General features: G+C 69.1%; 45 protein-coding genes and 1 tRNA gene. 27 read left to right on the forward strand and 19 right to left on the reverse strand.

The annotated features are described in order from the left end of the window. A partial coding sequence (locus VFR64_09980; GenBank protein ID HET9490066.1) for a proteasome ATPase occupies positions 1–660 on the reverse strand: 660 nt, incomplete at its 3' end. A gap of 208 nt (positions 661–868) precedes the next feature. After that, positions 869–1897: an alcohol dehydrogenase catalytic domain-containing protein gene (locus VFR64_09985; protein HET9490067.1), complete on the reverse strand. Its 1029-nt coding sequence runs from the start codon at positions 1895–1897 to the stop codon at positions 869–871. Between the two features lie 73 nt (positions 1898–1970). Between VFR64_09985 and VFR64_09990 the strand changes: the two genes are divergently transcribed. Beyond that, positions 1971–2693 (forward strand): class II aldolase/adducin family protein, encoded by a 723-nt coding sequence (locus VFR64_09990; GenBank protein ID HET9490068.1) that lies wholly within the window; start codon positions 1971–1973, stop codon positions 2691–2693. Between the two features lie 58 nt (positions 2694–2751). Beyond that, positions 2752–3876, forward strand: a complete 1125-nt coding sequence (gene purM, locus VFR64_09995; protein HET9490069.1) for a phosphoribosylformylglycinamidine cyclo-ligase — start codon at positions 2752–2754, stop codon at positions 3874–3876. Positions 3877–4002: 126 nt separating this feature from the next. Here the strand turns inward: purM and VFR64_10000 are convergent, their stop codons facing one another. Further along, the gene (locus VFR64_10000) at positions 4003–4530 is read right to left on the reverse strand and encodes a cupin domain-containing protein (GenBank protein HET9490070.1); all 528 of its coding nucleotides are present in this window, start codon (positions 4528–4530) and stop codon (positions 4003–4005) included. 91 nt (positions 4531–4621) lie between these two features. Between VFR64_10000 and VFR64_10005 the strand changes: the two genes are divergently transcribed. The 5 genes from VFR64_10005 (at position 4622) to VFR64_10025 (ending at position 10053) form a co-directional block, all read left to right on the forward strand. Continuing rightward, complete coding sequence (locus VFR64_10005) at positions 4622–5836, forward strand: LLM class flavin-dependent oxidoreductase (GenBank protein ID HET9490071.1); 1215 nt, start codon at positions 4622–4624, stop codon at positions 5834–5836. 177 nt (positions 5837–6013) lie between these two features. Further along, positions 6014–7357 carry a sugar ABC transporter substrate-binding protein gene (locus VFR64_10010; GenBank protein ID HET9490072.1) on the forward strand — a complete coding sequence of 448 codons (1344 nt, stop codon included), beginning with the start codon at positions 6014–6016 and terminating at the stop codon, positions 7355–7357. A gap of 25 nt (positions 7358–7382) precedes the next feature. Continuing rightward, positions 7383–8273, forward strand: a complete 891-nt coding sequence (locus tag VFR64_10015) for a sugar ABC transporter permease (protein ID HET9490073.1) — start codon at positions 7383–7385, stop codon at positions 8271–8273. Further along, positions 8270–9109 carry a carbohydrate ABC transporter permease gene (locus VFR64_10020; protein ID HET9490074.1) on the forward strand — a complete coding sequence of 280 codons (840 nt, stop codon included), beginning with the start codon at positions 8270–8272 and terminating at the stop codon, positions 9107–9109. Before VFR64_10015 ends, VFR64_10020 begins: the two co-directional genes overlap by 4 nt. Next, a complete protein-coding gene (locus VFR64_10025) occupies positions 9106–10053 on the forward strand; it encodes an LLM class F420-dependent oxidoreductase (GenBank protein HET9490075.1) in 948 nt (315 codons plus the stop codon). Before VFR64_10020 ends, VFR64_10025 begins: the two co-directional genes overlap by 4 nt. Here the strand turns inward: VFR64_10025 and VFR64_10030 are convergent. Further along, entirely contained in the window at positions 10041–11336 is a 1296-nt protein-coding gene (locus VFR64_10030; GenBank protein ID HET9490076.1) for an MFS transporter, read from the reverse strand. The genes VFR64_10025 and VFR64_10030 overlap by 13 nt on opposite strands. A 126-nt stretch (positions 11337–11462) precedes the next feature. Here VFR64_10030 and VFR64_10035 point away from each other — a divergent pair, with 126 nt between their 5' ends. The 5 genes from VFR64_10035 (at position 11463) to VFR64_10055 (ending at position 16174) form a co-directional block, all read left to right on the forward strand. Further along, positions 11463–12659, forward strand: a complete 1197-nt coding sequence (locus tag VFR64_10035; GenBank protein HET9490077.1) for an amino acid ABC transporter substrate-binding protein — start codon at positions 11463–11465, stop codon at positions 12657–12659. Positions 12660–12666: 7 nt separating this feature from the next. Next, positions 12667–13767, forward strand: a complete 1101-nt coding sequence (locus tag VFR64_10040) for a branched-chain amino acid ABC transporter permease (protein ID HET9490078.1) — start codon at positions 12667–12669, stop codon at positions 13765–13767. A 9-nt stretch (positions 13768–13776) separates the two neighbouring features. Then, a complete protein-coding gene (locus VFR64_10045; protein HET9490079.1) occupies positions 13777–14715 on the forward strand; it encodes a branched-chain amino acid ABC transporter permease in 939 nt (312 codons plus the stop codon). Positions 14716–14786: 71 nt separating this feature from the next. Then, positions 14787–15449: an ABC transporter ATP-binding protein gene (locus VFR64_10050; protein ID HET9490080.1), complete on the forward strand. Its 663-nt coding sequence runs from the start codon at positions 14787–14789 to the stop codon at positions 15447–15449. Further along, positions 15449–16174 carry an ABC transporter ATP-binding protein gene (locus VFR64_10055; GenBank protein ID HET9490081.1) on the forward strand — a complete coding sequence of 242 codons (726 nt, stop codon included), beginning with the start codon at positions 15449–15451 and terminating at the stop codon, positions 16172–16174. The genes VFR64_10050 and VFR64_10055 overlap by 1 nt, the downstream gene beginning before the upstream one ends. 129 nt (positions 16175–16303) lie before the next feature. Here VFR64_10055 and VFR64_10060 read toward each other — a convergent pair whose 3' ends face one another. The 4 genes from VFR64_10060 to VFR64_10075 form a co-directional block, all read right to left on the reverse strand. Further along, positions 16304–16471 (reverse strand): DUF1328 domain-containing protein, encoded by a 168-nt coding sequence (locus VFR64_10060; GenBank protein HET9490082.1) that lies wholly within the window; start codon positions 16469–16471, stop codon positions 16304–16306. A gap of 105 nt (positions 16472–16576) precedes the next feature. Next, complete coding sequence (locus VFR64_10065; protein ID HET9490083.1) at positions 16577–17677, reverse strand: enolase C-terminal domain-like protein; 1101 nt, start codon at positions 17675–17677, stop codon at positions 16577–16579. A gap of 45 nt (positions 17678–17722) precedes the next feature. After that, on the reverse strand, positions 17723–17932 hold the full coding sequence (locus VFR64_10070) for a hypothetical protein (protein HET9490084.1): 210 nt from the start codon (positions 17930–17932) through the stop codon (positions 17723–17725). A gap of 132 nt (positions 17933–18064) precedes the next feature. Next, complete coding sequence (locus tag VFR64_10075) at positions 18065–18370, reverse strand: cytochrome c (GenBank protein HET9490085.1); 306 nt, start codon at positions 18368–18370, stop codon at positions 18065–18067. A 130-nt stretch (positions 18371–18500) separates the two neighbouring features. Here VFR64_10075 and VFR64_10080 point away from each other — a divergent pair, with 130 nt between their 5' ends. From VFR64_10080 to VFR64_10110, 7 genes are all read left to right on the forward strand, one after another. After that, positions 18501–18830 carry a BON domain-containing protein gene (locus VFR64_10080; protein HET9490086.1) on the forward strand — a complete coding sequence of 110 codons (330 nt, stop codon included), beginning with the start codon at positions 18501–18503 and terminating at the stop codon, positions 18828–18830. A 125-nt stretch (positions 18831–18955) separates the two neighbouring features. Further along, positions 18956–19333 (forward strand): DUF1924 domain-containing protein, encoded by a 378-nt coding sequence (locus VFR64_10085; protein ID HET9490087.1) that lies wholly within the window; start codon positions 18956–18958, stop codon positions 19331–19333. Between the two features lie 5 nt (positions 19334–19338). Beyond that, the gene (locus tag VFR64_10090; protein ID HET9490088.1) at positions 19339–19833 is read left to right on the forward strand and encodes a cytochrome C; all 495 of its coding nucleotides are present in this window, start codon (positions 19339–19341) and stop codon (positions 19831–19833) included. 11 nt (positions 19834–19844) lie between these two features. Next, positions 19845–20528, forward strand: coding sequence for a cytochrome b/b6 domain-containing protein (locus VFR64_10095; GenBank protein HET9490089.1), 684 nt, complete (start codon positions 19845–19847; stop codon positions 20526–20528). Positions 20529–20534: 6 nt separating this feature from the next. Continuing rightward, complete coding sequence (locus VFR64_10100) at positions 20535–21203, forward strand: response regulator transcription factor (protein ID HET9490090.1); 669 nt, start codon at positions 20535–20537, stop codon at positions 21201–21203. A 9-nt stretch (positions 21204–21212) separates the two neighbouring features. Beyond that, positions 21213–22595: an ATP-binding protein gene (locus tag VFR64_10105; protein HET9490091.1), complete on the forward strand. Its 1383-nt coding sequence runs from the start codon at positions 21213–21215 to the stop codon at positions 22593–22595. Positions 22596–22610: 15 nt separating this feature from the next. Further along, positions 22611–23597, forward strand: coding sequence for a multicopper oxidase domain-containing protein (locus VFR64_10110; protein ID HET9490092.1), 987 nt, complete (start codon positions 22611–22613; stop codon positions 23595–23597). Here the strand turns inward: VFR64_10110 and VFR64_10115 are convergent. Beyond that, on the reverse strand, positions 23594–24526 hold the full coding sequence (locus VFR64_10115; protein HET9490093.1) for a fumarylacetoacetate hydrolase family protein: 933 nt from the start codon (positions 24524–24526) through the stop codon (positions 23594–23596). The genes VFR64_10110 and VFR64_10115 overlap by 4 nt on opposite strands. A gap of 24 nt (positions 24527–24550) precedes the next feature. Beyond that, positions 24551–26887 carry a xanthine dehydrogenase family protein molybdopterin-binding subunit gene (locus tag VFR64_10120; GenBank protein ID HET9490094.1) on the reverse strand — a complete coding sequence of 779 codons (2337 nt, stop codon included), beginning with the start codon at positions 26885–26887 and terminating at the stop codon, positions 24551–24553. A 60-nt stretch (positions 26888–26947) separates the two neighbouring features. On the opposite strand from VFR64_10120, the gene VFR64_10125 reads away from it, so the two are divergent. After that, complete coding sequence (locus VFR64_10125) at positions 26948–27694, forward strand: sulfite exporter TauE/SafE family protein (GenBank protein HET9490095.1); 747 nt, start codon at positions 26948–26950, stop codon at positions 27692–27694. A gap of 44 nt (positions 27695–27738) precedes the next feature. Beyond that, the gene (locus tag VFR64_10130; GenBank protein HET9490096.1) at positions 27739–28128 is read left to right on the forward strand and encodes a DUF6524 family protein; all 390 of its coding nucleotides are present in this window, start codon (positions 27739–27741) and stop codon (positions 28126–28128) included. Between the two features lie 10 nt (positions 28129–28138). Here the strand turns inward: VFR64_10130 and VFR64_10135 are convergent, their stop codons facing one another. Further along, on the reverse strand, positions 28139–28363 hold the full coding sequence (locus VFR64_10135; protein HET9490097.1) for a hypothetical protein: 225 nt from the start codon (positions 28361–28363) through the stop codon (positions 28139–28141). A gap of 544 nt (positions 28364–28907) precedes the next feature. Between VFR64_10135 and VFR64_10140 the strand changes: the two genes are divergently transcribed. The 4 genes from VFR64_10140 to VFR64_10155 are packed head-to-tail and all read left to right on the forward strand — an operon-like array spanning position 28908 to position 32885. Further along, complete coding sequence (locus tag VFR64_10140) at positions 28908–30233, forward strand: extracellular solute-binding protein (protein ID HET9490098.1); 1326 nt, start codon at positions 28908–28910, stop codon at positions 30231–30233. A gap of 30 nt (positions 30234–30263) precedes the next feature. Next, positions 30264–31145 carry an ABC transporter permease subunit gene (locus VFR64_10145; GenBank protein HET9490099.1) on the forward strand — a complete coding sequence of 294 codons (882 nt, stop codon included), beginning with the start codon at positions 30264–30266 and terminating at the stop codon, positions 31143–31145. Then, positions 31142–32023: a sn-glycerol-3-phosphate ABC transporter permease UgpE gene (ugpE, locus tag VFR64_10150; protein ID HET9490100.1), complete on the forward strand. Its 882-nt coding sequence runs from the start codon at positions 31142–31144 to the stop codon at positions 32021–32023. The genes VFR64_10145 and ugpE overlap by 4 nt, the downstream gene beginning before the upstream one ends. 1 nt (position 32024) lies before the next feature. Continuing rightward, a complete protein-coding gene (locus VFR64_10155) occupies positions 32025–32885 on the forward strand; it encodes a glycerophosphodiester phosphodiesterase family protein (protein HET9490101.1) in 861 nt (286 codons plus the stop codon). A gap of 62 nt (positions 32886–32947) precedes the next feature. Here VFR64_10155 and VFR64_10160 read toward each other — a convergent pair whose 3' ends face one another. The 3 genes from VFR64_10160 to VFR64_10170 form a co-directional block, all read right to left on the reverse strand. Then, a complete protein-coding gene (locus tag VFR64_10160; GenBank protein ID HET9490102.1) occupies positions 32948–33862 on the reverse strand; it encodes a 2-oxoacid:ferredoxin oxidoreductase subunit beta in 915 nt (304 codons plus the stop codon). Beyond that, the gene (locus VFR64_10165) at positions 33859–35646 is read right to left on the reverse strand and encodes a 2-oxoacid:acceptor oxidoreductase subunit alpha (GenBank protein HET9490103.1); all 1788 of its coding nucleotides are present in this window, start codon (positions 35644–35646) and stop codon (positions 33859–33861) included. Before VFR64_10165 ends, VFR64_10160 begins: the two co-directional genes overlap by 4 nt. Before the next feature lie 197 nt (positions 35647–35843). After that, entirely contained in the window at positions 35844–36224 is a 381-nt protein-coding gene (locus VFR64_10170; GenBank protein ID HET9490104.1) for a DUF4440 domain-containing protein, read from the reverse strand. A 349-nt stretch (positions 36225–36573) separates the two neighbouring features. On the opposite strand from VFR64_10170, the gene VFR64_10175 reads away from it, so the two are divergent. Together VFR64_10175 and VFR64_10180 are read left to right on the forward strand one after the other, a co-directional pair. Then, a complete protein-coding gene (locus VFR64_10175; protein ID HET9490105.1) occupies positions 36574–36996 on the forward strand; it encodes an ester cyclase in 423 nt (140 codons plus the stop codon). A 294-nt stretch (positions 36997–37290) separates the two neighbouring features. Further along, positions 37291–37611, forward strand: a complete 321-nt coding sequence (locus tag VFR64_10180) for a GYD domain-containing protein (protein HET9490106.1) — start codon at positions 37291–37293, stop codon at positions 37609–37611. 315 nt (positions 37612–37926) lie between these two features. On the opposite strand, the gene VFR64_10185 is transcribed toward VFR64_10180, so the two are convergent. The 5 genes from VFR64_10185 to VFR64_10205 form a co-directional block, all read right to left on the reverse strand. After that, positions 37927–37993: transfer RNA gene (locus VFR64_10185), tRNA-Lys, on the reverse strand. 329 nt (positions 37994–38322) lie between these two features. Then, on the reverse strand, positions 38323–39633 hold the full coding sequence (locus tag VFR64_10190; GenBank protein HET9490107.1) for a Wadjet anti-phage system protein JetD domain-containing protein: 1311 nt from the start codon (positions 39631–39633) through the stop codon (positions 38323–38325). After that, positions 39578–43006 (reverse strand): SbcC/MukB-like Walker B domain-containing protein, encoded by a 3429-nt coding sequence (locus VFR64_10195; protein HET9490108.1) that lies wholly within the window; start codon positions 43004–43006, stop codon positions 39578–39580. The genes VFR64_10190 and VFR64_10195 overlap by 56 nt, the downstream gene beginning before the upstream one ends. Continuing rightward, positions 43003–43650: a DUF4194 domain-containing protein gene (locus VFR64_10200; GenBank protein ID HET9490109.1), complete on the reverse strand. Its 648-nt coding sequence runs from the start codon at positions 43648–43650 to the stop codon at positions 43003–43005. Before VFR64_10200 ends, VFR64_10195 begins: the two co-directional genes overlap by 4 nt. Positions 43651–43653: 3 nt before the next feature. Continuing rightward, positions 43654–44841, reverse strand: a 1188-nt coding sequence (locus tag VFR64_10205; GenBank protein HET9490110.1) for a Wadjet anti-phage system protein JetA family protein, incomplete at its 5' end; no start/stop codon positions are given.

Here is a 44841-nt window from a genome sequence, read left to right on the forward strand (position 1 = left end):
GGCGTCCTTGATGGCCTCGATCTGGGTGACCAGGCCCCCGATGTCGTCGTAGCCGATGTCGGGCACCTCCTCCAGGGCCAGATCCTCGACCTCGCTCTTGGGCAGCTTCTCGAGCAGGTAGCCGGACTTGGCGTCCATGAGCAGGTGATCGCCCGTCCTCAGGGACAGGGTCCGCAGGGGATCGGCGATGATGCCCACCCTGTCCTCGTCGGCGCGCAGAGTCACGATCGCCCGCTCGGGATCGAGCTGCTCCTTGAGCACGACGACCTCGCCCTGGATCTCGTAGCCGGCGGCCTCGACGATATTGAGGCCTTCGTTGAGGATGATCTCCTGGCCCGGCTTGAGCGTCTTGATCTCGATGTCCCGGTGCGCGTTGACCTTCACCTTCCGGCCCTGCGACAGGATCGTGACGGTTCCGTCCAGGTTGGCCGAGAGGTAGACCCCGTAGGTCGCCGGCGGGGCGCAGAGCTTGTCGACCTCCTCCTTGAGCGCGACGATCTGCTCGCGCGCCTCGGAGAGCGCCTGAGCGAGCTTCTGCTTCTGGCTCTGGGTCTCTGTCAGCTCTCGGTAGAGATCGTGCAACGCCCCGTCGACCGTGGCCGTCGCCTTGCGTCGGGTCGTCTCCTTGGCATCCGCGTCGCGCGTTCCGCCGAGATTCATGTGCGACCTCTCTTGTCGGGCGTTAGACCTGCGGGGCCAGGGCTTGGCCCTGGCGCTCGTCGCCCCTCGGCCGGTGCAAGACCAACGCCATACCGCCCAGGACGCCAAATCAATGTGTTAGCCGGCGCCGTCACGGCAACCAGGTGCTGATTGTAGGTTTTGCAGATCCCAGCGCGTTGCCACCCACGTCCTCGATCACGGTACGCCGTCACCACTGCAGCACGATCCGTCCGATCGGGTCTCCGGCGCGGAGCTGCCGGAAGGCCTCGTTGGCCTCCCGGATGGGCGCGGTGCCGGCGATGACCGCCCTGACGCGGCCGTCGTTCACCAGGCTGGCGGCATCGACCACGTCGCGCACGGAGTGGTTGTGCGAGGCGACGATATGGACCCATCGATAGACCAGCCGGGCCGGGTCGATCGGCACGCTCTGGCCGTAGTGGTAGCCGAGGATCACCAGGCGTCCCCCGGGCCGCAGAAGATCCAGGCACTGCTGGATGACCGGGGGGACCGCCTCGCCGCCTACGATCTCCAGGGCGACGTCGGCGCCCACGCCGTCGGTGAGGTCGAGGACCCTCTTCACCGGGTCGGCGTGCCGGGCGTCGATGGTGTGCAGCGCGCCCAGCTCACGGGCCTTGGCGAGCTTGTCTTCCTTGACGTCGACCCCGATGACGTTGGCCCCCAAATGCCGCAGGATCTGCAGCGCGTGGATGCCCAGGCCGCCCAGACCGAACACCACCGCGGTCTCGCCCAGGTCGACCCGGGCCATGCGGATCGCGTGCAGGGGCGAGCCCAGCGTGCCTCCGATCAGCGAGGCTGCTTCCATCGACACCTGGGGACCGACCTTGACGAGATTGCGCTCGGGGACGGCGACGAGCTCTCCGAAGCCGCCGTCCATCTCGAATCCCAACCGGCCCGGCGAGCTCAAACACATCGCCTCGTGCCCGGCCCGGCACATGCGGCAGCGACCGCAGGTTTGCTTGCAGACCATCACCACCCGGTCGCCCGGCTTGACGCCGGCCACCTCGCTGCCCACGTCGACGACCACACCTGCGCTCTCGTGGCCGAGCCGGAGCGGCGTCTTCGCCGACTTCACGAGGCCGTCGACGATCTTGAGATCGGTCGCGCACAGGCCGTTGGCCTGGGACCGCACCAGCGCTTGCCGCGGGCCGATCTTCGGCTCGGGCACCTCCTGCCAGACCAGCGGCTTGCCGAACTCTTCGAGCACCATCGCCTTCATGGCCGACGCCTCCTTGGCGCGCCCATTCTACGGTCTTGCCGAGCACCGTAGGATCGCCTATCGTCGCGCCGCTATGCGACCGACCTCGGAGGGCCCAGGAACCCCGGCGCTCATCGACGACCTCGTCGCCGCTAATCGCATACTCGCCGATCACGGCGTGGTTGACGCCTGGGGCCACGTCAGCGTCCGGCATGACCGGGATCCCAATCGCTACCTCATGGCACGTTCGCTGGCTCCGCAGTTGGTCACCGCCGACGACATCCTCGAGTACGATCTCGACAGCGTGGCCGTGGACGGGCGAGGACGCAGTCTCTATCTGGAGCGCTTCATCCACGGGGAGATCTACCGGGCGCGCCCCGACGTGCAGGCCGTGGTGCACCACCACTCTCCCTCAGTGATCCCCTTTGGCGTGAGCTCCCAGCCCCTGCGCCCCATCTATCACATGGCGGCCTTCCTCGGCGGCGGGGTTCCGGTCTTCGAGATCCGCAAGTTCGCCGGAATGACGGACTTGCTCGTTCGCGACGCCGCGCTCGGCCGCGCGCTGGCCCAGACGCTCGGCCGCCACACTGCAGCCCTCCTGCGCGGTCACGGGGCAGTCGTGGTGGGTCCGACGATCCAGCACGCCGTCGCCCGCAGCGTCTACATGGAGATGAACGCGCGGCTCCAGCAGCAGGCTATCGCGCTGGGAAGCGTCACCTATCTCGAGCTGGAGGAGGCGCGGCTGGCCGACGGCACAGTCTCCAGCACCTACGCGCGGCCCTGGGAGTTGTGGAAGCGCCGGGTGATGGAGCGTTGAGCATCCAGGACACTGCGCCCGGCACCGCCCCGGCCGTGGCGTCGTGTAGACTAGGCGCGTGACGAGCAAGGGCGCCGGCGCCGGCGATCGCTCGCTGAGCTATCAGGCCGCGGGTGTCCTGGACAACACCCAGCTCGGTCTCAACGGCCTGCTTGGCTGGGTAAACCGCACGAAGCAGTTCCGGCCGGCCGGTCGCCCCGGCCATCCCGTCCTGGACATCGGCTTCTTCGCCAGCGTGGTCGATCTGGGGAACAACCTGGGCCTAGCCCTGTGCACGGACGGCGTCGGTAGCAAAGTGCTGGTCGCCGAGATGCTCCAGCGCTACGACACGATCGGCATCGACTGCGTGGCGATGAACGTGAACGACGCCCTCTGTGTGGGCGCCGAGCCCATCTCGTTCCTGGACTACATCGCCGTCGAGCGGGCGACCCCGCGCGTCCTCGAGGAGATCGCCCGGGGACTTCACCGCGGCGCGGAGCTGGCCGACGTGGCGATCGTCGGCGGCGAGATCTCGCAGATGCCCGACGTCCTCAAAGGGCGCGCCCCCGGCGGGGGCCTGGACCTGTCGGGGATGTGCGCCGGGATCGTCTCGCTCGATCGGATCATCGTGGGGCGCGACGTCGCTCCCGGGAACGTCATCGTCGGGGCCCGAAGCAACGGCGTCCACAGCAACGGGCTCACCCTGGCCCGCAAGGTGCTGTTCGAGCGCGGCGGGCTTGCGCCGGACCAGCACGTCCCCGCGCTGGGTTGTGCGGTCGGCGAGGAGCTGCTTCGGCCGACCCACATCTACGTGCGCCCGGTGGTCGAGCTGCTCTTCAAGCGCGCCGTGCCCGTCCGGGGCCTGGTCCACATCACGGGGGACGGCCTGCTCAACCTGACCCGCATCGCCGCCAGGGTCGGCTTCCATCTGGACAACTTGCCGCCGTCTCCGCCCATCTTCGAGCTCATCCAGACGCTGGGCGGCGTCCCCGCCCACGAGATGTACTACGTCTTCAACATGGGCATCGGTTTCTGCCTCATCGTGGAGGACGACCCCTCGGTCGTGCGCGCGGTCAGCGATACCTTCGCCGCGCACGGTTTCGAGACGTCCGTAATCGGGAAAGTGGTCGCCGATGAGCGCAAGCGCGTGTTCCTTCCCAAGCAGAACCTCGTCGGCGAACACGACCGCTTCACCGACCTCTAGCCCGTCGTCTTCCTGAATCTCCCCGCGCTGAATCTCCCCGCGAGCCCGGGCGGGTGGCGCCGGAGTGGGACCGGCCCCGCCGCGCACGGGATTCAGGAAGACGCCGGGCTAGGCGTCGATGCCGGCTTAGCGGGCGGCGATGACGTTGCCGTGCTTGTCGAGCGAGGCGCCGTGCTGGCGGGCCGCCTCGAGGACTTTCGGTGACCACTCGACGTGACCCGAGTCGGATCCGCCCAGGATCGCCAGCAGGTAAGCGTCCTCGGTCCCCAGGTTCCGAAAGCCCCGCATGACGCCCGGGGGCACGGAGATGACGTCCCACTGCTCGAGGACGACCTCGTTCTCCGCATCGTCACCCCAGTACACGCCCCAACGTCCGGTCAATGGCATGAACACCTCGACCGTCGGGTGATCGTGCAGACCGACCCGGTTCCCGGGCACCTTCTTGATCAGCGTCAGGTTGAAATCGCGGGCGTCGGTGATCGCCGGCGCCAGCGAAGCGTCCTCGGTCACGCCCCGGCCGATGACGTTGTAGATGAGCCGCTCGTAGCCCGGGATCGCCGTGTCCACGAAGGCGCGGCGGCTGGGCTCGAGGTTGCGGAACCGCGCCACCCGGGTCGCTTCCATCTCCGCCACCGAGATCTGCAGCTTTGCCATGGCAGTCCTCCCCACTCCTTACGCTGGACTGTAGGCCGGGGGCGCGGGGGCCGTCAAGCCGTGCCCGATCGCCGTGCTACCATCTGCCCCTATGGCCCACAAGGGATTGACGTTCGGCATCTTCCTCGCTCCCTTTCACCGACTCGGTGAGAACCCCACCCTGGCCCTCGGCCGGGACATGGAGCTGATCGAGTGGCTGGACTACCTGGGGTACGACGAGGTGTGGGTGGGTGAGCACCACTCGGCAGGCTGGGAGCTCATCGCCGCGCCCGAGGTCTTCATCGCGGCGGCCGCCGAGCGGACCCGCCACATCATGCTGGGCTCGGGGGTCACGAGCCTGCCGTATCACCATCCCTTACTGGTGGCCCAGCGGTTCGTCCTGCTCGACCACATGACGCGGGGCCGCACCATGCTCGGCTGCGGACCGGGGGCGCTGGTCTCGGACGCCTACATGATGGGGATCGAGCCGGTGACGCAGCGTCCGCGCATGGAGGAGGCCCTCGACGCCATCATGCAGCTCCTCCGCTGCGAAGAGCCCATCACCATGAAGACCGACTGGTTCGAGCTGCGCGAGGCCCGCCTGCACCTGGCCCCCTACACCGAGCCGCACTTCCCGATCGCCGTGGCCAGCACGATCACGCCCGCCGGCGTGGTGGCGGCGGGCAAGCACGGCCTCGGCGTGCTGTCGCTCGGCGCCGGCCTGCCGGAAGGGCCGGCGATGCTGGCCAGCCAGTGGAAACTCGCCGAAGACACCGCCGCCAAGCACGGCAAGCGGATGGACCGCAAGCAGTGGCGTCTCGTGGTCAACGTGCACGTGGCCGAGGACGACGAGCTGGCTCTGCGCGAAGTCTCCCGGGCCGAACGGCACGAGACCATCACCTACTTCGAGGAGACGCTGGGCCGACCGCCCGGCCGCGCCGACGACCCGCTGCGCGAGGGCGTGCGCATGGGCACCACGCTGGTGGGCACGCCCGAGACGGTGATCCGCGGCATCGAGCGCTTGCAGGAGTACAGCCAGGGCGGCTTCGGCGGCCTGCTGTTCCGGGCCCACGAGTGGGCCAACCGGGAGCAGACCCTGAAGAGCTACGAGCTGTTCGCGCGCTACGTCATGCCGCGCTTCCAGGGCTCGACGGTAATGCCCGAAGCCTCGAACGACTGGGCGCGCGCCAACCGCAAGACCATCTTCAGCCCCAACGTGGAGGCGGTTCGCCGGGCGTATCTCGACGCTGGCCGGCCGATTCCGGCCGGGTTCCGGCAGCGCACCTCTGGCGCCCGGGACGAGGATCCGTCGCCCCAAGCCTCCTGAGCCCCGCCCGGGGTCTCGCGGTGGACGCCGTCGCCGCCGCATCGTGGGCCATCTGGAGCGACTGGTCGCCGAACTCGGCGGTGGACGCCGGATCCCTTGACAGGCCCGATGCGGTTGGGATACGCCCAGACGCGGGACCGTGGGAACCGGGTGACAACGCCCGAGGGAGGAACCGCCATGAAGCGTGGGAGCTGGTCGCTCATCGGCCTCGTTCTCGTCGTCGCGCTCGCGCTCCCGGCCTGGGCTCAGGAGAAGAAGGTGGTGAGGATCTGGCACACGGAGACCGAGCCCCAGTCGGTCAAGGCCTTCCAGGAAATCATCAACGCCTTCGAGAAGATTCGCCCGGACATCACCGTGAAGCAAGAGGCGCTGGCCTGGGGGGATCTGGAGGCCAAGCTGACGACCGCCCTGGCGGCCGGCGCTCCGCCGGACGCGAGCCATGGGCAAGCCATCACCTGCGCTTCCTTCTACCAGAAAGGGCTCCTGCGCGACCAGGAGGACATCGCTCAGGCGGTGGGGCGAGACAACATCTGGGAGGCCGTGCGGAATCTCTGTCGCTTCGACGGCAAGTATTACGGCATCACCCACTCGCCCAACACGAACCTCCTCATCTACCGCAAGGACGTCTTCAAGCAAAAGGAGCTGAAGCCGCCGGCCACCTGGGACGACTTTCTCAAGGTCGCCCAGGCCATGATGGAGCGGGACAAGGACGGCCGGGTGACGCGCTACGGCCTGTCCCTGCCCGGCACGCCGCTCTTCATCAACATCCTGGTGGCGGAGCTGACCAAGGCCAATGGGGGGCGGCTCTTCGACCCCAAGACGGGGCGGCCCACCTTCACCGAACGGCAGGTCATCGAGATGCTGGACTTCTACAAGAAGCTCAACGACACCGTCCTGCCTCCGGGGTGGCTGGGCCACGGCTATCTCGACACCTTCACCAACCTGGCGACCGGCAAGGCGGCCATGGTCTACCAGGGGCACGGCCGGAGCGCGGGCTACATCGAGAAATACGCGCCCAAGGGGACGGGCGACGTTCAGCACTTCGGGGTGATGCGAAAGCCGCGCGGGCCCTCGGGCAAGACCACGGCGGCCCAGATCGATGCCGAGCCGTGGATGATCTTCAAGAACGCCCGCTACCCCAACGAGGCGGCCGAATTTCTAAAATTCTTCTTCAAGGAAGAGAACTACATCAAGTACCTGCACACCGTACCCATCCACCTGCTGCCCACGCTCAAGTCGGTGCGGAACAGTCCGGCGTACCAGGCCAACGCGATGTACCAGCGGTGGAAGGACTGGGTGGAGATGGATTACTACTACCTGGAGCGGGACCTGGCGAAGCCGACGCTGATCGTGGAGTGGGACGATCTCAAGCTTCCCTTCCTGCTCGAGATCTTCGGATCGAACATCCTCCCCGACATGGTGACCGACGCCGTTCGAGGGATGCCGTCCGCCCAGGCAGCGGCCAGGGCGCAGGCTCGGGCCGAAGAGCTGATCACGAAGCTGGGGCACAAGCGCTGGTAACGCCGGGCTCCCTCGGCCGGGCGTGATGCGCCAGGGGCCGACGGTCACCCACCAGGTGACTGGTCTCCTGACCATTGCGCCCGGCCTGCTGCTGATCCTCGCCCTCACGATCTACCCCGTCGGCTATTCCCTGTGGCTCAGCCTGCTCGACAAGCACTCCTTCTTCCCCGAACAGCGATTCATCGGCCTCGACAACTACGTCTACCTGTGGAGCGATCCGGAATTCTGGACCAGCCTCTGGTACGGCGTGGTGTACTCGGTCTGGACGATCAGCCTGCAGATCCTGTTGGGCGTCGCCGCGGCCCTGCTCCTCAACGAGTCGTTCCGGGGGCGCAACCTGGCGCGGGGCATCGTCCTCTTTCCCTACATGATCCCCACGATCGTGGCGGTCATCCTCTGGAAGTGGCTCCTCAACGACACCTACGGGCTCGTGAACTACGCGCTGATAACGTCGGGGCTCATCCGCGATCCCATCAGCTGGCTGGGCGCCGACCTGATCATGCTCTCGCTCATCGTGGTCAGCGTCTGGCAATTCTTCCCGTTCGTCCTGCTGGCCGTACTGGCCCGGCTGCAGACCATTCCCAGCGAGCTGTACGAGGCGGCCAAGGTGGACGGCGCCTCCGCCGTCCGGCGATTCGTCCACATCACGCTGCCGCACATCAAGGGCATTCTGTTCGTGGTGATCCTGCTTCGCAGCATCTGGATGTTCACCAAGTTCGACACGGTGTGGCTGATGGGGGAGGGGGCGGGCGCGGGCCGCTTCATCCGCACCCTGCCCGTGTATGCCTACATGCGAACGCTGACCTATTACCAGGCCGGCCTGGGGGCCGCTCTGGCGGTGGTCATGTTCGGGATCCTCATGGTCTCCACCATCGTGTACTTCCGCCTGTTCCGGCGGGAGGCGGACATCGGATGACGCCGCGGGCGCGACGGGCGCTGGGGCGCGGGCTGCTCTACGTCGGGGCGGCGCTGCTCGTCTTCCAGGCGGCGTTCCCGTTCCTCTGGATGGCCTCCACGTCGCTGAAGCCGCCCGTCGAAGTCTTCGCCCAGCCGCCGTCCTTCATGCCCGAGGCGCCGACGTGGGAGAACTTCGCGCGGCTGTTCACCTCGACCAACTTCCTGATCTACTTCCAGAACAGCGTGACGGTCTCGGGTCTGGTGGTCCTGCTGACGATGATGGTGGCGGCGGCCGGGGCCTACAGCCTGACCCGCTACCGCTACCCGGGGCGGGAGCAGATCGCCGGCCTCATCCTCTGCACCTACATGTTCGCGCCCATCATGATCGTGATCCCCTTCTTCATCCTCGTGAAGCGGATCGGGATCGAGAACACCCACCTGGCGCTGGTCCTGGCGTTCGCGTCGTTCTGCCTGCCCTTCGCCCTCTGGCTCTTGCGGGCCTTCTTCGCGACGATCCCCGTCGAGCTGGAGGAGGCGGCTCTGGTGGATGGGGCCGACCGATGGCGCGCGGTGGTCCATGTCGTCCTCCCGCTGGCGCTGCCCGGCCTGATCGCCACGGGGATCTTCACCTTCGTCCTGGCCTGGAACGACTACATCTTCGCTCGCATCCTGATCGCCTCCGACGAGCTCAAGACGCTTCCGGTGGGCGTCCAGGACCTCTTCCACTCGGCGCTGATCGACTGGGGGCTTATCATGGCCGCCGGCATGCTCATCACGATCCCCGCCCTGGCCTTCTTCGTCGGGGTCCAGCGGCATCTAGTCGCGGGCTGGGGGAGCGGAGGGCTCAAGGGATGACCATCGGCTTCGGCTTTTCGCTCACCGGCCGGGGCCCCCTGGCGGATCGCGACGCCATTACGGCGGTCGCCCGGCGCGCCGACGAGCTGGGCTACGACTCGATCTGGGTGACCGACCGCTTGCTGATCCCCACCGCCAGTACGTCGGCCTACCCGTACTCGCCGACGGGCGCATTCCCGCTGGGCCCCGACGAGGCTTGGCTGGAGCCGCTGACCACCGTCATGTACCTGCTGACCACCACGCAGCGCATCGCCGTGGGCACGAGCGTTCTGGTCATCCCCTATCGGAATCCGGTCCATACGGCCAAGGCGCTCGCCACCGCCGACTATCTCTCCGGCGGGCGCGTGATCCTCGGCGCCGGCATCGGCTGGTGGCGGGAAGAGTTCGAGAGTCTGGGCGTGCCGTTCGCCGAGCGGGCCGCGCGCACGGTCGAGTATCTGCGGATCATGCAGATGATCTGGACCCAGCCGCGCGTCACGTTCCACGGGCGCTTCGCCCGGATCGCCCAGGCCGGGGGCGTGCGTCCGCACCCGGCGCGCCCCGGCGGGATCCCCATCTGGATCGGCGGCCACAGCGAAGCCGCCCTCCGGCGCGTGGTGGAGGTGGCCGACGGCTGGCACCCGCTCGGCCTGCGGCCTCCCGTGGCGCTGCACCCGCCGGAGATGGGGGTCCGGGTCAAGCGGCTTCACGAGCTGGCCCGAGCCGCCCGGCGCGACCCGGCGACGATCACGGTCTCGTTCAAGGGCCCGCTGAGCTTCGCTGACGCGCCCGGGGCGAATCGCGCTCCCCTGACCGGGTCGGCCGCCCAGATCGTCGAGGATCTGCAGGCCTACGTGGCGGCGGGCGTCCAGCACTTCGTCCTGGACTTCTCGGTCTCCACGGTCCCCCAGATGGTGTCGGTCCTGGAGCGGTTCGCCGGGGAGGTCCGCCCTCAGGTCGCTTGACGCCGGCTTCCGACGCGGCCGGCAACTACACGGACGTGGCGGGGAGCGGCCAGCCAGATGGCCAGGGCCGAGAGCGCGCTGGCGCCGATGGCGATCCAGAAGGCCAGCGTGTAGCTGCCGGTGGCGTCGTACAGCGCGCCGGTCACCCAGGGCCCGATCGCTCCGCCCGCGATCGCCGCCAGCATGAGGCTGCCGAAGATGCTGCCGTAGTGCCGGCCCTCGAAGATCTCCGCGGGGATGGCGCCAACCACCGAGGTGAGGCCATAGCCGAGCAGACCCTGCGACAGGATCATCAAGTAGAGCAGCGGGAGCGTCGGGGTCTGCCGGAGCAGGAGCAGGGCCAGGTAGCAGAGCGCGAACCCGAGGCTGCCCACCGTCCAGACCCACTCCCGCCCGATCCGATCGGAGAGGTGGCCCAGCGCGATCTGCCCGGGAACGCCGGCCAGGCTCACGGCCCCCAAAGCCCAGGCCGCATCGGGGGCGCTGAAGCCGATCTCCACCAGGTACTTCGTCTGGTGGACCTGCACCGCATACCAGCAGAAGAGCCCGCAGAGGTAGCCTACCGCGATCCACCAGAAGCGGGCCGTGCGCACGGCTCGGCCGAGCGTCCAGTCCACGGCGACCCAGGCCGCGTCGACTACATTCGCGGTCCGGCCCGTGCCGGCGGCGCCGGGCGAGAGCCGGTCGCCGTCGGGCGCCAGCCCGAGGTCCTCGGGCCGTCGCCTCAACAGGAGGTTGAGCGGCGCCAGCAGCCCCAGCACCAGCAGGCCCAGCGTCCAGCAGGCGGTGCGCCACCCGGCGCCCGCGATGAGGGCCCCCAGCCAGGGCAGCAGGATGATCGATCCCACGCCTACGCCGGAGAAGGCCAGGCTCATGGCCAGGCCGCGGCGACGCACGAACCAGTTGGGCAGGAACAGCGCCTGGCCCGTGTAGCTGAAGCAGACACTGCCCCCACCCACGAGAACCCCGAGCGTCGCGTAGAGATGCCAGGGCTCGCGCACCAGCGGGGCGAGCAGGAGACCGGCGGCCATGAGGCCCACGCCCATCTCCATCACGACCCGCGGCCCGCGGCGATCCATCAGTCGGCCGAGCGATGGGCTCAGGACCGCGGAGACGAGGAAGCCGAAGGAGAAGGCGCCGGCCGTGACGCCGCGTTCCCACCCGAACTCGTCGAGGATCGGCGGGAAGAGCAGCGAGAAGGCGGTGCGCGCGTTGACGCCGACGCCCATGGTGACGAAGGCGACCGCCACGATGATCCAGCCGTAGAAGAAAGGCACGCGCACGGGGTTGGATTCTACCGGGACGTCCGGGGGTCCGAGGCTGAGCTTGTTGACAACCCTGCCATCTTGTAAAGTATGGCCCCGGCTCGTGAGGGGACCTGACATGTCGACCATCTGGGGGGACTGCGTATGACGATGCGGATGCGCGTGCTCATGGCGATTGCGGTGGCTCTCGCGGTGCTCGGCGTTGATACGGCCAGCGCCAACCACCGCCCCAACAACGAGGTGCTGATCGGCGGCGCGATCTCCCAGACGGGGCGCTACGCCGAGCCGGCCGGCCGTCAGGTGAACTCGATCAAGATGTGGGTCGAGGACGTCAACCGCCGGGGCGGCCTTCTGGGCCACAAGATCAACCTGATCCTGCTCGACGACAAGTCCGACACGCAGACAGCCATCAAGCTCTACGAGAAGCTGATCACCGAAGACAAGGTCGATCTCCTGCTCGCGCCGTATTCCAGCGGGATCACCGAGGCCGTGGCCAACGTCAACGAGCGCTACAAGATGCCCTTCGTGGCCTACGGCGCGGCGTCGACCCCGATCTGGGAGAAGGGGCGGAAGTACATCTTCAACATCGTGCCCGTCGCCGAGGACTACCAGAAGGGGGCCGTCCACCTGGCCAAGCAGATCGGCGTGAAGCGGGCGGCGATCATCGGCGAGGACAGCCTCTTCCCCCGTCAGTCGGGCAAGGGCGCCAAGCAGTGGTGCCAGAAGCTCGGCATCGACGTCGTCGTCGAAGAGAACTACCCGCTCAAGCAGACAGACTTCACCGCGCTGCTCCAGAAGATCAAGGGTTCCGGCGCCGAGGCCATCTTCTCCAACAGCTACTTCGCCGACGCCGCCGCCCAGGTCCGTCAGCTGCGGGAGCTGAATATAAACCTAAAGCTCTTCTCGGGCACGGTCGGCCCGGGGCTGCCCAAGTTCGCCGAGCAGCTCGGGCCCACCGCCGAGTACGTTCTTGGCTTCACCAACTGGGAGCCGCTCCCCGAGGTGCTCAAGTATCCGGGCATGAAGGAGTTCATCGAGGCGTACAAGAAGCGTTACGGTGAGGCGCCCAACTATCACGCCGGGGCGACCTACGGTTCGCTGCAGGTGACCGAGGCCGCCATCAAGAAGGCCGGCTCCTTCGACAACCAGAAGATCCGGGACGTGCTGGCCACCTTCGAAGCGACGTCGATCTTCGGCCACTACAAGGTGGACGCCCGGGGTATGAACTCCCAGGAAGGAATGACCTTCCAGATCCTTCAGGGCAAGCGCCGCATCGTCTGGCCCGAAAAGTTCGCGGAGACCAAGGCCGAGCTGCCCATGCCGGAGTGGAGCAAGCGGTAGCGACCGCGTGAATCAGCGGGCCGACGACGTCACGGGCCGGGAGTTGAGTCAGCGCTCCCGGCCCTTCCCTATCATCTCAGCGGTACCGCTCGCCGCCCGGGCGGTGGTGAGGCGGTGGCGGATGCAGCGGGGCGAGTCCGGGAGCCTCTTCCTGCTCGCCGCCTTCCTCGTCTGCGCCTACGCGCTGCCCTTCGTGGTGGGCGCCTGGACCGGCAACGTGAGGCTCGATGAGTTCTGGCTCGCGAACCTGGCGACCGTCGTCGTGGGCGGCTTCATGCAGGGCGGTGTCTATGCGATGTTCGCGGTGGGCCTCACCCTGATCTTCGGCGTCATGCGCATCATCAACGCCGCCCACGGCGAGATGGTGATGATGGGCGCCTATCTGACGTGGGTGTCCTTCTTCTATCTCGGCGTAGACCCGCTGCTGTCGATGCTCTTCACCCTCCCCATCGCCTTCCTGTTCGGCGTAGCGGTGCAGAAGGTGCTGCTGAACGCTGCGGTCGGAGCCCCCGAGCTGACGGGGCTCCTGATCACCTTCGGGCTCGGCCTCACCATCATCTACACCGTCGAGCTCATCTTCACCACCGACTTCCGGACGATCCCCTATGCCCCGGAAACGGTCCAGCTCACCAGCGGGATCGCGGTGGGCCAGAACCGGGTGATCAGCTTCGCGATGGCCCTGGTGATCTCCGTCGGCGTCTATCTGTTCCTGAAGCTGAGCCGGCTGGGCAAGGCCGTCCGGGCTACCGCGCTGAACGCCGAGGTGGCGATGGTGTGCGGGATCAACGTCCGGCGGATCTACCTGGTCACCACCGGCCTGGCCGCCGCGCTGGCCGTGGCCGGCGGGGCGCTGGTGTCGATCCAGTTCGGGTTCAACCCGGAAACTGGTGTGCTCTACACGCTGCAGGCCTTCGCCATCATCATCCTGGGCGGCCGCGGGCACTACTTGGGCGCCCTCATCGGCGGCTTCATGCTGGCGATCCTCGAGAACCTGGTCTCCCTCATGGTGCCCAACGGCACCGCCATGGTCGAGCTGGCCGCGTACAGCCTGATGATCTTCGTGCTCCTGATCCGTCCCGGCGGCCTCATGGGCGTCAAAGAGGCCTGAGGCGGCGCGGTGAAGCGGCACGAGCACCTCCGCAACCTCGCCCTGCTGGCCGTGGTGGGCCTCGCCCTAGCCTTCGCCCCGGACGCCCTCAGTGTCTACCTGCGCTCCTTCGTGCTGTTCACGATGATGTACGTCGTCCTGGCGCTCTCCTGGAACATCATCAGCGGCTTCACCGGCTACACGTCGTTCGGCCACGTGGCCTTCTACGGCATCGGCGCCTATGCCTGCGCCATTCTGGTGGCCGACTACGGCTGGTCCTGGCTCCCCACGCTCGGTGTCGCCGCGGTGGTGGCCGGGGTGGTCGCGGTCGCGATCGGCTATCCGGTCCTGCGGCTCAAAGGCCCCTACTTCGCCATCGCCATGCTGGGGGCGGCCGAGGGTACGCGAGTCATCGCCACCGTGTGGGACAGCCTGACCCACGGCGGGCTCGGCATCAGCCTGCCCAGCGCCGACACCTCGTTCGAGACCTACTACGCGATGCTGGCCCTGATGGTGGTGACGGTCCTGGTGGCGTACGGGGTCGGGCATTCCCGCTTCGGCGTCCGCCTCAACGCCATCCGTGAGGACGAGGGGGCGGCCGAGGCGCTGGGGGTCAACGCTACGCTCTACAAGCTGGCCGCTTTCGTGCTCTCGGCCATCTTCCCGGCCATGGCCGGCGGTATCCAGGCCTACAAGGTCCTCTACATCGACCCGCCCTCGGTCTTTTTCGTGCAGATCACGATCGCCATGGCTCTCATGTCGATGCTCGGCGGCAAGGGCACGGTCATCGGGCCCATCGTGGGCGCGGTGCTGCTCTACACGGTCCAGGAGCTCACCTGGGTCAACTTCCCCACCGCTCACCTCATCGCGTACGGGCTCTTCATCGTCGTGGTGGCCCGCTTCATGCCCCGGGGCCTCATGGGCCTGGCCATCGACCGCGGCTGGGTCCGCAAGGGAATGGTCCACTGAACCGCCCGGGCCCGAACGGGGTTGCCCTGGAGGTCCGAGACCTCCGCAAGGCGTTCGGCGGGGTCCGGGCGGTGGACGGGTGCAGCTTCGCCGTCCCCGCCGGCAAGATCTCCGGACTCATCGGCCCCAACGGCTCCGGCAAGACGACGACCTTCAACCTGCTCACCGGGGTCATTCCCCCCGACGACGGCCAGGTGATCTACAGGGGCGAAGACCTCGCCGGCCTCAAGCCCCACCAGATCTTCGGCAAAGGCATCACGCGGACGTTCCAGGTGACCCGCATCTTCCGGGAGATGACCGTCCTCGAGAACATGCTGTCGGTGACCGGGCTCGCCGTCCCCGACCGGATCGCCCGCGAGCGGGCCGAAGAGCTGATCGCATTCGTCAACCTCGCCCATCTGCGTGCCGAATACGGCGGGCGCCTGTCCTACGGGCAGCAGAAGCTCCTGGAGTTCGCGCGCGCGCTCATGACCGACCCCGACCTGATCCTGCTCGACGAGCCGGCGGCCGGCGTCAACCGGACCCTGCTCCAGCACCTGCTCGACCAGATCCACCGACTTCAAGAAATGGGCAAGACGATCCTCATCGTCGAGCACGACATGAACGTCATCATGAACCACTGCGAGCGGATCTTCGTCATGGACTACGGCGTGAAGATCGCCGAGGGGCTTCCCGCCGAGATCCAGCAGAACGAGCGGGTCCTCGACGCCTACTTCGGCCGCCGGCGGGCCTGATGGCGCTGCTCGAGCTCCGCGACGTCCACGCCGGCTACGGCTCGATCAAGATCCTCCACGGCGTCTCCCTGGAGGTGAACGACGGCGAGATCGTGTCGGTCATCGGGCCCAACGGCGCCGGGAAGTCCACGACCTTCAAGGTGATCATGAACCTGATCAATTACCTCGGCGGCGAGGTCGTGTTCGCCGGCAGCAGCCTGGTCGGCCGCCGGCCGGACCGGGTCCTGGGTCTGGGCCTGGGTTACGTCCCCCAGGGGCGGGTGGTCTTCAGCACTATGACCGTCCGCGAAAATCTGGAGATGGGCGCCTACCTGGAGCGGGACAAGGCGAAGCTGAAGGCCTCCATGGACTACGTGTTCTCGATCTTTCCCCGCCTCGCGGAGCGCCAACGACAGCTGGCCGGGTCGATGAGCGGCGGTGAGCAGCAGATGCTGGCCATGGGACGCGGCCTCATGATGCGCCCGCGGATGCTCATGCTCGACGAGCCCTCGCTCGGGCTCAGCCCTCGCTTCGTCGACGAAGTGTTCGACAAGACCGTGACGATGGCGCGGGCCGGCCTGACCGTGATGCTGGTGGAGCAGAACGCGGCCCGCGCGCTGGAGGTCTCCGATCGGGGGTACGTCCTCGAGCTCGGCCGCAATCGCTTCGCGGGAACCGGCCAGGAGCTGCTCCACAACCCGGAGGTCCGGCGCATGTACCTCGGAGGGGCGATGGCTGGCGGCTGACCGCCACGATGGGCCGTCTCCGGCCCGAGTGAAGGAGGAGATCGCGAGGGTTCAACCTCCTCAACCCCTACGAGAGCAACGGCTGGGTGACCCGGACCGTCCGGCTCTGAGCGGTGCTGCGCCTGACGCTCAGAGAGCTCGGGGAGATCGGCCCCGTACGAAGTGGATGACGAGGAGCACCAGCCCGATGATGAACAGGATCCAGGCGATCTGGCCGGCGATCTCCGCGATCCCGGTCAGGCCCAGAACGCCCGCGATGATTCCCACGACGAGGAATATGAGCGCGTAGTAAAGCATGGCTTTGGCTTTCCTTTCAGTTCCCTTTCAGTTCGCTGGCACCAGCCCGGTAGGGGTGCACGGGCCATGCCAGATGCCAGGCGAGCTGAGGAAGATTTTGCCGGGCTAGCGCTCGATGCGGTAGCGCTTGAGCGCGTCGGGATCGATCGTGGCGCCGAGGCCGGGTCGATCGGTGAGCCGGATGACGCCCCCGTCGAGCTTGACCGGCTCGGCGACGACGTCGCCCGCCATCTTCAACGGCCCCACGGCTTCGCACCCCGGCAGGACCGCCTCGCTGGTGGCGGCCACGGCGGCCTCGGCCAGCGTCGACAGGGTCAGCCCGAAGCCATGGCCGATGACGACGCGCAACCCGGCCGCCGCCGCGCACTCGACCATCTGCCGCGTCCGCCCGAGCCCCCCTTGCTTCATGACCTTCACCTTCACGATGTCGGCGGCCTCCCGGCGGATGATGTCGACGAGGGATGCCGGCCCGGTCACGCTCTCGTCGGCCATGAGGGGGATGTCGATGGCTCGCCGGATTTCGGCCAGTCCGGCGATGTCGGTCCGCGGGATGGGCTGCTCGACCAGCGTCAGCTTGAAGGGCTGCAGGCGCCGGATGACGGGCACGGACTCCGCCCGCGTGAGGCTCTCGTTGAAGTCCACGCGCAGCGCCAAGGCGTCGCCGACGGCGGCCCGCACGGCGGCCACCCGCGCGATGCCCTCGTCACCGGCGCCCGCCACCTTGATCTTCGCCGTGGTGAAGCCTCGGCGCAGCCACTCGGTCGCCTCGCGCGCGGCCTGTTCGGGCGGTACCGTGCCGATCCAGGCGTTGAGGGTGACGTCGCGCGTCAGCGCCCCGCCCAGCAGCGAGTGCACCGGAACATCCAGCGCCCGCCCCTTCGCGTCCAGCAAGGCCATCTCGATGGCGGCCTTGGCCTCGAAGCCGTCCGCCGTCAGGCCGTCCATGATCATGAGCGCCCGGTGGAGGTTGAAGGGATCCGCGCCCACCAGCGCGGGCGCCATGCGCGCGACGGTGTCGTGAATGTCGACGGCGGTCACGCGCGAGTAGCCCGGGGTGGGATCGACGTTGCCCCACCCTTCCACGCCGGCATCCGTCGTGACCCTGACCAGCACACTGCGCTGCGCGCTGGTGGTACCGTGAACACCCCGGACGGGCGCCGCCAGCGGGACGTCGACGAGGAACGGCTCGGCGGTGAGGATGCGCATGGCCCGTCCATTATGCCTCGAAAGCCGGCCGTCCCCGCCCTGCTTCTACTTGTTGCGGAACATCTCGCCCACGCGGCCGGCCATGCCGGCGGCTCCGGAGCCCTCACCACCACCCTGGATCAGGGAATCGATCTGGCCGGACAGCCCCGCGGGGGCACGCTCTTTCAGGAACCCGACGACCGTATCGACGGCCGACCGGGCCTTGTCTTCGCTGATGCCGGCGCGCTCCACGACCATCTTGACCAACGCATCCATGCCTCTTCCTCCTGCGGTGAGACTTGCGGTCGTCGCCGGAGGTGCAACGCCCATGCCGCTACGGCCTTTCCTCGAACTCGGTGGGACGGTGCCCTGGATGAGAAAAGTTTTTCTCAGGAGGGCGGGGCCTGATCAGCGAAGGGACGACAGGTAGCGGGCGAGGGCGCGAATCTCCTCTTCGGTGAGGGCCAGGCGCGGCATGTGCGCGTTGGGCTTCTGCTGCTTGGGATCGCGCAGCCACGCGCGCAGCTCGGCCTCGGTGTACTTGCGGCCGATATGCGAGAGATCGTAGGCGATCGGGGTGCCGGCGGCGCCCAATCGATGACACCCGTAGCAACCCTGCGAGAAGAACAGCGCCCGCCCCGGCTCGCTCTTATCGCCGCCGGGCTGGCCCGCCGCCGAGGTCGTCAGGGCGAGCGCAGCCGCGCCCAACGTCATCGCCACACCCCTCATCGTCGTGCTCCCTCCCTTGGAGACGTTCTTGCACCGTGGGTGAGCATACCGTGAATGCCGCGCGACTTCTCGCCTGCCCGTTCCACCACGCGCTGAACAAATCATGGAGGGTTCGATGAAGGCCATGGCCGCCCTATCACTTGTCGTGATGATCGCGAGCCTCGCGACCGGCTGTCAGACGCTCACCGGCCGCTCGGCCAAGGAGCACTTCAACGACAAGTGGCTCACCCACGAGACCAAGGCCACGATCGTGGCCAGAAACGCCAGCGCGCTGACGGCGGTGGACGTCGACGTCAATCGCGGCGTCGTCTATCTCACGGGCACCGTGCCGACCGCCGAGCACAAGGCCCGCGCCGAGCAGGCGGCGCGCGGGGTCAATGGGGTCCGCGATGTCGTGAGCCACCTGGAGGTCAGGCAGGCGCGGCCGAGCAGCGCGCCGCGTTAAGCTGGATCTAGCCGCCCTTAAGCGACAGTTAAGGCCGCCGATCTAATCTTCCTCTCGTCGGAACAACCCGGCGGGAGGTGGAGATGGGGAAATCGGCACTGGGATGGTTGACTGTCGCGGGGTGGATGCTTGCCCTCAGCGGGCCGGCGGCCGCCGGCTCCCCCCTCGAGATCCAGGGCGCGCTGGAAGCCGACGCCCGCCAGGCTACCCCCGGGTTCGCGGGGTTCTCTGCCAAGCGCGGGGAGCAGTTCTTCAACGCCAGGCACGGCGGGGAGTGGAGCTGTGGCACCTGTCACACGCCCGATCCCCGCCGGCCCGGACGGCACGCGACCACCGGAAAGCCCATCACCCCCCTGGCTCCTGCCGCCAACCCGGAGCGGTTCACGAACCCGGCGACCGTCGACAAGTGGTTCCGCCGCAACTGCAAGGACGTGCTCGGTCGGGCCTGCACACCTGTCGAGAAAGGCGACGTGCTGGCCTGGCTGCTCTTCCTGGGAAAGTGACGACCATGCATCCGAGCTCCCTCGGCCGTGCCCTCCTCGCTGCGCTGGCGTGCCTCATCACGATGCTGGCGCCCCTCGTGCTCGCGCTCGTGGCGACCGGCCCGGCGCGCGCCGATGACCGCTTCGCCCTGCCCGCGAACGAGACCTGGAAGAAAGAGTGCGGAGCGTGCCACCTGCCCTATCCCCCGCAGCTGCTCCCGGCCCGCTCGTGGCAGGCTGTCGTGGCCGGGCTCGACCGGCACTTCGGCAGCGATGCCTCGCTGGATCCGAAGGCGGCCGCCGAGGTCGCCGCGGTCCTGGCGCGCCACGCCGGTCGGGATCGCGGCGGACCGACGGCGATCCGGATCACGGAGACCTCGTGGTTCCGCCGCGAGCACCGGAAGGTCCCGCCGGGGGTGTGGCGTGGCGCCGCGGTCAAGAGCCCGGCCGACTGCGCGGCCTGTCATGCCGGAGCCGAGCGGGGAGATTTCGACGAAGACGCCGTCCGGTTGCCCCGATGAGGGATGCGCGCATGACCCAGCGAAAGATCCTGGTGTGGGACGTCCCCACGCGAGTGTTCCACTGGCTGCTGGTCGTCTCGTTCGCCGGCGCGTTCCTGACGGCCGACTCGGAGCGGCACCGTGATTGGCACGTCCTGTTCGGCCTCACCATGCTGGTCCTGATCGGGTTCCGGCTGCTCTGGGGGATCGCCGGCACCCGGTACGCCCGCTTCACCAGCTTCGCCTTCGGGCCCCGCGCCGTGTTGCACTATCTCGGCGCTGTCGTCACACTGAGGGGCGTGCGCTACGTGGGTCACACGCCGGGCGGGAGCTGGGCGATCTGGGCGATGCTCGGCCTCGGCGGCCTGGTCGGCGTCACCGGCTACGTCGCTTACAACGACGGCCCGGATACCGTCGCCGAGGCCCACGAGGCGGTGGCCTGGACCCTGCTGGCCGTGGTGATCGTGCACGTCGTCGGCGTCGTCCTCAGCAGCGTTCTCCACCGGGAGAACCTCACCGGAGCGATGATCACGGGCCGCAAGCGCGGCGAGGCGAGCCAGGCCATCCGGGGAGCGCGCTGGCTCGTCGGGGCCGCGCTGCTGGCCCTGGTGGCGGCGGTCTGGCTGGACGTCGTCTCCATCCCCGGGCTTGCGGTCGTCCCTGACGCGGCGGCGGTCCGTCAGGCCAGTGGGGACGACGCCGACCAGCGCGACTGAGGATCGATGCGAGTGTTGCTGGTCGAGGACGACGCCCTGCTGGGTGAGGGCCTGCGGGCCGGACTCCAGCAGGCGCGCTTCGCGGTGGACTGGGTGCGGGATGGCGCGGACGCGCTGCACGCGCTCGAGGTGGAGTCCTTCGCCGCCGTCGTGCTCGACCTGGGGCTACCAGGGCTCAGCGGCCTCACCATGCTGCGCCGGCTGCGCGCCGCCGGCAACAAGACGCCCGTCCTGATCCTCACCGCCCGCGACGCCATAGAAGATCGGGTCACCGGGCTCGACGCCGGCGCCGACGACTACGTGGTCAAGCCTGTCGATCTCGCCGAGCTGGCAGCGCGGCTGCGCGCCCTCATCCGTCGGGCCAGCGGCGAGGCCGCGCCTGCCTTCCGGCGGGGGGCGCTGGAGCTCGATCCCGCCGAGCATCGCGTCCTCTTCCGGGGACGCCCGGTCGAGCTGTCCGCCCGCGAGTTCGCGCTGCTGCACGAGCTGATGCTCAATGCCGGGCGCGTGCTCTCCCGGGAGCAGCTCGAGGAACGCCTGTACTCCTGGGGGCGGGAGGTCGAGAGCAACGCGGTCGAGGTCCACGTCCACCATCTGCGCCGCAAGCTGGCGCCGGGACTCATCCGCACGATCCGCGGCGTCGGCTACCTGATGCCCCGGGGCCCCAATGGCTGATCCCTCCCGATGAAGGTCCGGCTGCTCGTCGGCGTGCTCGGCGCCGTCGTGGTCGTCTGGCTGATCACCGCGGCCCTGAGCTACCGCGACGCCCAGCGGGAGATCGACGAGCTCCTCGACGCGCACCTGGCGCAGGCTGCCGCGCTGCTCGTGGCCCAGGCGAGTCACGAGCTCGACGAGCTGGAAGAGCACGCGCCGGCCGCCCATCCCTACGGACACAAGGTGGCCTTCCAGGTCTGGGAGCGAGGCCGCGAGCTCCGGGTCCGCTCCGCCGACGCTCCGAACGCCCGGCTGTCGCCGCAGGTAGAGGGGTTCAGCGACACGGACGTCGACGGACGCCGCTGGCGGGTCTACAGCACGTGGGCGCGCAGGCAGCGCTACCTGATCCAGGTGGGCGAAGAGCGCGCCGCCCGCGACCGGCTGGCCGCCGCCATCGGCGTCAATCTCCTGACCCCGATGCTGCTCGCCCTGCCGGTCCTGGGCCTGCTCGTCTGGCTCGGGGTTCGCTGGGGAACGCGACCGCTGGCCATCCTCCGCGCCCAGGTCCGACAGCGCGACCCCGACAATCTGGCTCCGCTAGAGGTCACCGACCCGCCGGCCGAAGTGGCCCCGCTGGTGGACAGCCTCAATCGCCTGCTCGCGCGCGTGCGAGCGTCGATCGACAACGAGCGGCGGTTCACGGCGGATGCCGCTCACGAGCTGCGCACGCCCGTCGCCGCGGTCCGCGCTCACGCCGAGGTCGCGCGGGCCGCCGCCACCGACGCCGAGCGGCGCGCCGCGCTCGACAACATCGTGGCCGGTTGCGACCGGTCGGCGCGGGCGATCGAGCAGCTGCTGACCCTCGCCCGGCTGGACCCGGGTGATGCGGGCGGCCCGCACCAGGAGTGTGACCTGCGCGACCTCGCCCGGCAGGTGCTCGCCGAGGTGGCGCCGATGGCCCTCGCCAGGGGCGTGGAGGTCGAGCTGGCGATGGGGCCGCCGGTCGTGTTGCGCGGGAACCCGGGCTTGCTGACGATCCTGATCCGCAACCTGGTGGACAACGCCGCGCGCTACTGTCCTCCCGGCTCCAGCACCCGCGTCGACGTCGTTCACGACGGACCCACGGCCCGCCTCGCCGTCACGGATCAGGGTCCGGGAATCGCGGCGGCCGACCGCCAGACGCTCGGCCAGCGCTTCCATCGGCTGCCCGGCAGCCGCGAGACGGGCATCGGGCTGGGGCTTTCGATCGTCAACCGCATCGCCGAGCTGCATCGGGCGGCCGTTCGGTTCGAGGACGGTCCGGGCGGACGGGGACTCTGCGTCATCGTAGAATTTCCCGGCATCGTCGACCGGCAGGCCGTCGGGAACCTGCCCGGGAGATCCGTTGCCGCTGCCACTGTGAAGACAGCCTGAGCGGGAGGCAGTGCCATGGCGACTCGCACGATGGCCCTGGCCACGCTGGTGCTGGCCCTGGCCCTGGGCTCGACGGGCACGCGCGCGCAGCAACCGCGCGAGCGTCATTACTACCTGGCCGCCGAAGAGACGGTGTGGAACTATGCGCCGACCGGCAAGGAACAGCTCATGCACGGCGGCGCCATCCCCGAGCCCTGGCGCGGCGCGCTCGCGTGGCCCAAGACGCGGTTCATCGAATACACGGACGACGCCTTCACCGTGAAGAAGCCCCAGCCGTCCTGGCTCGGAGTGCTGGGCCCGGTCCTGCGCGGAGAGGTCGGGGACACTATCAAGGTTCACTTCCTCAACCGCTCGAAGCGGCCGGCCTCCGTGCACCCCCACGGCGTGCGCTACACGAAGGATTCGGAAGGCGCCCACTACCAGGCCGGCGGGGCCGGCGGCTCCGTGGCGCCCGGCGGGCGCTTCACCTACACGTGGATCGTGGACGAGGAGAGCGGGCCCGCCACAGGCGAGGCCAGCTCGAAAGTGTGGTGGTACCACTCGCACGTGGACGAGCCGGCCGACGTCAACGCGGGTCTGCTCGGGCCCCTGGTCATCACCGGGCGCGGCCGGTCCCGGCCGGACGGCACGCCGATCGACGTCGACCGCGAGTTCGTCGCGCTCATGATGATCTTCGACGAGGCCGGCGGCCACGAGCGCGGGCTCATGCACGCCATCAACGGTTTCGTCTTCGGCAACCTCCCCGGCTTGGTGATGAAAAGCGGCGAGCGCGTCCGCTGGTATCTGCTGGGGATGGGTAACGAGAAAGACCTCCACACCTTCCACTGGCACGGGAAGACGCTCCAGGCGCCGGCCCGGCGCACCGACGTTATCGAGTTGCTTCCCGGCAGCATGGTGACCGCCGACATGCGCGCGGACAACCCGGGCACCTGGATGCTGCACTGCCACGTCGCCGACCACTTCTACGCCGGCATGTACGGAACCTTCACGATCGAGCCCTAGCGCATCGTGTGGCTGAGCTCGCCGATGCCCTCGATCCAGAGCCGGAGCCGGTCGCCGGCCTTGAGGAACCGGCCCCGGCCCATCCCCACCCCGGCGGGCGTTCCCGTCATCACGAGGTCGCCCGGCTGCAGGGTCACGCGGGTGGACAGGTGCGCGATCTGCTCGGCGGTGGTGAAGATCATCTGACTCGTGTTCGAGTCCTGCATCAGCTCGTCGTTGACCCACAGCTTCATGCCGAGCTTCTGAGGGTCGGCGATCGCGCTCGCCGGAGTGATCCAGGGCCCCAGCGGACAGGAGCCGTCGAAGCACTTCTGGCTCAGCCAGTCCACCTTGAACGGCGAGGCATCGGGCAGGTGCGGCCGCCGCATCACGTCCCGCGCGGACAGATCGTTGCCGATGGTGTAGCCGGCGATGCAGTCCAGCGCCCGGTCAATCGTCACGTCCTTCGCCGGACGGCCGATCACCGCGACCAGCTCGACCTCCCAGTCCACCTTCTGCGAATAGCGCGGCAGCGCGACCCGCGCGCCAGGGCCGACGACCGAGCTGCGCGCGGTCTTGATGAAGTGCCAGGGCGCCAGGCCGATCTCGTGGGGATCCGGGGGCGGCGGGGCGTTCTGGGCCCGCGCCATCTCGAGGACATGGTCGGCGTAGTTGGCGCCGGCGCAAAAGATCGCCCCCGGGTAGAGCACGGGCGCCAGCAGCCGGCTGCGGCCGAGCGGCACGCCGCGGGCGCGACGCTTCTCGCTGGTCAGGGCCTTGGCCGTGCGGGCCAGCAGCCGCTCGGCCTTGCTCCAGTCCTCCAGCACGCGCAGCACGCTGGCGTACGCCGGCGTGCGGGTGATTCCGGCCGCGTCGTACACGGTGTCGCCGACCAGCACGCCGGCGCGCGCCTGGCGGCCCGCCTGATAGCTCAGCAGCTTGTAGCTCATGGCTCGTGCTCCTCTCTCGCGTTCCTAACGTGATCGATCGGGGCCGCCGCGGCGTGCCGCTTCGACCAGGGCGCGGACGCGGGCGGGTGTCAGCACCGGATCGCGGATATTCAGCAGGCCGTCGAAAGCATCGTCGACGGCGTTCGCGATCACCGTGGCCGGAGAGCAGGTCGGCCCTTCCCCGACCCCGCGAACGCCGAGCGGGTTGTGGTCGGTGGGGAAGACGAGGTGTTCGGTGACGACATCGGGGACGTCGTCGGCGCGGGGGATGGGGTAGTCCATCAAGCTGCCGGTGAGGAGCTGTCCCTGATCGTCGTAGACGATGCGCTCGCCCAGGGGCACGCCGAGGCCCTGGACGAACCCGCCCAGCACCTGCCCGTCGACGATGACCGGATGCAGCTGCCGTCCGCAGTCGTGAACCATGACGTACTTGAGGATGGTGACCCGCCCCGTCTCCGGATCGACCTCGACGACGGCCACGTGGACGCCGCTCGCCCACGTGACCGTCGGCAGGGCGTAGAACTTGGTGTCCCACAGGCCAGGGCCGCCGAGCTCGGCGAGCGCGCGGTCGCGCAGGGCCGCCCGCGCCAGCCGACCGAGGGGGATCGCCCGGGAGGGCACGCCGGCCACGAAGGCCTGACCGTTCTCGATCCGGATGTCCTGTTCGCCGGCCTCCAGCAGTCGGGCGGCCACCCGACACGCCTTTCGCCGTACGGACTCCGCCGCCATGGCCACGGCATTGCCCGTGTTGATCGCCACGCGACTGGCCCCCGTGCCGTAGCCGTGAGGAACCAGCGAGGTGTCGCCGCCGCGCACGCGGATGTCCTCGAAGCGCGCGCCCAGGTGCTCCGCGCACACCTGGGCGAACACCGTCTCGTGACCCTGACCCGAAGCCGACACGCCGATCGACACGGCGACCTGCCCCTGGTCGTCGACCCGCACCCCGGCCCACTCTCCCGGACTGGGACTGCCGCCGGCCTCCACGTACGCGGCGATGCCGAGCCCGACGTGACGGCCCTGTCGCCGCAGCTCGGCCTGCCGCTTCCGCCAGGTGTCGTAGTCCACCAGATCGAGCGCCCGCCGCAGCTCGAGGGGGTAGTCCCCGCCGTCGTAGCGGACGGGCACGCCATCGCGGTAGACGAGGTCTGGCGCGTAGGGCATCTCAGCGGGCTGGACCAGGTTGCGAAGGCGCACCTCGGCCGGATCCATCCCGAGCCGGCGGGCCAGGCGATCGAGGAGCCGCTCGACGACGAACACGGCCTCGGGCCGGCCGGCCCCGCGATAGGGCGAGCTGGGGACCTTGTTCGTGACCACCGACAGCCCTTCGGCGCGCAGGGCGGGGATGCGGTACAGGGACGGCAGGTGGTTGATGGTGTTGGTCGGCTCGTTGATCGAGAAGTAATGGTAGGCGCCGACGTCCTTCACGATCCGCACGTCCAGCGCGAGCAGCCGGCCGTCCACGGTGGCGGCCAGCCGCGCGTGGTGGTGCTGCTCGCGCGCCTGGTGCGTGCTCTGCATGAACTCCGTGCGCGTCTGGATCCACTTCACGGGCCGGCGCAGGCGGTACGCCAGGGCGGGGACGAGGACGTCCTCCGGGTACACGGCGATCTTCGGGCCGAAGCCGCCGCCCGTGTCGGGCACGATCACGCGCACCTGCTCGGCGGCCAGGCCCAGGAACGACGCCACTGCCGCGCGCAGGTTGAAGGGCTGCTGGTGGCCGGCCCACACCGTGAGGACGTCCGCGTGGGCGTCGAACGAAGCGCACACGGCCCGCGGCTCCAGGGCCATCGAGCTCACGCGGACGTGATCGAGCCGCTCCTCCACCACCACGGCGGCCTCGGCGAAGGCCCGGTCCACGTCGCCGACCACCTTCTGGATTCGGCCGACCACGTTGCTCTGGCCCTCGTGGACGCGGGCCGCGTCCTCGCGCATCGCCGCCTCGGCGGCGACCACGGCCGGCCACGGCTCGTACTCCACGACCACCGCCTCGGCGGCGTCGGCGGCGCGGTAGCGGTCGCTGGCCAGGACGGCAGCAACGGCCTCGCCCACGTGCCGGACCTGTCCCCGCGCCAGGACGGGCTGGGGCTGTGGCGAATCGAGGACCACGTACGGGTTCGTCGCATCCGCGCTGGCCGCAGGCAGCGGGGCCGCCAACTCGGGGAGGTCGCCGGCGACGAAGGCCATCACGCCGGGCTGGGCCCGCGCCGCGCTCACGTCCACGCGTGTCAGGCCCGCGCGCGCATGGGTCGAGCGCACGAGCGCCAGGTGCAGCAGATCGGGCGGGCGGATGTCGTCGACGAACCGGCCTCGGCCGACGAGGAGACGCTCGTCCTCCTTGCGGCGAGGCGACTGGCCGATCATGGCGGGGACTATCCATCCTCGGGCCCCGGAAGGCAAGGGGATCGAGCATAATGCGCGGCGGTGAGCAGCGTGCCGATCTCTCTCGAAGTGGCGATCTTCGCGGCGCTGGTGGTCTTCGTCGGGTACCTGATCTTCGGGGTCACCGGATTCGGCGCCTCGCCGATCACGATTCCGCTGCTGGCGCACGTCCTGCCGCTCGTGTTCGTGCTACCGCTGGCCTCGATCCTCGACCTGGGCTCGGCGCTGGCCCTGGCCTTTCACACGCGCCGCCAAGCGGACACCCGCGAGCTCCTGACCCTCGTGCCCTTCACCCTGGTCGGGCTCACGCTGGGCGTCACCCTGCTCGTCAGCCTGCCCCGCAACGCCACGCTGCTGGCTCTCGGCATGTTCGTGTGCGCCTACGCAGTGTACGTGCTGGTGCGTCGGCAGGCGCCCCGTCGCCTCACGCGGTGGTGGGCCGCGCCCGCCGGGCTCGCCGGCGGGGTGGTGGGCGCCCTCTTCGGCATGGGCGGGCCGCCCTACGTGATGTACATCACCGGCCGGGTCCCCGACCCGGCGGCCCAGCGCGCAACGATCTCCCAGATGGTGATTTTGAACGTCGGCCTGCGCGTGGTAGCCTTCGCGCTCGCCGGTCTCCTGCTCTCCCGCGCGCTCTGGATCGCGGTGACGATCCTGCTCCCGATGGCCTGGATCGGCGTGTGGGTCGGCAACCGCCTGCACGTGCGGGCGGCTCCGGCCACGGTGGCGCGCGTCGTGGCGGCCGCCCTGCTGCTCACCGGCGTCACCCTGATCGCGCGGACTCTCTAGCCGATGGCCGCCGGCGGCCCGCCGGTGTGGCACAATGCATCGCTGTGAGAAGCCGCGTGACGGTCACCGGGTTCCTCGCACGCTTCGCCTTCGCGTTGCTGGTCGTGGGGGCGACCTACAACCCTACGCCGTACTCGTTTTACGCGTGGGGGGAGCAGACGGGCTGGCAGTGGCGTCCGCCGATCGTCTTCGTCGGCGTCGTACTGCTCATCGGCTGGGTCATCTGCCTGAAAGCTACCCTGCGCTCGATCGGCGGCCTCGGCCTGCTCTTGGCCAACGCCTTCCTCGCCGCCTTCTTCTGGCTCATCGCCGACTGGGGCTGGCTGCCAATCGACAACGCGGCCGCCATCTCGTGGCTCGGCCTGTTCTGCGTCGCCGGTATCCTGGCCGTCGGCATGTCGTGGTCGTTGCTGCGTCGTCGCCGGCCGGCCTGACCGGTCTGCCTCACACCTTCTGCAGGGCCTCCTCGTGTGACTGGTGGACGGGGAACAGGGTCGAAAAGCCGGCGACGTCGAAGACTTCTCGCACCGGCTCCTTGATGAAGCGTCGGTCCCCGGATTCGATGCGGCCGAGAACCGCCGCCTCGAACGCTTTGGCCGTCGTCGTGTCCAGCTCGCCCGACAGGCTCAGCGTCACCACGTCAGCTGTTCTGCGCTCGGTGATCTCCATGGGCCCGAGCCTGCTCCGACGCTCTGTCACTCCGTAGGCGTTCGTCTCGGCTCGCGGCCGATCCGCCCGATCCGGCCCCGCGTCCGTGCCATGACCACGCGCTGTCCGGTCGGGACGGACTCAGTATAGTCGGGATCCCATCGTCAGCGCCGCGCGCAGTGAGGAGGCTTGTGCGCCTTCCGGATGTCGCTTCCCACGCCACCAGGGGTGTGTGACGTGACCTCGATGCGGCGAGGCGTGCAGGCCTAAGAAGCCGGCCGGTCTCATCTACGGTGTCGACGACAAACCCCCGCTCGCCGCCGCGGCCGGGAGCGCGCTAGCCGCTCTCGGCGGCGACTCAAACCTTCCAGAGGCCCCGGCTTTTGCCGGGGCGCATGGCCAGAAGAGGGGGAGTAGCAGGCGCGCTGCGCCCACTCCCCCTTAGCATTCCTGGACGTTCCCCATCGCTTTCAGCTCTCTCGCGGAGTCCGCGCGTCGTTGCCAGAGGGGAACCCGTACCCTATACTCGGCCGGCGGTGGACCGACCCGACAGGAGGTGCGCGCGATGAAACACGTGCTGGGCCGCTCGATCCTGGCCGCGGCTCTGACGCTGCTCGCGATCACCGGCGGCGGGCTGGCCGCGCCCGCGCTCGCGAAGACCGAGATCGTCTGGTGGCATGCTCACACGGGCTTCCTGGGCGAGCGGGTGATGGACCTCGTGAACAAGTTCAACGCGAGCCAGAGCGAGTACCAGGTGGTCGCGCTGCGGAAGGGGACGTACGCCGAGACCCTGACGGCGGCGGTCGCCGCGTACCGGGCCAAGGCCCCGCCGCACATCGTGCAGGTCTACGAGGTCGGCACCCAGACCATGCTCTCCTCGGGGGCGGTGTACCCCGTGTACCAGCTCATGGCGGACCAGGGCATCAAGGTCAACTGGGACGAGTATCTCAGCGTCGTGAAGTCCTACTACTCCAAGGACGGCAAGCTCTACTCGATGCCGTTCAACTCCTCCACGCCGGTGCTCTACTACAACAAGACGATCCTCAAGAAGGCCGGCCTCGATCCCGGCAAGGCCCCGGCGACGTTCGACGAGATCGAGAAGGCGGCCCGGGCGGTCGTCTCGTCGGGGGCCGCCAAGATCGGCTTCACCGTCGCCTGGCCTTCCTGGACGCTCGCCGAGAACGCTCATGCCTGGCACGACCAGCCCTTCGCCGACAAGGAAAACGGGTTCGCCGACATGGCGACCCGGCTCCTGATCAACGGCGAGTTCGGGGTCAAGCTCTGGTCGATGCTCGCCCGCTGGCAGAAGGAGGGGCTCTTCACGTACTCGGGCCGGGGCAGCAAGGGCGACCAGCCGATCAAGAACGGCGACGCGGCGATCGGGATCGCCTCGACGGGCGTCATCGGCTCGCTCGTGAAGACGGCGAAATTCGAGTGGGGCACCGGCAGCCTGCCCCGGCTGGCCGGCTACCCGCAGGGCAACTCGATCATCGGCGGCGCGACGCTCTGGGTCATGAAGGGCCACAAGCCCGCGGAGTACAGGGCGGTCGCGAAGTTCCTGGAGTTCCTGGGCCAGGTCGAGCAGCAGGCCTGGTGGCACGCGGAGACCGGTTACCTCCCCATCAGCACGCCGGCGCTGAAGCACCTCGAGCGGGTGGGGCACTTCCGGAAGCAGCCCGCCATGTGGACCGCCTTCGCCCAGATCACCAGTGGCCGGACGACGCCCAACAGCCAGGGCATCCGCCTGGGCGACTTCGTGGCGATCCGTGCCGTGATCGAGGCCGAGCTGGAGAATGTCCTGGCCGGGAAGAAGACGGCCCAGCAGGGGCTGGACACCGCGGTGGCGAAGGCCAACGACATCCTCAAGGAATTCGCCGCGCTCTACCGGTAGCCGGGCACCGGAGCCAGCCGGGCGTCCCGCATGAGGGCGAGGGTCTTCCGCAACCCGTGGCTCCCCTATGTCCTGGTGGCGCCGCAGGTCCTGATCACGCTCGTCTTCTTCTTCTGGCCGGCCTTCGAGTCCCTCCGGCTCTCTCTGTTCAGGGTCTCGCCGTTCGGTGACCGGCAGGTCTTCACGGGCGCCGACAACTTCACCCGCCTCTTCACCTCCGCCGACTACCTCCAGAGCATCCAGGTGTCGTTCGTGTTCGCCCTGGGCGTCACCTTCCTCACCCTCGCGAGCTCGCTGGCGCTGGCCGTGCTGGCCAGCCAGAAGATCCGCGGCCGCGGCGTCTACCGCTCGGCCATGCTGTGGACCTACGGGATCGCGCCGCCCGTGAGCGGGATCATCTGGCTCTTCATCTTTCACCCCTCGTACGGGCTCGTCCCCTACCTCCTCTCGACCGTCACCGCCTACGAGCTCAACTGGCTCCTCGAGGGCCGAATCGCGATGCTGCTGGTCATCCTCGCGGCAACCTGGGCGCGGCTCGGCTACGGCGTGGCCTTCTACCTGGCCGGCCTGCAGTCGATCCCGGACTCCGTCCTCGAGGCCGCCAGCGTGGACGGCGCGGGGCCCGTCCGGCGGTTCTGGGCGATCACGTTCCCCCTGCTCTCGCCGGTGACGTTCTTCCTGTTCATCATCATGATGGTGTTCGCCTTCTTCGAGACCTTCGGCATCATCCACGCGGTCACGCAGGGCGGGCCGGGCAACGCCACGACGATCATGGTCTACAAGGTCTACCTGGACGGCTTCGTGAACCTCCGGCTCGGACTGTCCGCGGCCGAGTCCGTGGTTCTGATGACGATGGTCATCGTCCTCACGATGCTCCAGTTCCGGTACACGCAGCGGAAGGTCTTCTATTGAGCATCGAGTGGAGCGCCGAGGCGACGCTCACTCGGCCCCGCGTCGGGGCTGCCCGGCGCCGGCGCGCGTGGGGACGGCTGGCCATACACGCGCTGCTCGTCCTGGCCGTGCTGGCCCTCGGCTTTCCCCTCTATTACGCGTTCGTCATCAGCACCCAGACCATCGCCGAGGCCACCGCCTCGCCGCCCCGGGTGCTGCCGGGAAGCCACTTCTGGACCAACTACACCGAGGTCTGGCACCGCATCCACATGGGCCGCCTGCTCCTGAACAGCCTGATCATCGCGCTCACGGTGAGCGTGGGGAAGATCGCGGTCTCGATGCTCTCGGCCTTCGCCATCGTGTACTTCCGGTTCCGCGGCCGGGAAGTCGTGTTCTGGATGATCTTCGTGACGCTGATGCTCCCGGTGCCCGTCCGCATCATCTCGACGTACAAGGTGATCAGCGACCTCGGCTGGATCAACACTTACGCGGGGCTGACCATCCCGCTGATCGCGTCGGCGACCGCGACCTTCCTGTTCCGCCAGTTCTTCCTGACGGTCCCGGACGAGCTGTCGGACGCCGCCCAGATCGACGGGGCGGGGCCGATGCGGTTCTTCTGGTCGATCCTGCTGCCGATCTCCTGGGCCAACATCGCCGCCCTCTTCGTCGTCATGTTCATCTATGGCTGGAACCAGTACCTGTGGCCGTTGATGATCACCAGCTCCGAGGACATGCGCGTGGTGGTGACGGGTATCGCGGCGTTCGTCCCCACGGGGACCCAGTTGCCGGAATGGAACCTGGTCATGGCGGCGGCGGTGATGGCGCTGCTGCCCCCGATCGCCGTGGTCGTCGCGATGCAGCGGTGGTTCGTCAAGGGCCTGACCGAGCCCGAGAAGTAGCATGGCCGACGCGGAGCGGCACCGTGAGCGCGGGGGGCCCGGAGGCCGGACGGCCACCTGGCTCCTGCTCGGGGTCTGGGTGGCCGCGCTCCTGGCTGCCGGGTTCGCCGGCCGCGCCCCGGCGGCGTTGCTGGCCGCCCATCGCGGTGGGGCCGGGCTCTGGCCGGAGAACTCGCTGCTGGCCTTCCGGAGCGCCCTGGCGCTCGGCGTGGACTTCCTGGAGCTCGACGTCCACCTCACCCGGGACGACCGGCTCGTGGTGATCCACGACCCCACGCTCGAGCGCACGACGACAGGGATCGGGGCGGTCCGCGCGGCCACGCTCGAGGAGCTCCGCGCCCACCGCCTGAGGGACGGCGGCGCCGAGCGGATCCCGACGCTCGAGGAGGTCCTGGACCTCGTCCACCCCACCGGGACCGGCCTGCTGCTCGAGATCAAGACCGCGCCGCGCCGGGAACCCTACCCCGGGATCGAGGATCGGGTGCTCCGTCTGCTCCGGGCGCGCGGGCTCGTCCCCCGCACCGTCGTCATGTCGTTCGAGCCCTCGATCGTCCGACGCGTGCGGGAGCTCGATCCCACGATCCGCACGAGCCTGGTCGTCTCCGCGCGCCGGCTCGGCCGCGAGGGCGCCGTACCGGCGGCGGCCGTCGCCTGGGCCGCCGACGCCGGGGCCACCGACATCGGCATCCAGCACACCCTGATCACGCCGGCCCTGGTCGCGGCTGCCCGCGCACGTGGCCTCCGGATCGGCGCCTGGACGGTCAATGACGAAGCGGCGATGCGCCGGATGATCGACTTCGGCGTGGACGTGCTGATCACCGACCGGCCCGACCTGGCCCGGACGCTGTTGTCCGGCCGCTGACCCAGGCGGCGCCTTCCCCGCGGCGTCACCCGCGTCACCCCGCCCCCCCGAGTCAAGGGCGGTTACATCAACTCTGCGATGAGCGCTCGCGCAATGTCCGGGGCGACCCCCAGTGGACGATGCGCCAGCGGGCCGCCCGCACCGAGGACCGGTTCTAGCTGATCCAGCGCCGGCAGATCCTGGCGCCTCCAGAAGAGGCCGATCGGGATGACCTCGCCCCACAGCCAGCCCTTCTCCATGGCGGCGTGAACGTCGGTGGGGTCATGACCCATCTCTTCCAGCTTGCGCGTCCTCTGCTTGAAGAACTCATGGGTGTTGTCGTGGTTGTACGTCACGCAGGGACTGAAGGTGTCGATCAGGGCGAAGCCTCTGTGCTGCAGGCCCCCCTTGATCAGCTCGACCAGCTGCTTCTGCTGACCGGTGAATCCCCGAGCCACGTACGTGGCCCCGGCGGCGATGGCCAGGGGAATCGGATTGACGGGGTTCTCGACGCTACCGAAAGGAGTGCTCTTCGTGTTCATCCCCTTGCTGCTGGTGGGGGAGAGCTGGCCGGTCGTCAGACCATAGATCTGGTTGTTCATGACGATATAGGTCAGGTCGACGTTGCGGCGCATGGCGTGCACGAAGTGATTGCCCCCGATGCCGTACCCGTCACCGTCTCCGCCCGTCACGACGATCTTCAAGTGGTGATTGCCCAGCTGAGCGCCGGTGGCCACCGCCAGGGCGCGGCCATGCAAGGTGTGCATGCCATACGTGTTGAGATACCCGGGCAGGTTCGACGAGCAGCCGATGCCGCTGATGGTGAGGACCGTATGGGGCTGGAGCCCCAGCTCGGCGATCGCTTGCTTCAGGGCCGCCAGCACGCCGAAGTCGCCACACCCCGGACACCAGTCGGGATCGACCTTGCCCTTGAGATCCTTGACCGTCACCTTGACGTGCTCGGTCTGAGCCATGGTGGCCATCGTCGTCTCCTTCACACCTGGATCTCGTGCACGGGCACGTAGCGTTTGGTCGAGCCCGCCAGAATGGCGGTGACACCGTCCACGATGTGGTGCGGCATGAACGGCTCTCCGTCGTATTTTCGGATATGGCCGCCGGCGACGATCCCGGTCTCCGCTCTCAGGTAGCGCGCGAACTGCCCGCTGTAGTTGTTCTCGACAATGATGACCGCGCGGCATCGGGACAGGATCGACACGATCGCTTCTGCGTGCAGGGGGACGAGCCATCTGATCTGGAGGTTGTTGGCCACGATGCCGGCTTCGGCCAGCTGTTGCATGGCCTCGCGAATGACGCCTTCGGTCGAACCCCAGCCCACCAGGGTGACGTGCGCGTCGGCGGGCCCATGAAGGACCGGCGGGGCCAGGAGCGGAAGGACCCCGTCCATCTTGCGCATCCGCTTCTCGTGGATGGCCTGGCGCTTGTGCGGGTCCGTGAATTCGTCGCTGATCAGCACGCCGTCCTCGTCGTGCTCGTCGGTGGCCACCACGTGGACGTATCCGGGGGTCCCCGGCAACGCCCGTGGGGAGACGCCGCTCTCGGTGACGAGGTAGCGCTTGAAGCCACCGTTCACGGGCGGCCCGTCACCGTTGAGGCCGACGACGTCACCGCGGTCGATGGGCACGTTGAAATCCAGCTCCGCCGGATCGATGCTGGACCGACCTTCGGACAGCAGCAGATCCGAGAGGATGATGCCGGGACACTGAAACTTGTCGACCAGGTTGAAGAGCGTGGGGACGACCTTGAAGCAATCCCCGATGTTCGTCGGCGCGACGATGATCCGCGGATAGTCTCCCTGGCCGGCCCCCATCACTTGCCAGAGATCGCCCTGCTCGGTCTTGGTGGGCACTCCCGTGGCCGGTCCGGCCCGCTGGACGTTGATGCAGACGACCGGGATTTCCATCATGGCCGCCGCGCCCAGGGCTTCGCTCATGAGGGCAAAGCCGCCGCCGGAGGTCGCGCACATGGCGCGGCACCCCGTGTGGGCCGCTCCGATGGCCATGTTGATCACTCCGATCTCGTCCTCGACCTGGCGCACCATGATGCCGAGCTGGCGCGCGTGCCGCGCCATCCAGTGCAGCACGCCCGACGACGGGCTCATGGGATAGGCACAGTAAAAGCGCACGCCGGCGGCCGCGCCGCCCATGGCCAGAGCCTGGTTGCCTTCGAAGAAGGCCAGTCGTTTGCCCGTGTCGGGCAGCGAGAACGGCAAGGCCGTGAAATGCGTCGCCGCGTAGTCGTACCCCGCGCGCGCGACACCCACGTTTTCGGCCACGGCGGCCGCGCCCTTCCGCCTGAACTGGAGCGTCAAGATCTCCTCGAGAATCTCGAACTCGACCTTGATCAAGCGCAGGACGGCGGCCAGCGCGAGGGTGTTCTGGACGAGATCGCCCCGGGTGGTGGGCGCCAGCGCTTTGACGGAAAACGGGCAGAGCTGCACGCCGTCGGGAACGACACCTGGCTTGATCGTGTCGCTGTTGAACAGCACTGCCGAGCCTGCTCGCATCAGCTTCAGGTGTCGATTCATCGTGTCCTGGTTCAACGGCATGAGCACGTCGATCTTGTCGCCCTGACTCAGCACAGGCTGGTCACTCGTGCGGAGAGTCAGGAAGATGTGGCCGCCGCGAATGATGGACTGGTAGGCATTGTAGGCGTTCACGTGAAGCCCGCGGCGCACGAAGATCCGCGCCAGAATGTCGCCCGGAGTGGCGATCCCCTGGCCCGCCGCGCCGCCGATACCGATGGCAAGGTCGAGTCTGCGCACCACCGATCTCCTGTCGGAGCGCATAGGTGACTCTTGCGGCGGTCCGCGCCGTGCGCCCCGCGCGACGGGAACCGGGCTGCCCCGGAAACGCCACCCTGTGGGGTGAGGGCGAGCGCCGGCAGCAGCGATCCCACGATTGCCCCAGCAATCCTGCGCCGAACAGGGGGCGCGGTCAAGACGTCATCGGAAATCCGATGCTATGCTCCCTTCGCGTTCCAGATGTCTCGATGGAGCCGCCACTGCCCATCAACCTTCTTCCACACGACGACAAATTTCACGACAGCTGTGCCACTGCTGAGCGTCAGCGTCGCCTCACCTACTTCATAACCAGTGTCGCCCGCCTGTTCGAAGTCCAGCGTGTTGAGCCGGACGTCCTTCAGCCCCAGCTGCTGCGCAACCGAGGCCCACATCTGCTTGATACTGTCACGACCTTTGACGATCGGTCCGTCAGGCGGAAACGCCATCGCATCGGGCGTGTAGAGCGCAGCGAGGCGGTCAACGTCTCCCTTGCGGGCGGCCTCCTCGAACTGGCGATTTACGGCGGCGATGTCTGATCGGCTCATCACATCCTCCTTCATAGAGGGCCTTGAGCTGGTGAGGAGGGACTGTCTCGTGCCGGATCGGGGCCACTTCATGCACGACCTCCAAACCGCCGGGCCGGTGAAGGTCGGAACGGTATCGCGAGCGTAGCCCGCCGTGTCTGGAGCAGTCAAGCAGCGTCCTTGACAGCCGTCGCTAACCGGCGCAGAGTCCTGCTACCGTCCTGACCCACCCGCTCTCAGGGGAGGCATCAGATGCCCCTGGACCGGCGACTCGAATAATTCTCCAACATCTCATCATGCGTTCTCAGGGCAGAAGTCCGCCGCGGGCCCACCTCCGACATGCTCCCCATACACGTGAGGACGAGTCGCCCACGGAGGGAATGTGATGGCTGAGAAAGAGAACCTCGAGGTTGTTCGTAAATCCTTCGACGCATGGAACGCTCACGATCCAGCCCGCTACGCCAAGCTACTGGACGAGAAGTACGTCCAAGAATCCGACACACTCCCACAAGCGATCAGCGGTCGAGAAGCTGGTCGCGAGGTCCTGCAGATGTACCTGAGGGCATTCCCTGACCTCCACCTCGATGTCGAGCAGCTACTGACGAGCGGGGATTATGTCGTCGTGCGGTGGACGGGCACTGGAACACATCGCGGTGAGCTGATGGGGATCCCAGCCACGAATCGATCCGCCGTGGTGCGCGGTTGCAGCATCGTGGAGGTTCGACGGGGACACCTGGTGCGTGAGTGGGTGTACTGGGACACCGCCCACCTCCTGCGCCAGCTCGGCGTTCTATCGATCGCTGCGTAGCCGTCCCCGATGCTGACGATGCCCTTGAGCACGCCGCTCTCCACCACGGGAACGTGCCTCACGCGGTGGTGAGTCATCTGGGCCATGACCCGCGTATCGCTTTCGTCCGGCACGCAGGTGACAACGCGACGGACCATCAGGTCCGACACGCGCAGATCGGACACCCTGGCCCCGTCCACGGCCAGATGGATGCCTCCTTCCGCAGGTGCGTGGGCCGGGGAACCGGCCGGCGTCGTCAGGGTAGTCCGGGACCTGTAAGCGGTCAAGGAACGCATCGTTGTTGGGAGGTGCCGTATGCCGAAGTACATGATCCAAGCGTCATACACGGCCGAAGGCGTTAGAGGTCTCATGAAAGATGGAGGCTCCAAGAGACGCGCCGCGGCGGAATCCGCAGTGAAAGGAGTGGGCGGCAAGCTCGAGGCCTTCTATTTCGCCTTTGGCGAGACCGACGTGTACGCCATCGCGGACGTACCCGACAATGCCAGCGCCGCCGCCATCTCCCTTGCCGTCACTGGCAGCGGAGCAGTCAACGCGAGAACGACCGTGCTGATGACACCGGAGGAAATGGACCAGGCCACGAAAAAGACGATCAGCTACGGTCCTCCTGGCCGCTGATCTCGGCCTCACCCGGTGAAACGGGAACGGAGGGACGATGCCAAGCGCCTTCTCGACGCGCTGGCACTTGACTTCGCCAACGGACGGGGCTACTCGGGTAGTTCATGGAGGGTACGCCACCCGACGATGGAGCCGCCGCCGAGAGCGCGCTAGCCGCTCTCGGCGGCGACTCGAACCTTCCAGAGGCCCCGACTTTTGCCGGGGCGCATAGCCAGAAGAGGGGGAGTAGCAGGCGCAGCGCGCCCACTCCCCCTTGGCATTCCAGTACCAAAAGCGGATCGGGGAGCCCGCCGGCGCTGAGCTCCCCAATCCGATTGGTGGGCCGTCAAGGACTCGAACCTTGGACCCGCTGATTAAGAGTGAGGTGCACTTCCGCGATGCTACGCACAGCTACCTACGCGCGTGATTCTACTGGCATATCATCTCCGGCCGTCTACTCTGCCGCTCGCCTTGATACGCTCCGAACTGTCTACAAGCTGTCTACACAGCGGAGGCGACTGCGCCGTTACACAAGCCGGGGCTTCGGAGGCCGCTCCCCATTCGCGTCGATTCGGGGATAGGCGGAGCCCGACGGGAAGGTGCTATCGCGGAGGCCACGTGCTGGTGGCCATCTTGCCATGAGGGAGATGGTCGTCGTGACGGTTCTACGAGCCGGACCTGGTCATCTGGCGAGCGCCGGTCCATAGAGCCGACGCTGCGTCGCGGCACGCCTCACCACCGCTCCTGCTCGACCTTGCAACCGAGCCGTAGGAGCGCATCGACCAGCCCGAGCGCGTCCGCGACGTCCGGCGCGGTCGCCACCGCCGAGGCCACCAGCTGTGCACGCAGGCGCGCGAGTCCAGCCCGCTCTCCATCGTCGAGGGGTGAACCCCCGCCGGACTGCACAGCCTGTTCCAGCCAGGCCGCGCTGGTGCGATGGAGCGACACCGGGCGGTCGAGCCGCGTGCGCAGCAACCACCAGATCCTGAGCCCGCCGAGGTCGGCATCGCCCCAGTGCCGGAAGTCGAGCGCGGGCTTCCGCGCCGCGGCGAGGGCGTCGAGCAGGACCGGAGTCGGGAACCCCGCGGTGTAGACCGCGACCTCGCCCCGATCACCGAGGCCCGCCGGCCCACCTGCCTCCTCGACGTAGGCCAGGAACGCCGTCTCGTTCTCGATGGTCGTGATGCGGCTGGTGGGCCCGCTGGCGATCGCCTCCGCCCACGCCTCGGTCCAGGCCTCCGGCAGGTGCGCCGCCGGCGCGAAGTCCTCCAGCTCGTAGACGCGCGGCGCGATCTTCAGGGTGGCCCGGCCCGCGCAGCGCAGGAGCCCGGGCTTGCGTCGAACGCCGTACGCCTCGAACAGCTCCGGGACGCGATCGCGGGACAGGCCCTCCCAGCGCGGATCGGCGCGAAGCAGGATGTCGGCGACGAGCGGCCGCACCACCGCCAGCCGCTTCGAATCGCCGTAGACGCGCTCGCTGACCACGCGCTCCCAGCCCGCCAGGCCCCGGGCCAGGGCCGCCGCGCCGGTCAGGGCGTCCAGCACGTCGCGACGCTCGCGCTTGAACCGCTCGCGCTGGACGCCGAGGAGCGACACGTCGGCCCTCGGGATGCCGGTCGCCAGCTCGGCCAGATACGCCGCGAACCAGCCGGGCCCGGGCTCGACGCGGAGGCCGTCCACCAGGGCCGTGAGCGCCTGCAGATCCTCGCCCAGTGCCCGGAAGCCGAACGCCGCCGCCAGCTCGTAGGCGCGAGCAAGCTCGTCCGGGCCCACGCGCAGCTCGCGCGCCAGACCGGCGGCGTATCCCCGGTGCCGGACCACGCGCACGGCGCCCTCGCGCGCGAGCTGCTCCGCGGCCTCGCGGAGATCGGCCAGCATCTCGCGCCCGTCGGGATCGAACGCCTCGGGGAACGTCGTGGCGTCGAGTCGGATGATCACGTCCTGCCGCCAGGGTCCCGGCCGCCCGAAGGCGGCGCTGCGCTCGTATTTATCGAGTAGTCGGCGCAGCAGGTCCCTGCGCGCCGTCGTCGCCGAGGTCGCCATCCGGCTTGAACTCCTTGGTGAAGTCGAGAACGGTGGGCAGCCCGCTGACCGCGTCGCGATGGATGTAGAGGCTCGTCTCTGTCCACGGGGCCACCAGTTCGCTGCGCTCCTTCGGCGTGGCCATCAGGAGCTGCAGCCCGAGGCCGCGCGCGAAGCGCAGGGTCGCCTGGATGCGCGACTCGTCCATCTTCGAGAAGGCCTCGTCGAGCAGGACGAGGCCGCACCGCGGGCGGCCGTCGGGCGTCAGGCTCCGGTAGAGGCGGTACAGGGAGGCGAAGATGGCGATGTAGTATGGGTTCTGCGTCTCCCCGCCGGACTTGTCGCCGGCCACGCGGCCGTAGAGCGAGTGGGTGCCGTCGGCGTGCAGGATGCGCAGGTCGTAGTCGAAGTACTCGCGATAGTCCGCGCGCGAGTCCAGCTCGCTCTTCACCTGGCGTGCCTCGGCCTGGACGAGCCGCCCGAAGAGGTCCTCCAGCGTGCGCCGGGTGTCGTCACTGCCGAGCGCGCTGGCGCCGAAGAGCGAGTCCTTCTCGAAGCGGCCGGCGTCCATGATGAGGTCGTGGAAGAGGCGGTGTTCGGGCGCGACCTCGAGCGTGAACTGGTAGCGCTCCGACCCGAAGGGCACGTCCTTCAGCGCGCGGTTCAGCTCGTCGATCTGCCGCCGGACGTCGACGAGGTTCTCGCGCAGGCGGAAGATGACGTCCTCGGCCAGCTGCTGGATCGCCTCGTCCTTGGCCCGGACGATGCGCTCGCGGTACTCGGGCAGGCGGCTGTCGCGCCACAGGTCCCGCTGGGCGCTGAAGTCGTCGTAGCCCTCGCCCTCGACCTCGGCGGCCAGGCCGAAGGTGTTGGCGTACTCGGTCTTGAGCCTGACGAGGCTCAGCACGAGCCCCTGGACGCGGCTGTCGATGTTCCGGTACTGGCGCTCAAACACCTCGCGGATCTCGGCCGCCTCGCGGTCGGCGCGCTCGCGGCGGTAGCGCTCCTCGTAGCCGGCGCGGCGCTCGGCGTCCTCGGCAGCACCGGGCACGAGGGCGTCGAGACGGGTCCGCGCCTCCTGCCCGGCCAGCGCCGCGCGCGCGCGCTCGGCGCCGGCGTGCTCCAGATCGCGGGCGCAGGCGCCGACGCGCTCGCGGAGATCTCCCCGCTCGCGGTCCAGGCGCTGCAGCTCGGCGTCGGCGGCGTCGCGCTCGCGCTGGAGGTGCTCCACTTCGCGGCGGTCGATCCGGTCGAGCTGCCGCTGGAGCAGCGCCGCGCGGGCGCGCAGGTCGGGCAGGCGCTGGGCCGCCTCGACGAGGCGGGGCAGCTCGACGGCCTCGCCCAGCGCCCTTCGGCACGCCCCCGCGGCGTTCCGCAGCCACTGCACGGCCCGGGCGAGGTCGACGACGGCCGCGGAGAGCTCGCCCAGACGCCGGCCGATCTCCTCCTGCCGCCGCAGGCGGGCGGCCTCGCCGACGTAGTGGCGGCGGAACACCTCGAGCGGCGTCTGCCGCGCCACGTGGTTCTGGTACACCATGACCGTGTCGGTGATGGCCCGGCGGTGGCGGCGCAGCTCCTGCTCGCTCTCGCAGCAGATGACGTCGCCGAGCAGGAAATCGACGTAGGCGCGGGCCAGGGGGTCGTCGGTGGCGACCTGCTCCGCGAGCGACCGCGCCTCGCGGCGCGGCGCCATGGCCTGGATGCGCTCGATGTCGACGAGCCCGACGCTCGCGATGAAGATGCGGCCCCGGCCCGGCAGCGTGTAGTCGCGCTTGTGCCGCTCGTAGAGCGCGAGGGCCCGCGGGAAGTCACCGGGGGCGACGAGCACGTCGAACCGGCGCGTGTTGAGGTAGCCCTCCACCGCGTCGCGCCACCGCGCCGACGCCACCTCGATGAGCTCGCAGAGCGGCCGGGGCTCGCGGGCGCCGCCGAGCCGGGCCCGCAGCAGGTGCAGGAGACCCTCGGCGCCGTCCGGATAGCGCTGCCGCCCGCGCTCGAGGTCGGCCTGCTCCGCCTCCAGCAGATGGCCCTCCCGATTGGTGGCCTCCAGCGCCTCGTCGAGCCGCGCCAGGGCCACGGCGATGGCGTCGGCGGCCCGCCCGAGGTGGCGGGTCCAGGTGGCGAGGTCGCGGCCGCCCAGGTGTCCGTCGCGCGCGAGCGTCTCGCGCAAGCGCCCGACCACGGCCGGCTCGTCGGGGGCGCCGAGCAAGGACGGGGACGGGAAGGCGTCGGGCTGGACGCTCCGGATGTCGCGAGCCTCCTGGCCGATGAGCGTGTCGAGCACCGCCCGCTGGCCGTCGAGGATGCGGCGGGCCCGGGTCTCCGAGTCGGCGGCGTCGCCGATCTCGCGCCGCGTCGTCTCCAGGTCGCGCTCGAGCGCCTGGATCTCGCGGAAGCCCGGCGTGGCCACCAGGAGCTCGGTCAGGCGGTCGCGCTCGCGCAGAAAGAAGGCCCGCTGATCGTCGGCGCGCGCGAGGTCGGCGGCGAACGCGTCGCGGGCGCGCGCGGTCTCCTCCAGATGCCGGTCGATCTCGTGCAGGCGGCCCTCGGCCAGCTCGACGTCGGCCCGCAGCGAGAGGTAGTGGTGGCTCTCGGCCGTACGGCGCTCCTGGGCGATGCGCTCCCCCTGCGTGCAGATGGCGTCGAGGGCCGCGAGCCGGCGCTCGGCGTCGCGCGCCTGGGCCTCGAGCCGCTTGTAGTGCTCGAGGTTGGCCTGGAGCGACTCGGTGTCGACGGGCCGCTCGTCCAGGAGGTAGTGAAAGACGAAGTCGCGGACCTCGCCGATCGGCTTGAAGTCGAGGGCCTTGACGATGAGCCGGTGGAACGCCTCCGGTAGGGCGCCGAGGCGATGGCGCAGCTCGTCGCGATAGGTGGCGGCGTCGGCGAAGGACCGGGCGTGCGGGACCGCGCGCAGGGCCTGCCGGAAGTCGCGCAGCGGCCGCACGAGGTCGCCGGGGGCGATCGCGGGGACGTCCGCCGCCGCGCTTCGCGGGACGACGAAGTGGACCCGGGCGACGTGCGTATCGGTCTCGGCCGCCTCCATGGCCAGGCCGCACGCGAAGTCGCCGGCGGGATCCTGGTAGTCGGTGAACTGGAGGATCACGTACGACGAGCACGCGCCCCGGCCGAACCGGACCTGGCCGGGGCGCGTCTCGTCCTCGGAGCCCAGCTTGTAGCGCACGTAGCCGTGCAGGCTCCGACGGCTCTGCTCGTTGGCGGCCTTGTTGAAGCGCACCTGCTGCTGGTCGGCCACCAGCGCCCACTGGACGGCGTCGAGCACCGTCGACTTGCCGCTGCCGTTGTCGCCGAGCAGCAGGCAGCTGCCGCCGAGCCAGAACGTCTGGTCGGCGAAGTGGTACCAGTTCACGAGGCGGATGGCGGCCAGGTGAATCATCGGGACTCCTCGCCGTCCTCGGGGTCGTCGGCGGGGCCGCCGTCGTCGGCCGAGACCAGCGACCCCGTGTAGGCGCGGATCCGCTCGGCCATCTCGGCGATGCGGTCGGGCGGCAGCACCTTCTCGATGAGCGCGCTCACCTCGAACGTCTCGGTGTCCTCGCCGGCGAACCCGCGCTCGATCACGATCAGGGAGTGACGACCCAGCCGCCGCAGGGCGTGCTCGAGCGCGCGCCGGGAGAGCTGCACGGCGGGCTTGCCCGACTGGATGAGCCGCTCGCGCAGGGCCCCGACGGACATCTCGCATCGGAGGTCCTCGCTCGCCTGCTGCATCTGCTCGTGATAGGCCAGCCGGAGCGTGCACAGCACCAGGCTCTCGAGCTTCGAGAGCCGCACGCGCTGCTCTCCCGATTCGTGGACCGCCCGGCACAGTCGGAGACCGAGGTCGATCTCGAGCCGCCATCCGCCGATCCGGAGGTAGCCGTCGATGAGCTCGCGGTGCCGCTCCGCGAAGCGCCAGTCCGGATCGGGCCGCATGGCGGGCCCCGGCGTGAGCACGTGGCCGGACAACAGGCGGGTCACCACCTCGCGAAAGCGGTCCTGCTGCGCCGGTTCGAGCCCGGCGTAGTCCGCGGTGAAGTCCACGACTCACGCCCTCCGCCGGCGGCCCACGAAGCCGCGCGGGAAGCCATAGGGACCATGGCGGGCGAGGCGCTCCTCCGCGGGCGCCGGGTCGCGCTCGAACCGGTAGGGCGAGCGGCCGTCGAGCCCGTAGGCCACGGTGTAGATGAGGCGGACGTAGTCCGTGTCGGTGTCCGGCGCCACCTCGGCGAGCGGCGCGGCGGCGCGGGCGCCGAGCAGGCCCTCGACGAAGGCCTCGACCCGCGAGCGCGCGAACGGCCGGCGCAGGCGCGGCGCGATGTCGCGCCGGAGCTCCGCGGTCTCGGGCGCGCGGCGGGCGAGCGGCTGGGCCTCCGGACGCGGCCGCCGCCGCGGGGGCGTGTATAGGAAGCCGCTGGCGAGCAGCTCGCAGCGATAGACGTCGAAGACGAGGTCGGGCGCCCGATCGCGCGCGAGCACGTCGACGATGCGCTGCAGCTGCCCTTCGGTCCGGGTGTCCTGCCGGAGGAGATACATGAGCTTGCGGAGGGCGACGCCGCTGAAACGGGCGTTTCGGACGTCGATGTCGTCGACGAGCCGGGGCAGCGTCTCGAACTGCGTCCTCAGGAGCCGCAGGTCCGCGGTCACGGCGGCGCCGGCGGCCTGCGAGTCGACGGAGAGCTGCTCGGCGTACCAGCGGCCAGCCGCCTCGAGCGCTCGCCCGTCGGCCTCGATCGCGTCGAGGCGGTGCAGGATCTCGCCGCGCCACTTGTAGAGATTGTCGACGGTCTTGAGCCGGTGATAGTTCGCCAGCACCGCGTGGCGGTAGTGGTCGAGACCCTCCTCGAGCACGCCGGACGCCGACGTCGCCGCGTCGAGCAATCGCTGGGTCGATGCAAAGATGTTGCGGTCGAGGATCTTCAGCTCCCGGATCATGTCCAGCGTGTGCCGGCGCGCCTCGCTGAGCGACACGCCGGGCCGTCCGGCGAAGACGTCCGCCCGCAGCTGCGAGGCGATGGAGTGCGCGTACCCCTGGAACAGGGGTTGCTCATCGCGGGCGACGCGGACGAGCGCTTCCAGGATGCGCGCCGCGTACGGGAAGAAGTTGAGCACCTCACCGACCGCGCTGCGGTACTCGAAGTGGAACCAGCCGGCGGCCTCGAGCCGACCGACGAGCCGGCGCGCCGTCGCGCGCAGCAGCGCCGCGTCGTCGCTCGCCGGCTCGCCGGCGTCGCC

The sequence above is a fragment of the Candidatus Methylomirabilota bacterium genome, from assembly GCA_035709005.1.
Taxonomy (GTDB): domain Bacteria; phylum Methylomirabilota; class Methylomirabilia; order Rokubacteriales; family CSP1-6; genus 40CM-4-69-5.

Excerpts from the sequence above, each read along its gene's own strand:
- VFR64_09985 (HET9490067.1), bottom strand. The coding sequence starts at position 1,897 with ATGAAGGCGATGGTGCTCGAAGAGTTCGGCAAGCCGCTGGTCTGGCAG.
- VFR64_09990 (HET9490068.1), top strand. The coding sequence starts at position 1,971 with ATGCGACCGACCTCGGAGGGCCCAGGAACCCCGGCGCTCATCGACGAC.
- VFR64_10000 (HET9490070.1), bottom strand. The coding sequence starts at position 4,530 with ATGGCAAAGCTGCAGATCTCGGTGGCGGAGATGGAAGCGACCCGGGTG.
- VFR64_10005 (HET9490071.1), top strand. The coding sequence starts at position 4,622 with ATGGCCCACAAGGGATTGACGTTCGGCATCTTCCTCGCTCCCTTTCAC.
- VFR64_10010 (HET9490072.1), top strand. The coding sequence starts at position 6,014 with ATGAAGCGTGGGAGCTGGTCGCTCATCGGCCTCGTTCTCGTCGTCGCG.
- VFR64_10015 (HET9490073.1), top strand. The coding sequence starts at position 7,383 with ATGCGCCAGGGGCCGACGGTCACCCACCAGGTGACTGGTCTCCTGACC.
- VFR64_10020 (HET9490074.1), top strand. The coding sequence starts at position 8,270 with ATGACGCCGCGGGCGCGACGGGCGCTGGGGCGCGGGCTGCTCTACGTC.
- VFR64_10025 (HET9490075.1), top strand. The coding sequence starts at position 9,106 with ATGACCATCGGCTTCGGCTTTTCGCTCACCGGCCGGGGCCCCCTGGCG.
- VFR64_10035 (HET9490077.1), top strand. The coding sequence starts at position 11,463 with ATGACGATGCGGATGCGCGTGCTCATGGCGATTGCGGTGGCTCTCGCG.
- VFR64_10055 (HET9490081.1), top strand. The coding sequence starts at position 15,449 with ATGGCGCTGCTCGAGCTCCGCGACGTCCACGCCGGCTACGGCTCGATC.
- VFR64_10060 (HET9490082.1), bottom strand. The coding sequence starts at position 16,471 with ATGCTTTACTACGCGCTCATATTCCTCGTCGTGGGAATCATCGCGGGC.
- VFR64_10065 (HET9490083.1), bottom strand. The coding sequence starts at position 17,677 with ATGCGCATCCTCACCGCCGAGCCGTTCCTCGTCGACGTCCCGCTGGCG.
- VFR64_10070 (HET9490084.1), bottom strand. The coding sequence starts at position 17,932 with ATGGATGCGTTGGTCAAGATGGTCGTGGAGCGCGCCGGCATCAGCGAA.
- VFR64_10075 (HET9490085.1), bottom strand. The coding sequence starts at position 18,370 with ATGACGTTGGGCGCGGCTGCGCTCGCCCTGACGACCTCGGCGGCGGGC.
- VFR64_10080 (HET9490086.1), top strand. The coding sequence starts at position 18,501 with ATGAAGGCCATGGCCGCCCTATCACTTGTCGTGATGATCGCGAGCCTC.
- VFR64_10085 (HET9490087.1), top strand. The coding sequence starts at position 18,956 with ATGCTTGCCCTCAGCGGGCCGGCGGCCGCCGGCTCCCCCCTCGAGATC.
- VFR64_10090 (HET9490088.1), top strand. The coding sequence starts at position 19,339 with ATGCATCCGAGCTCCCTCGGCCGTGCCCTCCTCGCTGCGCTGGCGTGC.
- VFR64_10095 (HET9490089.1), top strand. The coding sequence starts at position 19,845 with ATGACCCAGCGAAAGATCCTGGTGTGGGACGTCCCCACGCGAGTGTTC.
- VFR64_10100 (HET9490090.1), top strand. The coding sequence starts at position 20,535 with ATGCGAGTGTTGCTGGTCGAGGACGACGCCCTGCTGGGTGAGGGCCTG.
- VFR64_10105 (HET9490091.1), top strand. The coding sequence starts at position 21,213 with ATGAAGGTCCGGCTGCTCGTCGGCGTGCTCGGCGCCGTCGTGGTCGTC.
- VFR64_10110 (HET9490092.1), top strand. The coding sequence starts at position 22,611 with ATGGCGACTCGCACGATGGCCCTGGCCACGCTGGTGCTGGCCCTGGCC.
- VFR64_10115 (HET9490093.1), bottom strand. The coding sequence starts at position 24,526 with ATGAGCTACAAGCTGCTGAGCTATCAGGCGGGCCGCCAGGCGCGCGCC.
- VFR64_10120 (HET9490094.1), bottom strand. The coding sequence starts at position 26,887 with ATGATCGGCCAGTCGCCTCGCCGCAAGGAGGACGAGCGTCTCCTCGTC.
- VFR64_10135 (HET9490097.1), bottom strand. The coding sequence starts at position 28,363 with ATGGAGATCACCGAGCGCAGAACAGCTGACGTGGTGACGCTGAGCCTG.
- VFR64_10140 (HET9490098.1), top strand. The coding sequence starts at position 28,908 with ATGAAACACGTGCTGGGCCGCTCGATCCTGGCCGCGGCTCTGACGCTG.
- VFR64_10145 (HET9490099.1), top strand. The coding sequence starts at position 30,264 with ATGAGGGCGAGGGTCTTCCGCAACCCGTGGCTCCCCTATGTCCTGGTG.
- VFR64_10155 (HET9490101.1), top strand. The coding sequence starts at position 32,025 with ATGGCCGACGCGGAGCGGCACCGTGAGCGCGGGGGGCCCGGAGGCCGG.
- VFR64_10170 (HET9490104.1), bottom strand. The coding sequence starts at position 36,224 with ATGAAGGAGGATGTGATGAGCCGATCAGACATCGCCGCCGTAAATCGC.
- VFR64_10175 (HET9490105.1), top strand. The coding sequence starts at position 36,574 with ATGGCTGAGAAAGAGAACCTCGAGGTTGTTCGTAAATCCTTCGACGCA.
- VFR64_10180 (HET9490106.1), top strand. The coding sequence starts at position 37,291 with ATGCCGAAGTACATGATCCAAGCGTCATACACGGCCGAAGGCGTTAGA.
- VFR64_10190 (HET9490107.1), bottom strand. The coding sequence starts at position 39,633 with ATGGCGACCTCGGCGACGACGGCGCGCAGGGACCTGCTGCGCCGACTA.
- VFR64_10195 (HET9490108.1), bottom strand. The coding sequence starts at position 43,006 with ATGATTCACCTGGCCGCCATCCGCCTCGTGAACTGGTACCACTTCGCC.